This window comes from Paraburkholderia kirstenboschensis, from assembly GCF_904848585.1.
Taxonomy (GTDB): Bacteria; Pseudomonadota; Gammaproteobacteria; order Burkholderiales; family Burkholderiaceae; genus Paraburkholderia; species Paraburkholderia kirstenboschensis.
The window spans coordinates 1-56,304 of the sequence record NZ_CAJHCR010000004.1 but is presented as its reverse complement, the minus strand read 5'-3'; the positions used below and the strand labels follow the sequence as shown (position 1 = coordinate 56,304).

The following is a 56,304-nucleotide window of genomic DNA, read 5'->3' as shown; positions in this document are numbered from 1 at the left end:
CAAGCGCGAGACGTCATAACCGGCGACGTTTTTCACCACCTGGCCGCCGAAATGCAGTGCTTGTCCCTGGCCGTTCATGATGACCGCACCGAGCACGAAGTCGCGCGCCGCACCGGCCGACGGGCGGCGCGGGCCGGCGATGCCCGCGGCGATGCAGCCGCCGAAGGTGGCTTGCGGCCCGAAGTGCGGCGGCTCGAAGGCGAGCATCTGATGATGTTCGGCGAGCGCGGTTTCGATTTCGAGCAGCGGGGTGCCGGCGCGCGCGGTGATGACCAGCTCCGCCGGGTCGTAAGCGACGATGCCGCGATAAGCGCGCGTGTCGAGGATCTCGCCTTCCAGCGTCTGACCGTACCAGTCTTTCGTGCCGCCGCCGCGAACGCGCAACGCGCGGCCTGCGGCGCTGGCGGAACGCACGCGTTCCGACCACATGGCGACGATGTCGTCCTCTTCCATGATGCCCTGCTTCGTTGTGTTTCGATCGATTGTACCGGGCGGGGGCGCGCTGACAACCCGGAGCGGACCCGCATCGGGTAATCAGGGTGAGATGGCGGCAAGCGCCGCCACGACGGGCTATGCGTATTGCGTGGCGCTAGAAGCGCGGCAGTTCCGGATGCGGCAGCAGACCGCCGCGCACATGCATCTTGCCGTACTCGGCGCAGCGCGCTCGGGTGGGAATGCCCTTGTCCGGGTTCAGCAAGCCGGGCGGATCGAACGCACGCTTGACCGCGTGAAATGCATCGCGCTCTTCCGGCGAGAACTGCACGCACATCGAGTTGATCTTCTCGATGCCGACGCCGTGCTCGCCCGTCACCGTGCCGCCCAGTTCGACGCACGCTTCCAGAATGTCGGAGCCGAACGCTTCGGCCCTGTGCCATTCGTCCTGGTCGTTGCCGTTGAAGAGGATCAGCGGATGCATGTTGCCGTCGCCCGCATGAAACACGTTGATGCAGCGCAGGCCGTACTTCTTTTCCATCTCTTCGATGCGCGCGAGCAGCGGGCCGATACTGCGGCGCGGCACGGTGCCGTCCATGCAGTAGTAGTCCGGCGAAATCCGGCCCGCGGCGGGGAACGCGTTCTTGCGCCCGGACCAGAAGCGCAGCCGCTCGTTTTCCGTGCGGGAGATCTGGATACGGGTTGCGCCGTGCTCGCGAAGCACTGCGGTCATGCGGACAATTTCGTCGGCGACTTCCTCGGGCGTGCCGTCGGATTCGCATAGAAGAATCGCCGCCGCGTCGAGATCGTAGCCCGCGTGGACGAATTCCTCGACCGCGCGCGTGGCCGGCTTGTCCATCATCTCGAGGCCCGCCGGAATGATGCCCGCGGCCACGATGCCGGCGACCGCATCGCCGCCTTTCACGACGTCGTCGAAACTGGCCATGATGACCTGCGCCGTTTGCGGTTTTGGAATCAGCTTGACGGTGACCTCGGTGACGATCGCGAACATACCTTCGCTGCCAATCAGCACCGCGAGCAGATCGAGGCCGGGCGCGTCGGGCGCGAGCGAGCCGAACTCGACGATCTCGCCTTCCATTGTCACGGCGCGCACGCGCAGCACGTTGTGCACGGTGAGGCCGTACTTGAGGCAATGCACGCCGCCCGAGTTCTCCGACACGTTGCCGCCAATCGTGCAGGCGATCTGCGACGACGGGTCCGGCGCGTAGTACAAACCGTAAGGCGCGGCGGCTTCGGAAATCGACAGATTGCGCACGCCTGGTTGCACCGTGGCGGTTCGCGCGTAGGAGTCCACCTCGATGATTTTCCTGAAGCGCGCGAGCGATACCACCACGCCGTGGCGAATCGGCATTGCACCGCCGGACAGGCCAGTGCCGGCGCCGCGCGGCACGATCGGCACTCCGAGACGATTGCAGATCTGCACGATGCGCTGCACTTGCGACTCCGTCTCCGGCAACGTGACGGCGAGCGGCAGACGACGATAGGCGGCGAGGCCGTCGCAGTCGTACGCGACGGTATCTTCTTCGCGATATAGCAGACAGTGGTTCGGCAGCACCGCCATCAGCGCCTGCACGACTTCGCGCTGGCGCTGGGCGAGAACCTCTGCCGACAGTTCGGCGGGTGCATTCATGTGAGTCGTCTCCTCGTGTCTTTCGCCCGGCGCTATCCGGCGCTTGCGTGGCGGGCCGTTCGCGGCCGCCGCGGCTCGATCACGCTCAGCCGCGGTCAGTCCTGCTCAATCGCTTTCGACAACGCGCCTCGGAACGACGCTTCAAGCCGCCCAGCTAAAAATCTTGCCGGGGTTCATCAGATTTTGCGGATCGAGCGCGTGTTTGATGGAGCGCATGGTGTCCACCGCAACGTCGCCGTGTTCTTCCAGCAGAAAACCCATCTTGTGCAGACCGACTCCATGCTCGCCGGTGCAGGTGCCGTCCATGCGCAGCGCGCGCTGCACGATGCGATGGTTCAAGCGCTCTGCCTCGGCGAGTTCGTCCGGCTTGTCCGGATCGATCAGGATCGCGACGTGGAAATTGCCGTCGCCAACATGGCCGACGATCGGGCAGGGCAGCGGCGAGGCCTTCAAATCCTGCTCGGTTTCCACAACGCATTCCGCGAGTCGCGAGATCGGCACGCAGACGTCGGTCGTGACGGCGCGGCAACCGGGCTTCAGTTGCAGCATCGCGAAATAGGCATTGTGGCGCGCGTTCCACAGACGGCTGCGGTCTTCCGGCCGCGTCGCCCATTCGAATCCTTCGCCGCCGTTCTGCGCGGCGAGTTCCTGCACGAGTTCGGCTTGTTCCTTCACGCCGGCCTCGGTGCCGTGGAATTCGAAGAACAGCGTGGGCGCCTCGCGCAGCGTGAGATTCGAATGCCGGTTGATCGAGCGGATCGCGAGCGCGTCGACGAATTCCACGCGGGCAATCGGCACGCCGATCTGAATTGTTTCGATGACGGCGCGAACCGCGTCGCCCATCGACGGAAATGCGCAGACGGCGGCGGACACGGCCTCCGGCTGCGGATAAAGACGCACGGTGACTTCGGTGATCACGCCGAGCGTGCCCTCCGAGCCGACGAATAGACGCGTGAGGTCGTAGCCCGCGGACGATTTGCGCGCCCGCGTGCCCGTCTTGATGACGCGGCCGTCGGCCAGCACCACGCTGAGCCCGAGCACGTTTTCGCGCATCGTGCCGTAGCGCACAGCGTTGGTGCCTGATGCACGCGTGGCCGACATGCCGCCGATGCTCGCGTCCGCGCCCGGATCGATTGGGAAAAAGAGGCCGGTGTCGCGTAGTGCTTCGTTCAACTGCTTGCGCGAAATGCCTGGCTCGACGGTGACCGTGAGGTCTTCGGCGTTGATGGACAGCACGCGGTTCATTTCCGACATATCGATCGACACGCCGCCCTGCACCGCAAGCAGATGCCCTTCCAGCGACGAGCCGTTGCCGTACGGAATGATCGGCACGTTGTACTGGCCGCACAGCTTCACGGCGGTCTGCACGTCTTCAGTGTTGCGCGCGAAGACGACGGCGTCGGGCAGTTGGGGATCGAACGGCGATTCGTCGCGGCCGTGGTGCTCTCGCACGGCTTGCGCGACCGACACGCGCTCACCGAAGGCGTTGGTGAGGGCGCTCAGCAATTCGGCGGGAAATGGCCGGCGCAGCGTGGCCGACGGAACGGAATGATTCACACATGTCTCCTGTGTCGACCGGAGTTAGCGCTTCAGCGCTTACTCCGGTCCCAATCAAGGATGTCGACCGGAGTTGGCGCTTTGGCGCTTGCTCCAGCTCCATAAAAAAGCTTGTTAGTAATTGTCAGGCGAAGCTGCTTTTGCAGCAGGCACTTCATTTTACGCCGATCGCTTTCTGCCGTGGTCGCGCCGCTTTAATCGCTTCGGGGACTTCGTGCCGGCCATCGCTCCTATAATGGCGGCGGCTGCTGGCTCTGCGCAATATGGTTAACGCGGTGATAACGCGGTAGATGATGCGGTGGCTGCGCAGCGGCCAGCACAGTGCAAGGCACTGGGACCTAGTCCGTGCCCGGTGCGCTATCGGTGCGCTGATGTCCGCGATCGGCGCGGGCATCGTCATTGAATGCAGGGAGAAATCATGGGTAACCGTCTAAGCAAGATTGCCACTCGCACCGGCGACGACGGCACCACCGGTCTCGGCGACGGCCGGCGCGTCCGCAAGGACAGCGCGCGCATTGCGGCGATCGGCGACGTCGACGAACTCAATTCGAATCTCGGCGTGCTGCTGTGCGAGCGTCTGCCCGACGACGTGCGAGCGGCGCTGGTCTCGATCCAGCACGATCTGTTCGACCTTGGCGGCGAACTGTGCATTCCGGGTCACACAATGATCACGGACCGCCATCTCGCCCAGCTCGACGATTGGCTCGCGGATCACAACGCTGCACTTGCGCCTCTAAAAGAGTTCATCTTGCCGGGCGGCTCGCGCGCGGCGTCTCTCGCCCACGTTTGCCGTACCGTTTGCCGCCGCGCCGAACGCTCGATCGTCGCCCTCGGTGACGAGGAAGCCGTCAACGCCGCGCCGCGTCAGTATGTGAACCGTCTGTCGGATCTTCTGTTTGTCTTCGCACGTGTGCTCAATCGGGCCGACGGCGGCGCGGACGTCCTCTGGCAGCACGATCGCGGGCAAAACTAGGCGCACGGCCCCTTTCAGCACGCGGCAATGGGCCTGCGACAATCTGTCTGAACGGACCACATGCTTTAAGATGTATCGTATATGCATCTTTAAGGAGAAGTATAAATGACCGCCCTGACCGCCGAACAGATTGCCCGCGTCAAAGCCACGGTGCCCGTGCTTGCTGAACATGGCACGACCATCACGAAGCATTTCTACAAGCGCATGTTCGCGCATCATCCGGAGTTGAAGAACCTGTTCAACCAGACGCACCAGCAGAGCGGCAATCAACCCGAAACGCTGGCGCGCGCGGTGTACGCGTACGCGGCCAACATCGACAATCTGGGCGCGCTCGGCCCGACTGTCTCGCGGATCGCCAACAAGCACGCTAGCTTGAACATCCGGCCCGAGCACTATCCGATTGTGGGCCGCCACCTGTTGGGTGCGATCGTCGACGTGCTCGGCGACGCGGTCGATCAACCCACGCTCGACGCCTGGCAAGTCGCGTATGGTCAGCTCGCAAACATCTTCGTGGGCACCGAGGCGAAGCTGTATGAAGGCGCGGCGTGGAGCGGCTTCCGTCCGTTCAAGGTGGCGCGCAAGCAGGTGGAGAGCGACGAAATTACGTCGTTCTATCTGACGCCTGCCGACGGTTCGGCCACGTGTGACTTTGAACCCGGCCAGTATGTGAGCGTGAAACGTTTCGTCGACAAGCTGGGCGTCGATCAGCCGCGTCAGTACAGCTTGTCGGACGCACCACATGGCAAGTGGCTGCGCATCTCCGTGAAGCGCGAAGACGGCCGCGAAGACACAGCGCCCGGCCACGTGTCCAACCTGCTGCACGCGGATGTCGAAGAGGGCACCGTCGTACATGTGAGCGCGCCGATGGGCGACTTCACGCTCGACCGCAAGAAAACCACGCCTGTGGTGCTGATGAGCGGCGGCGTGGGCGTGACGCCGATGACCTCGATGCTGTCAACCATCCTCGCCGACGGCAGCGAGCGGAGCGTGACTTTCGTGCACGCATGCCGTAACGGCCGCGTGCATGCGTTCCGGCAGTGGCTCAACGAGACCGTCGCGTCGCATCCGAACGCGAAGCGCGTGGTGTTCTATGAAGCGGTCGACGCAGGCGACCGGCAGGGCGTCGACTACGATTTCGAAGGGCGTCTCGACGTGGCAAAAATCGCCGATCAGGTCATCGTGCCGGATGCCGACTACTACATCTGCGGACCGGTGCCCTTCATGCGCGCACAGTGCGATGCGCTTGCAGCGCTCGGCGTGGACCCGGCGCGGATTCACACAGAGGTCTTTGGTTCGGGCGCGGTCGAGTGAAACGTAGCTGTGCATGGTAAGCCGCGCAAGGAAGCGAAAAAAACGCAAACAAGCCGCGAGCCATGCACGCTATCCCACCGCCAACGTAACCGGCTTGCCAATTCGGCTCAACATTTCCACGAGCGTGTCGATGGTGAACTTGGTGGTTTTCTTGTTGACCACGTCGGACACGCGCGGGCGCGAGACCATGAGAATCTCAGCGGCCTCTGCCTGCTTCAGATGATGCTGCTCTATCCAGCTGGATAACTCCGTCATGAGCTGCTCCTTGAGCAGCCTCGTGTCGTTGATCTGCTTCTGCGACGCGGCATGCAAGCGCTTCGCCTCCGCTGCGGAAAAGCCCAGTTCGAGGAACACGTTCGCGCCAGGCTTGGTTACGTGACGAATTTTAGTGTCGATCGTCATTTGTTAAGGTTTCCTATCATTAATAATGGCGCGGTACCGCGTTTCTGCGATCAATCTGTCGTGCGGAGCCAACTTCTGCGTTTTCTTCTGCATGCAATGAAGCACGTAAAGCGCTTCAGCAAACTTCGAAACGTACATCACGCGATAAATACCGTTAGCTTCTCTGATGCGGATTTCACGCGTTCCAGCGCCGATTGAGTCGAACGGCTTCCAGTCGTCAGGATCGAGACCTGCCTGAATCTTGCCTAACTGAAAGCCCGCCTGCCGGCGCGGCTCTTCGGGAAAGGCGAGTAGATCGCGATAGCTGGACCCTAGCCAGCGAATTTCTTTTTCCTGCCCCATAACCGCCTTCCGTGTACAAAATATTATACGTACCAATCCACCGGGTCAAGTCATTCCAGTCCCGGCCATGATTCGTTACGGTACCGAGGCGGCCCATGAAGCACCATTCATCCGTTCGGCCAGGAAAACAAAAAACCCGGCTCGTCGAGCCGGGTTTTTCGTCTTCAATCCGCATCGCACGATGCGGCCGAACAGCAATCAGTTGCCGCTTCCGCGCGCCACGCGCCGTTGCTTCACGGCGTCGGCGAGACCTTCGAGCACGGCAACGCTTTCGTCCCAGCCGATACATGCATCGGTGACGCTCTGCCCGTACGTGAGCGCGCAGCCTTCCTGCAAGTCCTGGCGACCGGCCACCAGATGCGATTCCACCATCACGCCGATAATTCGTTCGTCACCCGAAGCAATTTGCCGGCCGATGTCCGCGCACACGGGGATCTGGTTCTCATGCTTCTTCGAACTATTCGCGTGGCTCGCGTCGATCATCAGACGCGCGGCGAGACCTGACTTGCCGATGTCCGAGCACGCCGCGTTGACGCTGTCCGCGTCGTAATTCGGCGTCTTGCCGCCGCGCAGGATGATATGGCAATCCTCGTTGCCCGCCGTCGATACGATCGCCGAGTGGCCGCCTTTCGTGACCGACAGGAAATGGTGCGGCTGCGACGCGGCTTTGATCGCGTCGACAGCGATCTTCACATTGCCGTCCGTGCCGTTCTTGAAGCCGACCGGGCACGACAGGCCCGAAGCGAGTTCGCGGTGCACTTGCGACTCGGTGGTCCGCGCGCCGATCGCGCCCCACGAGATCAGGTCGGCGATGTACTGCGGGCTGATCATGTCGAGATATTCGGTGGCGGCGGGCAGACCGAGTTCGTTGATGCGCAACAGCAGTTCGCGCGCCGTGCGCAGCCCTTCGTTGATCTTGAAGCTGTTATCCATATGCGGGTCGTTGATGAGACCCTTCCAGCCGACCGTCGTGCGCGGCTTTTCGAAGTACACACGCATCACAACTTCGAGTTCACCCGCGAAGCGCTTGCGCAGTTCGACGAGACGCCCCGCGTATTCCAACGCCGCCTTCGTATCGTGAATCGAGCACGGCCCGACGATGACGATCAAGCGGTCGTCCATGCCGTGCAGAATGCGGTGCATGGCGGTGCGTGAGTTGTAGATCAGGTCGGACACCGCTTCGTCGCAGGCAAATTCGCGGATCAGGTGTGCAGGCGGAGTAAGTTCTTTCAATTCGCGAATGCGGACATCGTCGGTGTTGTGCGGGGGCATGTTGTTCTCCTGAATCGGTTCGTAGCGTGTTCGCGCGGGCGGTGCGTGCAAAACATAATGTTCAAAGACGTAAGGCGAAAAAAAACCGCCAGACTCGCTGGCGGTTTTTCGGGAATTCTCGGTGTTCTACGTGCACTAACACCCCTCTCGATCCGCCAGCGGTCTGAGATACCAAAAAAAGTAAAAGTAAAACTTGGCGGACATGGCGAAATGGAGTCGCTGGTCAAAAAGGGTGAGTGACTTTATAACCCGGTTAAGCTCGACTGACAAGCGGCGCGGCCAGAAAATGCGGAAAATCCGCATGTTTTGCGCATTTGACGCACGAAACATGCGGCGTGTTCACTTTCAGGCAGTGCCGCCAACCGTCATCCGGTCGATGCGCAGTGTCGGCTGCCCGACGCCAACCGGCACGCTCTGGCCTTCCTTGCCGCACACGCCGACGCCCGAATCGAGCTTCATGTCGTTGCCGATCATGCTGACGTATTTGAGCGACTCCGGACCGCTGCCGATCAGCGTCGCGCCCTTGACCGGGTACGTGATCTTGCCGTCTTCGATCATGTACGCCTCGGAGGCCGAGAACACGAACTTGCCATTGGTGATGTCGACCTGGCCGCCGCCGAAATTCACCGCATACAAGCCGTTTTTCACCGATTCGATGATTTCCTGCGGGTCCTTGTCGCCGTTGAGCATGTACGTGTTGGTCATGCGCGGCATGGGCAGCGCCGCGTACGACTCACGGCGTGCATTGCCCGTGACCGGCATCTTCATCAGCCGCGCGTTGAGCGTGTCCTGAATGTAACCCTTGAGAATGCCGTCTTCGATCAGTGTCGTGCACTGCGTCGGATTGCCTTCGTCGTCGATGTTGAGCGAGCCGCGGCGGTTCGGCAGCGTGCCGTCGTCGACGACAGTCACGCCCTTGGCCGCGACCCGCTCGCCGATGCGTCCCGCGAACGCCGACGAACCCTTGCGATTGAAGTCGCCTTCGAGACCGTGGCCGATTGCTTCGTGCAGCAGCACGCCGGGCCAGCCCGGTCCAAGCACGACAGTCATCGCGCCGGCAGGAGCCGGGCGCGCTTCGAGGTTCACGAGCGCTGCGTGCACCGCGTCGTCGACGTAGCGCGACAGCACTTCGTCGGTGAAATAGCTGTAGTCGAAGCGGCCGCCGCCGCCGCCACTGCCGATTTCGCGGCGTCCGTTCTGCTCGGCGATCACCGTGACGGACACTCGCACGAGCGGGCGGATATCCGCTGCGAAGCCGCCGTCGCTGCGCGCGACCAGCACGACGTCGTATTCACCGGCGAGGCCCGCCATCACTTGCTGGATGCGCCGGTCGCGACCGCGCGCCATGTGTTCGATGCGCTCGAGCAGCTTGACCTTGGCGGTCGCGTCGAGCGAATGCAGCGGATCGGCGGGCAGGTACAGATCGCGCCCGGCAATGCCGGTCAGCGACGACGCCACCTTGATCTTCTGCTTGCCGCCGCCGGCCTTGGCAATTGCACGTGTGGCAATGGCCGCCTGGCGGATAGCTTCGGGCGACAGGTCGTCCGAATACGCGAAAGCCGTGCGGTCGCCCGACACGGCACGCACGCCGACGCCCTGGTCGATGCTGAAACTGCCCGACTTCACGATGCCTTCTTCCAGACTCCACGCTTCGCTGCGGGTTGCCTGGAAGTACAGGTCCGCATAGTCGACGCGATGCGTGAAGATCTCAGCCAGCGTGCGGGTGAGCAGGGATTCGTCGAGACCGTAGGGCGTCAGGAGGATGTCCTTGGCGGTGGCGAGATTACGGATACCGGGTTCGATGATATTCATGCGAAGTATGTTCTGCTCGATACGAAGGATTCGGTTAGCGCCACCGTCACTATATGGGTGAGGGGCGCCGCAGTTTCAATGTCAATGTGTCTAGCTCAGCACCCGGTGACGCCAGGCGGGCAGGCTCTGCCGCACTTCGTCGATGCGAGTGCGCTCCAGCGTCCCAGCGACCACGGCGGCGCCTTCGTCACGCACCGCCACGATTTCGCCCCACGGGTCGACCAACATGCTGTGGCCCCACGTGCGGCGGCCATTCTCGTGCTTGCCGCCTTGCGCCGCCGCCAGCACGTAGCACTGGTTTTCGACGGCGCGGGCACGCAGCAGCATTTCCCAATGCGCGCGGCCGGTCGTGTAGGTAAACGCCGATGGCACGACCATCAGCGCGCAATCGCCCATGCGCCGGTACAGCTCGGGAAAGCGCAGATCGTAGCAGACCGACAGGCCGACACGGCCGAAGGGCGACTGGAAAGTCCGGACCTCGCCGCCGGGGCAGATGGTGCGCGCCTCGTCGAACGATTCCTCGCCTTTCTCGAAGTTGAATAGATGAATCTTGTCGTAGCGGGCCGCCTCGTTACCCTGCGGGTCGAACACGAGCGTGGTGTTCAACACGCGCGACGGTTCGGGCGCGGTGACCGGCAGCGTGCCGCCGATCACCCACAGCTTGTGACGGCGCGCGGCATCCGCGAGAAAGCGCTGAATCGGGCCGTCGCGATAAGCCTCGCGCACGGCGAGCTTGTCCGTGTCCTTGAAGCCCATGAAGCAGAAGTATTCCGGCAGGAGGACAAGCTGCGCGCCATCGGCCGCGGCTTCCGCGATCAGGCGCCCGGCGTCGGCCAGATTTCGATCGCGATCCGGCGTGCTCACCATCTGCAGCGCCGCGACGCGGAACGTGCTTTGTGTGTCGCTTGCCTGCCCAAGCTGCGAAGCGCTCGGCGCGGTGGCGGACAAAGCGGGGGACGAAGATGAAGAGACGTGTGTTTCGCTCATGAGCGTTTCGAAAAACTCCCGGCAAAGGCGGCGTCGCGAAATTCCGCAGCCGCATACGTCGTTCGAGGCTGGCTCGGGCCGCGGGTGCGGAGCGCTGTAAATCCTGAATCCGTAACCAACCGGCAGCGTGGACCCCGGCACCGACCTGAAGCTTCAACCAGAGCGTCAACCGAAGGCGCTCAGTTCGCGCCCGCGCTCGAAGCTGGAGCGTCCATCTTACCCCGATCGCTCTTGACCCGCTCGATGTGCGGTTTCGACCACGAGCCGGTGATCGCGTACTCCCGCGCGAACGCGTGGGAGATTGATTGGCTGAACGCCAGATCCGCCACCAGCGCGCCCAGGCCGAGCAATGGATTGATCACCGCGGCCGCGATGACCGCTGCGCCGGCGCTCACCGTCGGCACGATCCGGACATGCAGATCCTGCGTTTCCTGAGCCAGATCGACGGAGCCTTTCATTTCGGCGCGCGCCGGCGCGGTCACCATCTCGAAGTTCTCGGTGCGGCCGATGCCGTTGTGAATCTGCGCGGTTCCCGTGACGTGCTCGAACGGCAGACCTTCGCCGATCACGTCGCGAAAGTTCATCGTCGCGAAGCGCGCAAGGCTTTGCAGACTGAGCACGCCGAGCAGCTTGGCGACGCCCGGATCGACCTTGAGAATCTGGCCGTGACGAAGATCCACGGCCATGTTGCCGTTCAGCGTCGGATAGTCGATCGCGGTCGGGCCGCCGCGCCACACCATCTTGCCCGACAGCGTGCCGCTGCCCGCCTTCAGCGTGCGCGGCTGGCCGAAGCGCTGGAGCAGTCCGCCCGCATCCTTGATGTCGAGCTTGAAATCGAACACGGTGCGGCGCGACGTGGTGTCGTCGGCGGAGTTGCCCAGTTCGGTCGACGTGCGCCAGTTCGCCGTCGCCGTGAGCGTGGCCGAGGGATTTGCAATGTCCAGCTTGTCGAGTTGCCAGACGGGCACGCCGTCTTCGTTGAAATTGTGCGCTAGCACTTCGAGCCGGCCGACATCGCGGTCGCGCACAATCAGTTCGTTGACGACCAGATCGATCGACGGCATGTTCTGCGCCGGAGCCGAGATAGCCTGACCGAGCAGATCCTTGTCCGCGACCGACGGAATCACGACGCGCGCGAAGCGCGCCTGCAGCGTGCCCGGCGACGTCTTGTCGGCGCCCGGCAGCCACGAAACGTGACCGGACACCTGATTGGACGCGATATTCGCCTGCCATTTGCCGTCCGCGTGCGAAGCTCCGACGATCACGCTGTCCCAATGGCGCTTGAGCAGCGTCAAAGTGCCGATGTGGAGCGCGAAGCGGCTCGGCAGGAACTGCGCGACAGTCGGGTTGGGAGTGGACGGCGCGGCAGATGCGGCGGGCGCTTCCTTGTTGCGCATCTGCGTGACGAGCGCGCGCCATGCGTCGGCATCGAATGCTTCCAGGTCGACGGCGGCGATCACGCCTTCCGAGGGCAGATCGGCCGGCCGGTTCACGCCGATTGCGCCGCGCAGCACCGTCGGCGGCCTTTTCGGCTCGTAATCCACCAGATAGCGCGCGGCGATCGGACCGAAGTTGAGTTCGGCGCGCTCCAGTCCGCTTTCGCCGGCGACGGTCGACGGGCCGGCGGCAAGCCGCAGCGGCATGGGGGTACCGACCGGCTTGTTGAACGGCGCCGGAAAGTCGAGCGCGAGGCCGGTCAGGTCCGAGTTCGCGGTGAGTTGCGGCAGCTTGCCTTTCGCGCCCCGCACGCTGAGCGCGTAGGGGGCGCTGCCGCTCATGCGCGTGAGCACCTGAGCCGCGGGACCATGCAGACCGAGCCCGCGCGCCGCCTCGACGGCGATATGGCCGCCCAGGTCGAGCGCGTAGGTGCCGTCCTGCTTCAGTCCGCCGCTTGCCCGCAGGTCGCCGCCAAGGAACTGCGCGGTGAGCCGGTCCGTCTGCGCGCTGCGTTCGGTAAAGTGCACCTTGCCCCTCACCTGGGACAGCGGCGGCACGTTCTCTACCGTCAGTCGATTATTCTCGAAGCCGAGCGCGCCTTCCACGCCGATATGCGGCTTGGGCGTGCGCGGAACCGTCAGCTTCAGCGCGAGCGAGGCCGGCCCTTCGGCGCGGATCTTCTCGGTCTGGTGCCGCGCCATGATGCCGAGCGAGCTTTCGTTCACGTAGTCGAGCATGTCGGCGAGCGGTCCCAGCCCGTCGCCCTTGATGACGAGGTTCGACTCGCGCGTGCCGAGGTCGTCGATCCTGCCGTTGACGCCATGCAGCGCCACGCGTTTATAGCGCGCACGGTCGATGTCGAATCGCAGCACTTTCTGTTTGAGTTCGAACACGCCGTCAATGCCGTCGAGCGGCGGCCAGACGTTCGGCGTGCCGTTCCTCATCTTGCGCGGCGGGTACGGCGAAGGGTCGAATTTGCCGCCCTTGAACGGCGCGACGATATGGAAGATGCCCGCGTCGGGATCGCGCGAGTAGGGGAATTTCGTCAGATCGCCGTGTACCTCGATCGTCGCGCCGCGCGACACGCCGGCCTGCAAGCCGTGACCGAGATAGATGCGCAGCTTTTCGCTGATGCTGGTCGGAAGATAGCGGGCGATGCGCGAGACCTGCGCGCGCTCGAAGTCCGCTTTCAGGTCGAGCGAGCCGCGGCCGTGACCGGGGTTGCTGTAGTCGGCGGTGGCGGTGGCCGCAACGTCTGAATTCGAGACGCCAAAATCGGCAAGTTTCACGGTGAACGCCGGGTGGTTGTCGCCGGGCGCTTTCATACCTATGGTCCAGTCGGCACGGCCGTGCAGACGGTCGAGCTTCAGGCGCGGATCGTCGAAGACGCCCGGCAGCGTGATCGCCACGTTGGACGTGTCGAGCACCGCCGTACCGTGACGTTGATCGGCGTCGACACTGCCCCATAGATTCTCGATGCCAGGAATGCCCGCGCGCGGATGATTGCGCGCGGTGAGGCCAGGCGGCGGTTCCTGCGCGGCGACGCTGATGCCTTGCAGATCGCCCTTGAAGCGATAACGCTCGACCGGCTCGGCGCCCGTCGCATGACGGTCGCCGCCGGGCTCGCCCGATTCCGGCTTGCCGCGCTCCACTTCGATCAGGTAGTTGGCGACGAGGCCACGCGGGTTGAAGCGCACGAGACCGTTGAGAAGGGGCAGCGGCAGCGGCAGCGCGCGGCTGAATTCCGCGAGAATGCCCAGGTCTACACGGTCGCCCGACACGCTGACGAGCTGTCCGTTTTGCTGGGACGCTTTGCGGTAGCGTCCGTCGAGCGTGCTGAACGTAAGTGTGCGGGTAAGCGGCGTGCCGTCCTCGAGCGGCGGCTGGCCGAGTTCGGCGCGCATATTACTGAGTTGAAGCTTGTAGTCGCCCTGATCGGCTTCCACGCGCCACCCGAAATGGGCGACCGGCAAAAGCAGTTTCGGCTGTGCGGGCCGCACGCGTAACGCGACATCTGCGCCGGCCATCTGGCCGCTCGCCGACTTCATGCGGCCGTCGGCGAACTCGACCCAGATTGCGTTGTCGATGCGGCCTGCGAACGTTTCGATCGGGAACCTGACGTAACGCGCAAGCGTGGGCAGATCGACCGGCCCGGTCGACACGTAGGCCTGTCCCTTCCAGTTAATCGGCTTGCCGATCGCCGCGAGCGGCGCGTGGCGGAAATGCGTGCGGAAATCGATTGGGCCGTGTAGCAACCGTCCGTCTGGCGGCGCCTGAAGGGCAAGACGGTGATCGTAGCCGTCGTTAAGAATCGCTATGCGGATGTCGCGCAGCGCGAACTCCGGTTCGTCACGCTGGGCGTCGCGCCAGCGCAGCACGCCGCCGCGCACGACGATCGCCTGCTGGCGCATGAGCCATGTGGACAACGTGTCGTTGCCGCTATGACGGGTCGGCACCGGCACGCCCGCGACCGAGAGCTCGCCGTCGCTGCCGCGCGCAATCAGCACGTCCGGTTGATCGACGATCAGGCTCGATAGCGTCGGATAGAACTGCCAGAGCGAGCGCCACGACAAGCTCGCGGTGGCGTGCGGTATCGTCAGCGCAGGTTTGCCCTCATGATCTCGAATCACCAGATTAGTGATGTCGAGCCCTGGTTGAAACCCGCTCCAATGCGGCGCCAGTTTGCCGATGGTGAACTGCGCGTGCAGCTTTTCGGAGAGGGCGGCTTCGATGCGCGGGCGGAAAGCGTCGGCGCGCGGCAGCACCACATAGTGCAAGCCGAGGTACAGTCCCGCTGCAATGAAATACAGGACAAGCGCGAGCGCCAGAACGACGTGAAGAGTCCGACGCAGCACGACGTGGTCGCTTCCGCTCAGAGGCCGGGCCTGCCCGGTTTTCTGCGGGTCGGCGGGTTCGTTTCGCTCGGACATGCTGCGGCGGGTGGGCGTATGGTAGTTTTGCGAATTAACGACGAAATGTAACACACGGGAAAGCGTCGGCAGGACTTCGTGTAGGCCCTGTCAGCACGCCGCCGCACGAGCCGTCTCGGCCGTGCCGGAAGTTGTGGTGCGACGAACCGGCCATGCCGTTGGCGCACGGTCCCCGACAATCAAGCAACGAGCGAGCCAGACCTTTGATGACTCACGCTACTCTCCTGAGTTCCGACTATTCACACTACGCGGCGCGCGCCGCCGCGGCCCGTCCCCAACTCGTCGTGCAGGTGGCGGAGCTTGCGTCCGCGCCCTTGACCCGCGAGCGCATCGACGCTCGTTTCGACACGCTCTGCGCGGAGGCGGCCGGCGGGGCTGCCGCTCACTTGACCGAAGAGGCACTGAAACGGGCTCTGCGCCGGTTGCGCACCGAGGTGTTTTGCGCCGTGATGGAGCGCGACCTGGCTGGCGAGGCGGACGTCGCGGAAGTGACCGGAGCGATGACGGATCTGGCCGAGACGACGATCCAGCGCTCGCTTGCCGTGCTTTCTGCCGAACTGGAGGCGCTCTTTGGCGAGCCGCGCGGCCCGCAGGGCGAGCGGCTCACGCTGGGCGTGGTCGGCATGGGCAAGCTCGGTGGGCGGGAACTGAACGTGTCGTCGGACATCGACCTCATCTTTATTTATGAAGAGGACGGCGAGACCGCCGGCGGCCAGCGCGCGGCGATCGCCACGCAGGACTTTTTCACACGCCTCGGCAAGCGGCTGATCGGCGCTCTCGCCGAAGTCACTGCCGACGGCTACGTGTTTCGCGTCGACATGCGTTTGCGGCCGAACGGCGATTCGGGGCCGCTCGTATGCAGTCTCGGCATGCTCGAAGAGTACTTCTATGTGCAGGGCCGCGAGTGGGAACGCTATGCGTGGATCAAGGGCCGGCTCGTTTCCGAAGGCACGAGCGAGGCGGCGCGGCGTCTGTCGAAACAGCTGGATGCGATCGTCACGCCGTTCGTCTATCGCCGTTATCTCGACTTCGGCGTGATCAGTGCGATTCGCGCGCTCCATCTGCAGATTCGCCAGGAGGCGCAGCGCCGCGCGTCGATGCGCCCCGACAAGGCCGACGACATCAAGCTGGGGCGCGGCGGCATCCGCGAAATCGAATTCAGCGCGCAGGTGTTCCAGTTGATTCGCGGCGGCCAGGACGCCGGTTTTCGTGTGCGTCCGACGCTCGCCGTGTTGCGTCACGCCGCGACGCATGGGTTGATCGACATGTCGGTCTGCGTGAAGCTATCGCAGGCGTATCGGTTTCTGCGCGAACTTGAACACCGGCTGCAATATCGCAATGACGCGCAAACTCATGCGATGCCCGTCGATCCCGAGGACCGCGCGGCTCTCGCGCGTGCCATGGGCTGCGACGACTATCCGACGTTGATGGCGCGGCTCGACGCGCATCGTGAGTTTGTCGAACAGCAGTTCGATCAGATATTTGCCGACAAGGTAAGCGGCCGCGATGGCTGCGGCGCCCCCGAAGACGGCGCGGCGGCCTGGGTCTGGAGCAGCGCACTCTCGGACGACAGCGCGGAAGATGCGTTGCGCGCGCGTATCGTCGAACTTGGCGTGGCGGAGCCGGGCGATCTGCTCGCGCGACTGCGCGGTGTGTGGCAATCGTCGCGTTATGCGGGGCTCGCGGAGCGCAGCAGGCAGCGTTTCGACATCGTCGCGCAGCGTGCGCTCGAAGCCGCCCGCACGCTCGAGCCGCCCGAGCGGCGCGGCGATACGCTCGCGCGTCTTTTCGATCTGCTCGAAGCGGTGGGCCGGCGCGGTGCGTACCTCGCGCTGCTGACCGAATACCCGCAAGCGCTGCACCGGGTGTTGTCGGTGCTGGGCGCTTCACGCTGGGCGGCCGGCTATCTGATCCGCCATCCGCAATTGCTCGACGAACTGCTCGACGACGAAGCGATCAACAGTCCATTCGACTGGCCCGAGTTCAAACGCACGTTGCGCTTGCGGCTTGCCGCCGCGGACGGCGTCGAGCAGCAAATGGACTTGCTGCGCCATGCGCACCAGGCCGAAGTGTTCCGCATTTTGCTGATCGACCTTGCCGGCAAGCTGAGCGTCGAACATGTGAGCGACCGCCTGTCCGAACTCGCCGATGCGGTGCTCGATGTGACGCTCGAAGCCGTCTGGAACCAGTTGCCGAAGCGCCATCGCGAGGTGCCGCGTTTCGCGGTGATCGCATACGGCAAGCTGGGCGGCAAGGAGTTGGGCTATGCGTCCGACCTCGACGTGATTTTCCTCTACGACGATCCCGACGACGCGGCAGCCGATATCTATTCCACGTACACCCGCCGGCTCATCACGTGGCTGACCACCGCGACCGGCGCGGGCACATTGTTCGACGTCGACCTGCGCCTGCGTCCGAACGGCGAGTCGGGTTTGCTCGTCACCGATCTGGACGCGTTCCGCCGCTATCAACTGCGTGAGGGCGACGCCGCCAACACGGCCTGGGTCTGGGAGCACCAGGCACTGACCCGCGCGCGTTACTGTGCGGGCGACGCGCAGATCGGCGCGCAGTTCGAGGCGATCCGCGAACAGGTGCTGACCACGCCGCGCGACGCCGCGCAGCTTGCAGCCGAGATCGTCGAGATGCGCGAGCGAGTGATCGCCGGGCACCCGAACCATACGACGCTGTTCGACCTCAAGCATGATCGCGGCGGCATGGTGGATATCGAATTCACCGTGCAGTACTGGGTCTTGTTGCACGCGGCGCGCGATCCCGAACTGATCCGCAATACCGGGAACATTGCGCTGCTGCGCGAAGTGTCGCGCCTCGGGCTGATGAGCGAGGCCGAAGCCGAGACGGTCGGCGCGGCTTATCGCACGTATCGGAAGCTGCAGCACAAGCTGCGGCTGGATGGGATGGAGAAGGCGCGCGTGGAGCCGGCTCTCGTCGCGACGGAGCGCGATGCCGTGCTCGGACTGTGGGAGCGGGTGTTCGGCGAGGGCTGAAGGAGGCGTGCGTCGTGCCGGCCGTGGCTCATGCGCTGCTTACCGCCATTTGTCTTGTGCCGCTCCGGCGTCAAAACGTGCCCCCGCGTGCGCCCGCGCTGAAAGCCGCGGCGTTCGCTGCAGCCTTCGAGCGACTAAGCCGCCAGCATTTCCTTCGCGTGCTTGCGAGTGGTCGGCGTGATTTCGAGGCCGCCAAGCATTCGCGCGACTTCTTCCACGCGGCTCGCCTTGTCGAGCGAAACGACGCTGCTTACCGTACCGCCCTTGCCATTGCCGGCCTTCGCCACCTGGAAATGATGATCGCCACGTGCGGCGACCTGCGGCAAATGCGTCACGCAAAGCACCTGGCGCGCTTCTCCGAGTTGATGCAATAGACGCCCGACCACTTCGGCGACGCCGCCGCCAATGCCCGTATCCACTTCGTCGAAGATCAGCGTGGGCGTCGGGCTTGCGGCGCTGGCGATCACAGCCAGCGCAAGGCTGATACGCGCGAGTTCGCCGCCCGATGCGACCTTGGCAAGCGGCCGGAGCGGCACGCCTGCATGTCCGGCAACGCGGAACTCGACCTGCTCCAGTCCATACGCGCCGCCTTCCGGCAGCGGCACCAGCGCTACTTCGAAGCTGCCGCCTTTCATCGACAGTTCCTGCATGCCGGTGGTGACCGCCGCGCCAAGCGCCTTGCCAGCTTTCGCGCGTGCTTTGGAGAGCTTTTTCGCTTCCGCGACGAAGACCTCGCGCGCCTTCGCTTCTGCTGCATGCAGGCTATCGAGGTCGGCGGCGGCGTCTAGCGCGGCGAGTTGCGCGCGGCGCGTTTCATGTTCTTCGGGCAGCGTTTCGGGCTGCAAGCGGAATTTGCGCGCCGCCGAATGCAGTGCGTCGAGGCGTTTTTCGACCTGGGCGAGCCGGTCGGGATCGAGTTCGAGCTTTTGTGCGTAATGGCTCAGCGAGTACGCAGCTTCCTGAAGTTGAATCTCTGCAGGTTCGAGCGAGGCCAGCACGTCGTTCAAGGCCGGATCGATTTCAGCGAGGTCGCGCACCTTCGACACGATCGACGCAAGATGCGTGATCATCGCTTCGTCCGATTCGGATAACGCAGTGAGCGCGCCTTGCACGCCGTCGATCAGATTCGCCGAATGCGACAGCCGCCGATGCTCCGCGTTAATCTCTTCCCATTCGCCCGGCTGGGGCGAGAGCTTGTCCAGTTCGGCAAGCTGCCAGGCAAGCCGCTCGCGTTCCAGTTGCAACTCGCGGTCGCGCGTTTGCGCATGCTCGACCGCCTGGACCTTCTCGCGCCATGTGCGCCACGCGCGCGTGACGCTCGCGGAAAGTTCGCTCAGGCCTGCGTGGGTGTCGAACAGTTCGCGCTGGGCGTCCGGACGCATGAGCAACTGGTGCGCGTGCTGGCCATGAATATCGACCAGCATTTCGCCGAGCTCGCGCAGTTGCGCCAATGTCGCGGCCGTGCCGTTGATGAAGGCGCGCGAGCGCCCGTTCGCATCCACCACGCGGCGCAGCATCACGGTGCCGCCCTGCTGGCCGTCGGCTGCCGACGCGCTGAACGCCTGTTCGTCGAGCCACTGATCCACCTGTGCGTGCGTGTCGAATTCCGCGGTGATGTCGGCGCGGCTCTCGCCGGTGCGAACGACGCTCGCGTCGGCGCGTGCACCGAGCGCGAGCGCCAGCGCGTCGATGAGGATCGACTTGCCGGCGCCGGTCTCGCCGGAAAAAACGGTAAAGCCGCTGTCGAATTCGAGATCGAGCGCGGCGACGATGACGAAGTCGCGTATCGAGAGGTGGCGAAGCATGGAGATGGTCTGTGAGCCTGGTATTCGGGTTTCTCTAGCGGCGCTTATATCCCGGCATTCTCCGCCGGTCAGAGCTTGCCGTCTTCTTCGTGCGACGGGTATTCGTTCCAGTGCAGCTTCTTGCGCAGCGTCGCGAAATAGCTGTAGCCAACCGGATGCAGCATAGGCACCGTATGACGCGAGCGGCGCACTTCGATCGCGTCGCCCAATTCGAGCGACGTGAACGACTGCATATCGAAATTGACGTTGACCTCGCGCCCGGAAACGATCTGGATACTGACCTTCGAGTCGTCCGGCAACACGATGGGCCGGTTCGACAGCGCGTGTGGCGCGATCGGCACGAGTACGATGCCCTGTAATTGCGGATGCAGAATCGGCCCTTGCGACGACAGCGCGTAAGCCGTCGAGCCGGTAGGCGTGGCGACGATCAGGCCGTCCGAGCGCTGGTTGTACATGAACCGGCCGTCCACGGAAACGTGCAGTTCCGCCATGCCGGAGAAGCCGCTGCGATTGACCACCACGTCGTTGAAGGCGAGCGCGTGATAGATCGGATTGCCCTGGCGCATGATCCGCGCCTCCAGCAGCACGCGCTCTTCGCGTTCGAAGTTGCCCGCCAGCATTTGCGGCACGATCTCGCTCATGTCGGAGATCGGGATGTCGGTAATGAAGCCCAGCCGGCCGTGGTTGATGCCGATGAGCGGTGTGCGGTAAGGCGCCAGTTGCCGCCCGATGCCCAGCATCGTGCCGTCGCCGCCCAGCACGATCGCCACGTCGGCACGCGCGCCGATCTCCGCGGGACGCAGCGCCGGATACTCGGTGACGCCGATTTCCGCTGCGGTGTCGGCTTCGAAAACGACTTCGAAGCCGCGCTTCGAGATGCAGGAGGCGAGCGCGGTCAGGGGCTCACGAATGCCCGGCGTGTTGTTGCGCCCGACGAGCGCCACGGTCTTGAACTGGCTGGTTACTTGCATGCCGGCATTACACCATAGGTAGCACCCGAAAAGAACCGCACGCGGACCCGGCGGCCCGCCGGCACGGGCGGGCCGCCAGCGCAGTTAGGGATTATCGTTAGAATGGTGAAGCCTTGATGACATGCTCGCCGTGCAGAATGCAACGGCGCGCTGCGGGCGGGGCCGTCGACAACAGGGCGGGCGGGGCACCGGATCGAACGCGGCACCAAGCCCTGAAGCCGCCGCAAGCGCCGGTCCTGGCGAGCGGCGGTAATTCCGCCGGTGTTGGGCGCCGTTAGCGCTCGCGGTAGTCGCACCATTGAGCTAAAATTTTCCGTCATGCTAGATCCTCGCGCACAAACCCTCCTGAAAACTCTGATCGAGCGCTACATTGCCGAAGGTCAGCCGGTCGGCTCGCGCACGTTGTCGCGCTATTCCGGCCTGGAGCTGAGCCCGGCGACCATCCGCAACGTCATGTCGGATCTCGAGGATCTGGGCCTTGTGATCAGCCCGCATACCTCGGCTGGACGCATTCCTACGCCGCGCGGCTACCGGCTTTTCGTCGACACAATGTTGACTGTCGAGTCGGCCGCAGACGAAGAGGCGGTCACGCGTACCGTCAAGACTACGCTGCAGGCCGGTGAGCCGCAGAAAATCGTCGCCGCGGCGGCGAGCGTGCTCTCGAATCTGTCGCAGTTTGCCGGTGTCGTGCTCACGCCGCGGCGCAGCCACGTGTTCAAGCAGATCGAATTCATGCGCCTGTCCGACAAGCGCATTCTGCTGATCATCGTCACGCCCGAAGGCGACGTGCAGAACCGCATGATGGCGACCCAGCGCGACTTCTCGCCGTCCGAACTGGTGGAAGCGTCCAACTACATCAACGCTCACTTCGCCGGTCTTTCTTTCGACGAAGTGCGCCGCCGCCTGCGCGAAGAGATCGACCAGTTGCGCGGCGACATGACCACGCTCATGCACGCGGCCGTCACCGCGAGCACCGACGAATCGGACACCGGCGAGACCGTGCTGATTTCGGGCGAGCGCAATCTGCTCGAGGTCGCGGATCTTTCCTCGGACATGGCGCGCCTGCGCAAGCTGTTCGATGTGTTCGACCAAAAGACCAGTCTCCTTCAGTTGCTGGATGTATCGAGTCATGCGGCCGGCGTGCAGATCTTCATAGGCGGCGAGTCGAACCTCGTACCTATCGAGGAAATGAGCGTCGTCACCGCGCCGTACGAAGTGAATGGCAAGATCGTCGGCACACTGGGCGTGATCGGGCCTACACGAATGGCCTACAACCGCGTGATCCCGATCGTGGACATCACCGCGAGACTGCTCTCGCTGACGCTCAGTCAGCAGTAGCGCGTCACCGCTGCGGCGGTTTGTCCAGCACATGATGCGCGAGCGCGCGCCGCCTGCCAATTGGCCGAACGGCCAGGGGTCCTTAGGGCGCGCGGCCACGAGGCGCGCCGCTATAATGAATTCCACCTGGTTCCACTTCCCGCCTTGAGCGGTTACTCCTGCTGCCTATGCGCTTCGACCTCGAGCGGCCCTCGCAGAACGCCACGTCGCACCGCGTTGCGGTGTTGCTGATCAATCTCGGCACGCCCGACGCGCCAACGCCTCGTGCGGTTCGCCGCTATCTCGCGCAGTTCCTGTCCGATCCTCGCGTGGTCGAAATTCCGGCGCTGCTATGGCAAATCATTCTGCGGCTTCTGATCCTGCCGTTCCGGGGCCGCGCGTCCGCGAAGAAATATGCGGCCGTGTGGATGCCCGAAGGCTCGCCGCTGCGCGTCTATACGGAAAAGCAGGTGGAAGGTTTGCGCCACCTGCTGCAATTGAATGACTACACGGTGCTCGTCGAGTACGCAATGCGCTACGGCACGCCCGGCATCCCGGCCATGCTCAATCAGCTGAAGCTCGCCGGTGCCGAACGGGTGCTGCTGGTGCCGATGTATCCGCAATACTCGTCGTCGACCACGGCGACCGCTTTCGACGACGCGTTCTCCGCGCTCAAGCGCATGCGTAACCAGCCCGAGATCCGCACGGTGCGCCAGTACGCCGATCATCCCGCGTACATTTCAGCGCTCGCGGCGCAAGTGCACCAGTATTGGCATCTCCATGGTCGGCCGGATTTCGCGGCCGGCGACAAGCTCGTTCTCAGTTTTCATGGCGTGCCCAAGCGCACGCTCGATCTCGGCGATCCGTACCACGAGCAGTGCCAGACGACCGGCGCGCTGCTGATGCAAGCGCTCGGCCTGACGCCGGTGGAGTGCCGCATCACGTTCCAGTCGCGCTTCGGCAAAGCAGAGTGGTTGCAGCCGTACACGGCACCCACGCTGAAGGAACTCGGGGCAGCGGGCGTGCGGCGTGCTGATGTTTTTTGTCCCGGCTTCACCGCCGACTGTCTCGAGACAATCGAGGAGATCGGCATGGAAGTGCGCGACGAGTTCCTGCATGCGGGCGGCAAGGAGTTTCATCGCATTCCTTGCGTGAACGCGTCGCAGGCGTGGATTGCCGCGCTTGGCGAAATCGTCGCGCAGAACCTGCAAGGGTGGCCGGTCCAGGCGGTTCCCGTACCGCATCACACACCGGCCTGAGCATAATCATGAACTACCGGATTTCGACGGAACCGGGCGCGAAGCTGCGCATCGACAAATGGCTCTGGGCAGCGCGCTTCTTCAAGACGCGCTCGCTTGCCGCGGACGCGGTCGAGAAGGGTCGTGTGCGTATAGGCGGGGCCGACGTGAAGCCGGCCAAGGACGTGCGGGTCGGCGATCTCGTCGAGATCGAAATCGAGCGGTTCGTATGGCAGGTGCAGGTGCTGGGCGTATGCGATGTGCGCGGTCCAGCAAGCGTCGCACAGACGCTTTACGCGGAAACGGACGAGAGCCGGCAAAAGCGCCAGGCAGAGCACGAGCGCCGCAAGACCTATCGCGAGCCGGCCGAGGCATTGCACGGCCGCCCGACCAAGCGCGACCGCCGGACTATCGACAGATTTTCAGGTGGGGATTGAACAGTTGTTCCATGGTCGCGTTCACGCCGCCGTATTCGGTTGTGTGATCGTTGACCGCCCCAGACATACAGATGGTCGTGGTGCCCGCAACGAGTACCAGTGCGACCACCGAGATTGCAAAGGTCAGTTTCACGGTACCCCCTTTTGGGATGGTGCGGAAAAGAAACGAGCTAGCCAGGTGGAAATTGCAAAATGGCGGAAAGGTTTATGTCAGATTAGGGTTAACGCTGTTTTTCCGCCGCGTAACTGGAGCATAGGTCACTTGCACGCCGCGCTCAATCTGAATCTGATCGCAGCGCATCCATGGTTGTAACCGCGCATTTCCGCCGGCCGTCGCAGGTTTGAAATTTTCGGCGAAGGCGCTTGAAAACGCGCGTTTGCGGCCCCACCTGCCGTTTCGATACGTGGTAGCGCGCCTGGATGATTGTCGCGATTTTGCAACGCACAAATCGCGGCAGTGTCATGCGCCGTTGCTGCCGTTGGCTTTTAATTTTTTAACGACTTTCAGCGACATGGAAAACACGCAAGAGAACCCGACGAGCCAGAATCCCACGCCCGCGGACGAAACCGCGCGCCAGGCCGCCGAGGCGGTCACTCCCGAGCAGGAAGCCGCTGCGAGCGTCGCCACGGACACGCCGGCAACGGGCGCCGAAGCCGCATTGGCCGAAGCGCAGGCGAAGATCGCCGAATTGCAGGAAAGCTTCCTGCGCGCGAAGGCCGAGACGGAAAACGTGCGCCGCCGCGCGCAAGAAGATGTAGCCAAGGCGCATAAGTTTGCAATCGAGAGCTTCGCGGAGCATCTGCTGCCGGTGATCGACAGCCTGGAAGCGGCCGTCGCTCACTCGACCGACGATCTTCAGAAAGTGCGCGAAGGCGTCGAGCTCACGCTGCGTCAGCTCACGGGCGCGCTGGAGAAAGGCCGCGTCGTCGCGCTGAATCCGGTGGGCGAGAAGTTCGACCCGCACCGCCATCAGGCTATCTCCATGGTGCCGGCCGACCAGGAGCCGAACACGGTGGTCGCCGTGCTGCAAAAGGGCTTCGTGATCGCGGATCGCGTGCTGCGCCCGGCGCTCGTCACTGTCGCCGCGCCGAAGTAACGCCGGTTTGCTCCGTATTCCGTTTGGGTTTCGTCCGCGCTTAGTCCGCGTTGGGCTGTAGACAGCCGGTAGACACCAGGTAAACACCGTCATGGCCAATATTCCCGTCGACGCAACCGCGTTCTCGGCGTTTGACGTGCAGGAGCTGAGCGCCGAATCGTTCGACGCCGGCCTCGCCGAAGCGGGTGACCAACTCGCGGTGGTGTTCTTCTGGGGACTCGACTGCTTTAACTGCGAGATCGCCAAGAAGGCCATGCTCGCGCAGCCGGACGCAATCCGCGCGCTCGGTCTGCGGTGGTTCCACAGCAATGTCTACGAGCACCGCGAACTTGGCCGGCGTTTCATGCTTCATGGCGTGCCGACGTGGTTCTTCTTTCATCGCGGCAAACGGCTGGGTCGGGCAACCGGCTGGCACGGCTTGGCGCAGTTCGAGGCGGCGGTTGCCGCAGCGCGCGAGAAGATCCGGTCGGCCGATGCCGCTGGCGGTGCGCAAGCTGACGGAGCGAATACGGGCAAAAGTTCGGTCGATTGAAAAAAATTAAAGACCGCATCGCAAAAGAGGTCTTGAAAACGATGCGGACGCACTTATGTTGAGTGCAGGTATGAATTCAGGGTGGATTGCCTTGCCGCCGAACGGCAAACAGGGCGATTCCCGCAGCGATCAAAGTCAGGAGATTAGTAAAAATGGGCAAAATCATCGGTATCGACCTCGGCACGACCAACTCGTGCGTGGCGATCATGGAAGGCAATTCGGTCAAGGTGATCGAGAACTCGGAAGGTGCACGCACCACGCCGTCGATCATCGCCTACATGGAAGACGGCGAGATTCTCGTCGGCGCGCCTGCCAAGCGTCAGTCGGTCACGAACCCGAAGAACACGCTGTACGCGGTTAAGCGCCTGATCGGCCGCCGCTTCGAAGAGAAGGAAGTTCAGAAAGACATCGGCCTGATGCCGTACAAGATCATGAAGGCCGACAACGGCGACGCATGGGTCGAAGTACGCGATCAGAAGCTCGCTCCGCCGCAAATCTCCGCGGAAGTGCTGCGCAAGATGAAGAAGACCGCTGAAGACTATCTCGGCGAGCCGGTCACCGAAGCAGTGATCACGGTTCCCGCGTACTTCAACGACAGCCAGCGTCAGGCAACCAAGGACGCGGGCCGCATCGCCGGTCTGGAAGTCAAGCGCATCATCAACGAACCGACCGCAGCCGCGCTCGCGTTCGGTCTCGACAAGAACGAGAAGGGTGACCGCAAGATCGCCGTGTATGACCTGGGCGGCGGTACATTCGACGTGTCGATCATCGAAATCGCCGACGTCGACGGTGAAAAGCAGTTTGAAGTGCTGTCCACGAACGGCGATACGTTCCTGGGCGGTGAAGACTTCGACCAGCGCATCATCGACTACATCATCGGCGAGTTCAAGAAAGAGCAGGGCGTCGATCTGTCGAAAGACGTGCTCGCGCTGCAGCGCCTGAAGGAATCGGCTGAAAAGGCGAAGATCGAACTGTCGTCGAGCCAGCAAACCGAAATCAACCTGCCGTACATCACGGCCGACGCGTCGGGTCCGAAGCACTTGAACCTGAAGATTACGCGCGCCAAGCTCGAAGCGCTGGTTGAAGAACTGATCGAACGCACGATCGAACCGTGCCGCGTCGCTATCAAGGACGCAGGCGTGAAGGTCGGCGAAATCGACGACGTGATTCTGGTCGGCGGTATGACCCGCATGCCGAAGGTGCAGGAAAAAGTTAAGGAATTCTTCGGCAAGGATCCGCGCCGCGACGTGAACCCGGACGAAGCCGTGGCCGTTGGCGCCGCGATTCAGGGCCAGGTATTGTCTGGCGACCGCAAGGACGTTCTGCTGCTCGACGTGACCCCGCTGTCGCTCGGCATCGAAACGCTCGGCGGCGTGATGACGAAGATGATCAACAAGAACACCACGATCCCGACCAAGCATTCGCAGGTCTACTCGACGGCTGACGACAATCAGAGCGCCGTGACGATCAAGGTGTATCAGGGCGAACGCGAGATGGCAGCGGGCAACAAGCTGCTGGGCGAGTTCAACCTTGAAGGCATTCCGCCGGCACCGCGCGGCACGCCGCAGATCGAAGTGAGCTTCGACATCGACGCGAACGGCATTCTGCACGTCGGCGCGAAAGACAAGGCGACCGGCAAGGAAAACCGCATCACGATCAAGGCGAACTCGGGTCTGTCCGAAGCCGAAATCGAGAAGATGGTGAAGGACGCCGAAGCGAACGCGGAAGAAGATCACAAGCTGCGTGAGCTGGCCGACGCCCGCAACCAGGGTGACGCGCTCGTCCACAGCACGAAGAAGGCGCTCACCGAATACGGCGACAAGCTGGAAGCCGGCGAGAAGGAAAAGATCGAAACCGCGCTGAAGGACCTCGAAGAAGCGCTGAAGAGCGGTTCGACCGACAAGGCCGCACTCGAAGCCAAAATCGAAGCGGTGGCGACTGCCTCGCAGAAGATGGGCGAGAAGATGTACGCCGAGATGCAGGCTGCGCAAGGTGCCGAAGCTGCGGCAGCAGGCGCGGCGGGCGCGAGCGCGGGTGCATCGGCTGGTGGCGCGAGCCAGCAGCAGGACGATGTGGTCGACGCCGACTTCAAGGAAGTCAAGAAAGACTAAAGCCAGGTCGCATTCCGACCGTAAAGCCGCACACGGGTTCTGTGTGCGGCCCGGCTGCACGAGGGACCGCGGGCAACATGACGCGGCAACGTGCAAGAGCGGTTATCACGCCTGGCGAGCCTTTTAGGCTCTCCGGGCACATTTGTTTTATGGAGGCCGTTGTTTCGCGCCGCATTTCAGGCGGCACGAAACAGCGACCGGACGAGTCGTGAGACTCCAGCATTCAAAAGGAGCCACCGCGCGGCACTCTCGCGAGGGGCGTTGAACCGATATGGCGAAACGGGATTACTACGAGGTTCTGGGCGTCGTAAAGAACGCGAGCGACGACGAAATCAAGAAGGCTTATCGCAAGCTGGCGATGAAGCACCACCCCGACCGCAATCCGGGCAACAAGGATGCGGAAGAGCATTTCAAGGAGGTGAAGGAAGCCTATGAAATGCTCTCGGACTCGCAAAAGCGTGCCGCGTATGACCAGTATGGTCACGCGGGCGTCGATCCGAACATGGGCGGGGCCGGCGCACAAGGCTTCGGCGGCTTTGCCGATGCGTTCGGCGATATTTTCGGCGACATCTTCGGCCAGGCGGCAGGCGGCGCGGCGCGGGGCGGCGGCGGACGTGCGGGCCCGCAGGTGTATCGCGGCGCCGACCTGCGCTACAGCATGGAAATCACGCTTGAACAAGCGGCGCATGGGTACGACACGCAGATTCGCGTGCCGAGCTGGGTGTCGTGCGAAGTCTGTCACGGTTCGGGCGCGAAGCCCGGCACCAAGCCGGAAACTTGTCCGACCTGTAGCGGTTCGGGCGCGGTGCGGATGTCGCAAGGCTTCTTCAGCATCCAGCAAACCTGTCCGAAGTGTCACGGCACCGGCACCTATATTCCTGAACCGTGCGCCCACTGCCACGGCGCGGGCAAGGTGAAGGAAACCAAGACGCTCGAAGTGAAGATTCCGGCAGGTATCGACGACGGCATGCGCATCCGTTCGGCCGGCAACGGCGAACCGGGCATCAACGGTGGACCGTCGGGCGATCTGTACGTCGAGATTCATATCAAGCAGCATTCGGTGTTCGAGCGCGACGGCGACGATCTGCATTGCCAGATGCCGATTCCGTTCACCACGGCGGCGTTGGGCGGCGAAATCGAAGTGCCCACACTCGCGGGCCGCGCGAGCTTCACGGTGCCCGAAGGCACGCAGTCGGGCAAGACGTTCCGGTTGCGCGGCAAGGGTATCAAGGGCTTGCGTTCAAGCATTGCCGGCGATCTGTACGTGCATGTCCAGGTCGAAACGCCGGTCAAGCTCACCGAACCGCAGCGCGATCTGCTCAAGCAGTTCGAGAAAGCTTTGGTGGAAGGTGGCGCGCGGCACAGCCCGCAAAGCAAGAGCTGGTTCGACAGGGTGAAGAGCTTCTTCGATTAACGGCGGTTCGAAGTTGGCGGTAAGCATGACGGCAGATGAGCGCGGCGCTGTATTTGCATTGCTCGATGATTGCGACGCGTCGGCGGCGCGCCGCTCAAGCAGGCTGTACACCGGTTTCGCGCATGAGCGGGTATGCGCCGATGCCGCGCAGCTGGAAGCCGCGTGCGAGGCCGCCGAATCAGATGCGCGGCGCGGCCTGCACGCTATCGTGCTCGCCGACTACGAGTTCGGCCGGCATCTTCTTGGCGGGGCATCGGATCCGTCGTTCAAAACGCAGCATGGCGACGCCACGCTGCGTTTTTTATTGTTCGAGCGTTGCGAGAAACTCTCGCGCGACGAGGTCGACGCGTGGCTCGTAAAGCGTGACGGCGATCTCGCTGAGCCGTCTGTGGCGGGCACGTCCGATGTGCGCGAGAGTGTTGAGCCCGCGCAGTTCAATGCGGCCATCGACGCAATTCATGCGGCCTTGCGCGACGGCGATTCCTATCAGGTCAACTACACATACCGGCTTGGCTTCGACGTATTCGGCTCGCCTATCGCGCTTTATCGGCGCTTGCGGGCGCGTCAACCGGTTCGGTACGGCGCGTTGATCGCAATGCCTGTTGGTGACTGGGTGCTGTCGTGCTCGCCGGAACTCTTCGTCGAGAAGCAGCATGCAACGTTGCGCGCGCGTCCGATGAAAGGCACCGCGCCGCGTTCGGCCGATCCGTCAGCGGATCGGGGCGCCGCTGAATTCCTCGGCAGCGATCCCAAGAACCGCGCCGAAAACGTAATGATCGTCGATCTGCTGCGCAACGATCTATCGCGCGTCGCTCAGACGGGTTCCGTCAAAGTGCCTGCCCTCTTTTCCGTCGAGCCGTATGCATCGGTTTGGCAGATGACGTCAACGGTTGAAGCCGCTTTGCGGCCCGGCACGTCGTTCGCCGCGATACTGCGCGCGCTTTTTCCTTGTGGCTCGATCACCGGTGCGCCGAAGCATCGCACGATGCAGTTGATCGACGAACTGGAGAGCACGCCGCGCGGGCTTTACACCGGCGCGATCGGCTGGCTGGATGCGCCCGCGCCGGAGCCGGCGGCGAATGAAAATAACGGCGGCGACTTCTGCATGTCCGTCGCGATTCGCACGCTGACGTTGAAGCCGTCCGCGCCCACGGGACAGCTGCGCGGCACGATGGGCGTCGGCGCGGGCATCGTGCTCGACAGCGTCGCCGAAGACGAATACGCGGAGTGTCGATTGAAAGCGCGCTTCCTGACCGGTGCGGAGCCCGGCTTCGATCTGTTCGAAACCATGTACGCGACGCGGGAAGAGGGCGTGCGCTATTTGTCGCGCCATCTCGCGAGGCTGTCGGCGAGTGCCGCGACGCTGGGCTTTGAATCCGATGCCACAAGCATCAGCGCGCAGATCGCGGAGCGATGCGCGTCGTTGCCCGCCGCAACGCCGCACCGCCTGCGCGTCGCGCTGGGCAAGAGCGGCGTGACGCAGATTACGTCCGCAGTCTTGACGCCGTTGGCCGATTCCACGGTCGGCGTGCTGCTCGCAACGGATCACGATTTTGCGTCGACCCAAGCCGACGATCCGCTGCTTCGCCATAAGACCACGCACCGTGCGCAGTACGATCGCGGCTGGCGCGAAGCCGAGGCAAAAGGCGCCTTCGACACGCTGTTCTTCAACGAACGAGGCGAGTTGACGGAAGGCGGGCGGTCGAACGTATTCGTGAAGCTGGCGGGGCGGTGGTGGACGCCGCCGCTCGCGTCGGGCGTGCTGCCCGGTGTGATGCGAAGCGTTCTGCTTGAAGACGACGATAGTCTGCAAGCGGCTGAGAAGGTGCTGACAGAGGGCGACGTATTGAACGCCGAAGCGCTGTTGGTCTGCAACGCATTGCGCGGCGCGCTGCCGGCTCGGATTGTCCGCTAGAAACACCGAAGCGCAGCCACCCCAACATCACCCGCGCAAACGCAGCCTCAAAACGAGTGCTCAGGCCCAGGAAAGGTCCCGTTCTTCACCGCCTGCACATACGCTTCCACGGCAGCAAGAATACTCGGCTGCCCGACCATGAAATCCTTCACGAAACGCGGCCGTTTGCCGGGGAAAATGCCCAGCATGTCGTGCAAGACCAGCACCTGACCCGAGCAGTCGAGGCCCGCGCCGATGCCGATCGTCGGAATCCGCAACTGCTTCGTGACTTCGCTCGCGAGCAGCGTCGGAATTGCTTCCATCACAATGAGCTGTGCGCCGGCCGTTTGCATCGCGAGCGAGTCGCGCAGCAACTGGTTCGCGCCTTCCTCGGTCTTGCCTTGCACCTTGAAGCCGCCGAAAGCATGCACCGATTGCGGCGTCAGCCCGACATGCGCACAAACCGGAATTGAGCGGTCAACCAGGAAACGGACAGTGTCCGTGAGCCATTCACCGCCTTCGAGCTTCACCATCTGCGCGCCGGCGCGCATCAATTCGACCGAGCTTCTATAGGCTTCTTCCGGCGTGCCATACGTGCCGAACGGCAAGTCCGCGACGATCAGCGCAGACGGTCGCGCGCGCGCCACGCTCGCCGTGTGATACGCGATGTCGGCGAGCGAAACCGGCAGTGTGGTGGTCTGTCCTTGCAGGACGTTGCCGAGCGAGTCGCCGATCAGCATGACGTCGACGCCCGCGCGATCCAGCAGCGCGGCGAAGCTGGCGTCGTAACAGGTGAGCATGGCGATTTTCTCGCCAGCATCGCGCATTGCCTGCAGTTTCGGCACGGTGACGGCGCTCCGGCTCGTCTCCTGCAAATAGGTCATGGGTCGATCCGTTGAAGAGAAAGGCGCGCGCCGCTTAGAGCGACGTGCCCTTGACAAAGAATTCCTTGCGTCCGCGCATGGTTTCAATGCGTTCGGCGAGCAGCGCAAGGTCCGCGTCGGAGTCGAGCGGATTCAGATGTTCGGCGTTAACCGTCAGCACCGGCGTGCGGTCGTAGTGGTAGAAGAATTCGTTGTAGGCGTCGCAAAGCGCGTGCAGATATGCATCGGAAATCTGCAACTCCATCGGCACCGCGCGCTTCTGAATGCGCGAGAAGAGCACTTCGGGACTAGCTTGCAGATACACGACGAAGTCCGGTGCCGGCGCGCTCACTTCCAGCCGTGCGGCGAGCGCGCGGTACAGATGCCACTCGTCTTCCTGCAGCGTGAGGCGCGCGAAGATGTCGTTCTTCTGCGTCATGAAGTCCGCTACGAGCGGCGTGCCCCCCATTTGCGCTGCGTTCACTTCCTGCGCCTGCTGCGCGCGTTGCAACGCGAAGTGCAATTGCGCGGGCAACGCATAACGCGCGGTGTCGCGATAAAAACGTTCGAGGAAGGGATTGTCCTGCGGCCTCTCGAACAGTTCCTGCATCGACCAGCGTTGCGCAAGACGCCGCGCGAGCGATGTCTTGCCGACGCCAATAGGTCCTTCGATCGCAAGATAGCCGAATGGAGGCCGCAATTGCGGCGCGGTTACGGTAAGCGGTGTGGAATTCATTCGCAGCGGCCCTTGCCCGCGGCGAGTGCGTTCAGCATCGGGCACTGGCAGGGTCCTTTCACTTTCTCGATGCGCTGATCGCGCACGCCGTCGAGCAGCGCGTCGGCGCGGCCATGTCGCGGAATGATCAGCGCAGCGTCGATTTCGACGAGCGGCACCAGCGCGAAAGCACGCTCGACGAGGCGAGGATGCGGAACGATCAGATCGGCTTCGTCGATCGATTGGTCGCCGAAAAGCAGGATGTCGAGATCGAGCGTTCGCGGTGCATTGCGAAAGGGCCGCTCCCGGCCGAACTGATGCTCGATCTTGTGGCACAGCGCAAGCAGATGCTGCACGGGGAGCGTCGTGTCGATCTTCACGACACAGTTGAAATAGTCGTCACCGCCCGCGTCGATCGGGGCCGTGCGATATAGGCTCGACTTGGCGAGCACGGTGATGGCGTGCTGTTGTGCGAGGCACACCACCGCGTCTTTCAGGGTCTGGCGCGCGTCCCCGAGATTCGCGCCGAGGCCGAGATAAGCAACCGTCATGGCATAACTTCCTGCAACTATCGTTCGACGGCTTCAGCGAACGCTGCGTCAGTCTTCGTGCGGGCCTTCATGGCCCGCTTCGGCGTCTGTGCGTTCGGCTGGCGTGCCGCCCTCCATTCCGTCGCCCGGTTTGCGGTTTCTCGCGCCACTGCTGCGCCTCCGTCGTTTTCTAGGGCTTCGGTCCTTCCCGCCTTGCGTAAGCAATGTTTCACGCGCCGCGATGTCTCCTTCGATGAACTCCGTCCACCACGCTCCGACCGACTCATCGAGTTCGCCCGATTCACAGCGCAACAGGAGGAAATCATACCCCGCTCTAAATCTTTGGTGTTCCAGCAGCTTCAGCGCACTTCTTCCCGAGCGTTTTTCGAGGCGCAGTTGCAAGCCCCAGATCTCGCGCATATCGGACGAAAAACGCTTGTGAATAGCGAGTTTTTCCGTCTGCATGTCGAGGACTTCGTCCATCGCGCGATGCAGCGCCGGCACCGGATATTCACCGTTCGCTTCAAATTTCTGCCAGCGCTGTTGCACGTCGTGCCAGAGCAGCGTGGCGAACAGGAAGCCTGGTGACACCGGCTTGCCGGCGCGCACGCGTGCGTCGGTGTTGGTAAGCGCGAGCGTGATGAACTTTTCGCCGGTGGGCTGCTCGAGCACGACGTCGAGCAAGGGCAGCAAGCCATGATGCAGGCCTTCCTGGCGCAGGCGCTTCAGGCAGGCGAGCGCGTGGCCGGACAGCATGAGCTTCAGCATCTCGTCGAACAGACGCGCGGCCGGCACGTTGTTGATCAGGTCGGCCATTTCCGCGATCGGCGCGCGAGTCGCGTCTTCGATCTCGAAGTCGAGCTTCGCCGCAAAACGCACCACGCGCAGCATGCGCACAGGATCTTCGCGATAACGCGTGGCCGGATCGCCGATCATGCGCAGCAGGCGAGCGCGCACGTCCGCCATGCCGTTGTGATAGTCCAGCACTGTTTCGGTGGCCGGATCGTAGTACATCGCGTTGATCGTGAAGTCGCGGCGCGTGGCGTCTTCGTGCTGCTCGCCCCACACGTTGTCGCGCAGCACGCGGCCGCTTGCATCCACCGCGTGCGTGCGGCGGTCGAGCTCGTCGCGCTTCAGGCGCCGCGGCGGCGCGGCGTCAGCGGCGGGCGGATCGACCAGCGCGCGGAACGTGGAGGTTTCGATGATTTCCTGGCCGAACTGCACGTGCACGATCTGAAACCTGCGGCCAATGATGCGCGCGCGGCGGAACAGCTTCTGCACCTGTTCGGGCGTGGCGTCGGTAGCCACGTCGAAGTCTTTCGGTTTGATGCCGAGCAGCAGGTCGCGCACCGCACCGCCGACGATAAACGCCCGGTGCCCGGCCTGTTGCAGGCCTTCGGTCACGCGAATCGCGTTGCGCGAGATCAGCGTGGGGTCGATGCCATGTACGTCGTGCGGAATGATGACCGGCACGTCCGGGTCGCGCACTGTCTTTGCGGGCGCGCCATTGCGAGCCGGCTTGCGGCGCGCGCGGCCGGTTCCCGCGGCGCCTGCTGCATTGCGTGCCGGTGCGCTGCCGGGTTCGTCTGAGTCGGCTTCAGCCGGCACGGTGTCGTCGGCGGACGCTGTGTCCTGGCCGAATAGCTTACGGATGAGTTTTTTGATCACGTGGGTTGAAAGAGTTCGAGGATGCGCCAGCCTTTGGCCTGCGCATGGACGCGCAATGTGTCGTCGGGATTCGTTGCGATCGGATCGGTGACCTTTTCGAGCAGCGGAATGTCGTTGTGCGAATCGCTGTAGAAGTAGCTGCGCTCGAAGTCGCTCCAGCTCTTGCCGAGCGACGCAAGCCATGCCTCGGTGCGCACGATCTTGCCTTCCTTGTAGCTCGGCGTGCCAGTGGGGCGGCCGGTGTAGGCCGAATGCGGCTGGCCGTCGACGGTTTCGGCTTCGCAGGCGATCAGCGTGTCGACGCCGAACGCGTTCGCGATGGGCCGGGTGATGAATTCATTGGTCGCGGTGACCACGCAGCACAGGTCGCCGGCTTCGCGGTGCCGCTTGACCAGTTCGACCGCCGCCGGAAGGATTGCCGGTGTGATCACCTCGTGCATGTACTGCGCGTGAAAGTCCGCGAGTTGCGCGCGCGTGTATTTCGCGAGCGGCGTGAGCATGGCGATCAGATAGGCGTGAATGTCCAGCTTGCCGGCTTTGTAGTCGGCGTAGAAGCGGTCGTTTTCACGAGCGAAATTATCGCCGTCGACCATGCCGTGTTTCACCATGAAGCGGCCCCATTCGTGGTCGCTGTCGGTGGGAATGAGCGTGTGATCGAGGTCGAAGAGTGCGAGATTAGCCATGGGGATCTATTTTACTTGAAGCGGCGGACGACGCGGCGGGCCCGTCCGCGCCGGGCGAAGCCAGCATCGTGCGCAAAAGCGGCAGCGTGACCGCGCGCTTCTGTTCGAGCGAAAAGCGGTCGAGCGCGTCGAGGAGCGCCATCAGGCTTGGCATGTCGCGACGAAAATGCGTGAGCAGATAGGCCGGCACGTCGTCGGCGAGCATGATGCCGCGCTCGCGAGCTGCGTGCTTGAGCACCGCCGCCTTGCCTTCGTCGGGCAGCGGCGCGAGGTGGAATACGAGACCCCAGCCGAGCCGCGTGCGCAGGTCCTCGCGCACCGTCATGCCGATCGGCGCCGCGTTGCCGGTGGCGACGAGCGCGCTCGTCGGATGCGCGCGCACTTCGTTGAAGAGATTGAACACGGCGATCTGCTGCGCGGCCGACAGGCCGTCGCAATCGTCAATTGCATAGAGCGCCACGCGCGGATCGAAACTGAACGCGGCAAGGCTGCTTTGCGGACCCGCGAAGCGCGCGTGGCCCGGCGGCGCTTCGTGCACGAGCGCTTGCAACAAGTGTGTGCGACCGCTGCCCGCTTCGCCCCAGATGTAGAAGGTGCGATCCGCGACAGGCCCGGCAGCAAGCGCGTTGTCGAGCTCACGCAGCCGCGTAACCAGCTCGGCGTTGGCGCCGGCGAAAAAATTGTCGAATGTCGATGGCGGCGGAGTGCCGAGATCGAGCGTCAGTTGACGAAGCACAGTAGGTTAATGCCGAAAGTAGGGCTGAGGCTGCCGATGGTCCCGGCGAGCCGGGTCACTGGAGCAGAAAGTCAATTGTTGTACAGGGTGCTTTCCAGATAGCTTTGCCGCAATTCGCGCACCGCCACGGTCAAAATCGCACTCACGGGCAACGCAAGCAGCACGCCGAAAAAGCCGAATAGTTGCCCGAAAGCGAGCAGCGCGAAAATGACCGCGAGCGGGTGCAGGCCGATCCGCTCGCCGACGAGGCGCGGCGTCAGGAAAAAGCTCTCCACGATCTGACCGACGCCGTAAATCACAGCCACCGCACCGAAGCCGTACCAGTTGCCGAACTGCAGCAACGCCGCAAGAAGCGCGAGCGCGAGACCGGTCGCAAAGCCAATGTACGGGATGAACACCGCGAGCCCGGTGAAAATGCCCACCGGCAGCGCAATCTCGAAGCGGGCGATGCTGAGCGCCGCCGCGTAGAACACCGCGAGCACGCCCATCACGAGCAACTGGCCGCGCAGATATTGCGACAGCATCTGATCCATGTCGCGCGCGAGTTGCAGCGTCTTGTCGAGCCAGCGGCGCGGCACCACGCTCTGTACGCGCAGCAGCATGCGGTTCCAGTCGTACAGCAGATAGAACAGCACGAGCGGCACCAGCACGAGATTGCCGATGACCGTCATCATGACGTTGCCGCTCGTCACGATCGAGGTCCATGCATAGCGCGCGACCGTCTGCGCACTGCCTTCCAGTTGGCCCATCACGAGATCGCGCACGCTCGCGAAATCCAGCGAATCGGCGAGGCCGAGCATGGCGAGCTTGGGGTGCAGCCACGCATTCACGTGGGCGAACAATTGCGGCACCTGCTGCCGCAACTGCGGGCCTTCCTTCTGGATGACGGCGAATACCAGCAGCGCGAGCATTGTCACGAGCAGCGTGAAAAGCAGCATCATCAGCAAGGCAGCGAGCGCCCGCGGCACGCGCCGGCGCACCATCCACGCGACGCCCGGCTGCAGAATGTACGCGAGAATCGCGCCGAGCAGAAACGGCGTGAGCACGGGGCTCAGCAGCCACAGCAGAATGCTGACGCCGAGCGTGATGGCTATCCAGATGAAGGCGCGGCGCTGGACCGGAGTCAGTATCGAGGAGTTCTGTTGCAAAGTTGTTTCCCTGGTGTCGCCGGAACGGATGATTCAAATTCCAGCCAGCCGGCCGGCAACGCTGTATGGGACCGGAGTAAGCGCTGAAGCGCCAACTCTGGATCGGCATCGGGTAAAATCGCATTTTACCGACCTTCGAGCTATCCCCCATGAATCAACCGAAATCCGCCCCGAATTCAGCCGGTTCGGCCCAAGGTCTGTCGTATCGCGACGCCGGCGTGGACATCGACGCGGGCGACGCCCTTGTCGACGCGATCAAGCCCTTTGCCAAAAAGACGATGCGCGACGGCGTGCTGGGCGGCATTGGCGGATTCGGCGCGCTGTTCGAAGTGCCGAAGAAGTACAAGGAACCGGTGTTGGTGTCGGGCACGGACGGCGTGGGCACGAAGCTGCGCCTCGCGTTCCAGTTGAACAAGCACGACACGGTCGGCCAGGATCTGGTCGCTATGAGCGTGAACGACATTCTCGTGCAAGGCGCCGAGCCGCTCTTTTTCCTCGACTACTTCGCGTGCGGCAAGCTGGACGTCGGCACGGCCGCAACGGTCGTCAAGGGTATCGCGTACGGCTGCGAACTGGCGGGCTGCGCATTGATCGGCGGCGAAACGGCTGAAATGCCGGGCATGTACCCTGACGGCGAATACGATCTCGCGGGCTTCGCGGTCGGCGCGGTGGAAAAGAGCAAGATTATCGACGGCAGCACCATCGCTCCCGGCGACGTGGTGCTGGGCCTCGCTTCGAGCGGCATTCATTCGAACGGTTTTTCGCTGGTGCGCAAGATCATCGAGCGCGCGCAGCCCGATCTCAATGCGGATTTCGACGGCCGTTCGCTCGCCGACGCATTGATGGCGCCCACGCACATTTACGTGAAGCCGCTGCTCTCGCTGATGCAGCAAATCTCCGTGAAGGGCATGGCGCACATCACCGGTGGCGGGTTGGTCGAGAATATTCCGCGGGTTCTGCGCGAAGGCCTGACGGCCGAGCTGGATCATCGCGGCTGGCCGCTGCCGCCGCTCTTCTCGTGGCTGCAAAAGCACGGCGGCGTGGCGGATGCCGAAATGCATCGCGTATTCAACTGCGGTATCGGGATGGCGGTGGTCGTCTCGGCTGCTGATGCGGACGCTGCAATCGGTCTGTTGTCCGCAGCCGGCGAACAGGTCTGGAAGATCGGCACGATTCGCGAGAGCGCAGCCGGTGAAGCACAGACGGTAGTGGTGTAAAGATTGGCAGTCAGCGCGGCGTGAATAGCAAACGCCGCGCTGACTCACAGTTTCAATGCTTCCGAGGTTTTGCAGTCCGGCAGTACGCTTCCCGTCTGGTTTGCTGAAAGCAGCACTTCGAAGTGCTTCAAAACGCTTCGAAGAAGCGCATCAAACAGGTTGTGAAACCAGCGCTTCGATCAAATCAAGCACCCGCGCGCTCGCGTTTGGGTCGCAGCAGTCCACCACCACCCGCTCGTTCATGCTGCGCAGCCATGTGAGTTGCCGTTTGCACAATTGCCGCGTCGCAAACACGCCTTTGTCGCGCATGGTCGAGTAGTCGACGGTTCCATCGAGATATTCCCAGACCTGCCGGTAGCCGACGCAACGCATCGACGGCATCTCGGGTGATAAATCTCCGCGTTCGCGCAGCTTCACCACTTCCTCGACAAAGCCGTTTGCCAGCATGGCATCGAAACGCCGCTCGATGCGCGCATGCAGCACGCTTCGGTCCGAAGGCTCCAGTGCGATCGGCGCAAAGCGCCACTGCGCCGCGGCGTCGTCGATGCGAGCGGGCGCGGCCAGCAGTGCGGACATCGCTTGACCCGTCAGCATGAACACTTCGAGCGCGCGCTGGATTCGCTGCGAATCGTTGGGCGCGAGGCGCGCGGCAGTCGCCGGATCGACGGCAGCGAGGCGCGCGTGCAGCGCGGGCCAGCCATCGCGCGCAGCGTCGGCGTCGAGTTGCGCGCGTACATTCGCGTCGGCGGCGGGCAAGTCGTTGAGCCCTTGCGTGAGCGCCTTGTAGTACAGCATCGTCCCACCGACCAGCAGCGGCAGCCGGCCGCGCGCGGTGATCTCTGCGGTCAGCCGGAGTGCGTCGGCGCGAAATTCAGCGGCGGAATAGGCGTCCGCGGGATCGACAATGTCGATCAGATGATGTGGGGCTACCGCACGCTCGTCGGCGGTAGGCTTTGCAGTGCCGATGTCCATCTCGCGATATACGAGCGCCGAATCGACGCTGATGATTTCGACCGGCCGCCGCGCGGCCAAGGCCAATGCAGCCGCGGTCTTGCCCGACGCAGTGGGGCCGAGCAGGCACGGAATAGGCGTTACGGTGCGTGCGGTCATGAGCGTGCCGGCGCTCGGCCATCGAGCCTGCAAAAGCGCACCGTCACTGTCCGCGCATGAACAGGCGGTCGAGATCGGAGAGCGTCAACTGATACCACGTGGGACGCCCGTGGTTGCACTGATCGGCGCGCTCGGTCGCTTCCATCTGACGCAGCAGCGCGTTCATTTCGTCCAGTGTGAGACGCCGGTTCGCGCGCACCGCGTGATGGCAGGCGAGCGTGCCGAGCAGTTCGTGCTGGCGCTCGGTCAAGACACGCGAGCCGCCGTAAGCATGCAGATCGGACAGCACCGCGCGCGCCAATACCTGAAGGTCGGCGTCTTTCAACAGCGCCGGCACCGCGCGGATGGCGAGGGTGGTCGGCGACAGCACGGCCAGGTCGAAGCCGAGTGCGTCGAGCGTATCGCGCTCTTCTTCCACTATGCCGATTTCGACGGGATCCGCTTGCATCGTCTGTGGAATCAGCAACGGCTGCACGGCAATCGTGCGGTCGGCGAGCGCGTTCTTGAACTGCTCGTAAAGGATGCGCTCGTGCGCGGCGTGCATATCGACGATCACGAGTCCATGCGCGTTCTGCGCAAGCACATAGATGCCGTGAATCTGGCCGAGGGCGAAGCCGAGCGGCTGGTCGTCGGCGGAGTTGAACGCGGGCGGCGCGTAGGGCGCCGACGCGTTGTAGGGCGACGGGCCTTCGGCGGCGGAGTCGCGCGCTTCGAAAAGCGTCGCGCCTTGCGGAGTTCCGGCGATGGTGTCCTTGCGGCCGAACAACGCGTCATAGAATGCGAGCGGTTGCGCGACTGGCAGCGTGCCCTGCGTCATGCGGGACTGGCGCATCCACGTATTGCCGGTTTGGGGCGCGTTGAAGCCGCCGCCCGCCGATCCTGGTGTGCCGTTCGAGCTAAAGCTGCCGCCAAAGCTACCCGCACCGGAAGCGCCGAACCCCGCACCGCCGACACCTCCCGGCGACGCCCCGAACGAAACCGCTCCGTCCGCCGACGCTTGCAGATGCGCCGCGTGCCCGCCTGCGGTCGTCTCCGGTGACGCGCCCGCATGGCGCGCGAGCGCACGCTGGACCGCGTGGAAAACGAACTGATGAATCGAGCGCGAATCGCGGAAACGCACTTCTATCTTCGACGGATGCACGTTCACGTCGACCGCTTCGGGCGGCAGATCGAGAAACAGCACATACGACGGGTAACGGTCGCCATGCAGCACGTCTTCATAAGCGGCGCGCACCGCGTGCGTGAGCAGCTTGTCTCGCACGAAACGGCCATTGACGAAGAAGTACTGCTGATCGGAGCGTCCGCGGCTTGCGGTTGGCAAACCCGCGCAACCGTAGACGGCGAGCGGACCGGCGGATTCGTCGAGCGGCAGATGAGCCGTCGCGAAAGTTTCGCCCAGTATCTTCGCGACTCGCGCGGGCGGTTCGCTCGCGTTCCAATGTTCGACGGCCTTGCCGTTGTGCAGGACCGAAATGGCGACGTCCGGTCGCGCCAGCGCGGCACGGCGAATCTGTTCGAGACAATGGCCGAGTTCGGTCTGTTCGCTTTTCAGGAATTTGCGGCGCGCGGGGGTGTTGAAGTACAACTCGCGCACTTCGATGGTGGTGCCTTGCGTGCCCGCAGCCGGGCTCAGCACGCCGGTTTGTGCATCGACGCGCACTGCATGCGGCGCATCGGCCGTGCGGCTCGTGATGGTCATTTGCGCGACCGACGCGATCGAGGCGAGCGCCTCGCCGCGAAACCCAAGCGTCGCCACTGCCTCGAGTTCGGCGAGCGAGCGGATCTTGCTGGTCGCGTGGCGCATCAACGCGAGCGCAAGTTCGTTCTCGGGAATGCCGCAGCCGTCGTCAGTGATCGAAATACGTTTGACGCCGCCTTCGTCCAGCATGATGCGCAGCGTCTGCGCGCCGGCGTCGAGCGCGTTTTCCAGCAGCTCCTTCACGACCGATGCGGGCCGCTCGACCACTTCGCCGGCGGCAATCTGGCTGATGAGCTGATCGGGCAGCGGCAGGATTGCCCGCAGCGGGCGCAGAGCCGGCGTGGCGGCGGCAGCGGCCGTGGCGTCGACAGGCGTTTCGGAAAATTCGGACATGGCGAAATTATAGCGATTCGGCGCGGCGGTCCTGAAATGGCGGAAACGTGCCGGAGATTTTCGAAGTTCGCCCGGGCACTTTCTGTATCATGACGCGGTCAACTGGGGCGGCGAGCAAGTGCTCACTGCTATCCCGCTGGTCTGCTGCCGACCTTCCCGCCACGTTCACTCTTGCCTCATAAAGGACGCTTTTTGGACACGCTGCTACATCTAGCCAATCTTGTGCTGCACATCGACAAGTTCCTGGGAGAATTCATCCACGTGTACGGCGCCTGGGTTTATGCGGTGCTGTTCCTGATCGTGTTCTCCGAAACGGGGCTTGTGATCCTGCCGTTTCTGCCGGGAGACTCGTTGCTGTTTATCGGCGGGGCATTCTGCGCGTCCGGGCAGATGAATCTCGGTCTGCTGATCCTGCTGCTGTTCGTCGCGGCGACTACGGGCAATACCGTCAACTATATGGTCGGGCGAGCTATTGGGCCGAAGGTTTTCAATTCGCGTATTCCATTGCTCGAGCGTTTTCTCGACCGGCGCGCGCTGCAGAGAACTCACGACTTCTACGAGAAGCATGGCGGCAAGACCATCGTGCTCGCGCGCTTCATTCCGGTTGTGCGCACGTTTGCGCCGTTTGTCGCGGGTGCTTCGGAAATGACGGTTAGCCGGTTTCAGCTGTTCAATGTGGCCGGCGCGCTGTTGTGGGTATTGCTGCTTGTCCTGCTGGGATATTTCTTCGGCAATATTCCGTTTATCCGCCAATATCTGAATGTGATCGTCCTGGTCGGGATCGGCGCCGCGGTTGTGCCGGTCATGCTCGGCGCGCTCTGGAAGATGATGCGCAAGAGTGCGTCGAAGCCCAGCTAACGCTGGTTCGCGCAGTCAGCCCGCTGAAGTTGTCGATTTGACAAACGGCGTCGCGTAAATCGTGACGCCGTTTTTTTATACGTGCGCGGCCACTCGCCTGCATGCGCGCTCACGTCACTGCACGCGGCGCGAGCGGGGTTTCCGGCGTCGGGTAGCCGGCCTCGCGAAATGTCTGAATGATCGCGCGGTTAGTGTCGAAGTACACCTGCCAGTAATGCTCATTGTGTGCGTAGGGTCGCACGCAAAGCAGCGGTCCTTCGGGCGTGAAGCTCAGCACTTCGACATCGGGTGCGGGGCTTTCCGCGACGTTCGGTATTTCCGCGATGGCGGCCTTCAGCCGGTTCATCGCGTCCGTCGCGTCGACGCCGTTCGCGATCTTCGCTGTCAGCTCGACCCGCCGCACCGGCAGCACGCTGTAATTGGAAATCGTGTCGGCGAAGATCTTGTTGTTGCCGATGATCGTCGTCACGTTATCCGGCGTGACGATGGTCGTGCCGAACAGACCGAGTTCAGAGACGGTGCCCGTGACGCCGCCCGCGGTCACGAAGTCGCCGACCTTGAACGGCCGCAACACCTGCATGAAGATGCCGGCCGCGAAGTGCGCGAGCAGTCCGCCCCACGCCGTGCCGATCGCGAGCCCGAGGCCGGCGAGAAGCGCCGCGAATGAAGTGGTCTGTACGCCGAACACCTGCAAGATCGCGAGGATCAGAAGCAGGTTCAATAGCGCGCCGAGTATGGAGCCGAGGTAATGGGCGAGCGTGGGGTCGACGCGGCTGTTGCGCGTTAGCACTGCGCGCAGCAAGCGGGTAATGAGTCCAATGATCCAGCGGCCGACGATCCACAAGACGATCGCACCGAGCACCTTGACACCGAGGTCGATGCCCCGGGTCATCATGAAAACGCGTACGGTTTCGAAATCCAAGATGTTCCCCAATCGGTGAACTTCGTCTGGTTGATTTACGACGTGACGCGATACTGCGGGGGCGCGCCCGTATGGGCGCAAACTCGACCTGATAACACCTGGTCTTGGGGAGTTATAGGTGAAGGCACGAAGGTCCGCAAGGACCGTTCCCGCGGCGCCTCACGCTCGCGGGACGCTTTTTACATCGGCAGATGGGAGTCGGAGTAGGGCGAGGTCGGAATGACCAGCGTTTTGCCTAACGTTGATTTGGCGGGTCGGTTCGCGCGACCAAAGCTGCGCCACGCAAATGCCGCGACGATTGCGAGCGCGTATGCGGCGCCGCGTACAAAAAACGCCGACGGCGTGCTGAACTGGCCGTAGCGTGTGCGAGCGTCGGCGAAAACCAGGAAAGTGAGGGCTGCATCGAGCAGCATGGCGGCGAGCGCGAGCGCGGAAAACACGCGAGAGCCGTCTAGCGCGGCGCCCGGTATCAGGCAATTACACCCATTGCACGCGACAAGCACGATCGCCAGCAACGCAAGATTCGAGGCGAGATCGAACAGAAAATTGGTCATATCGATGGAATGAAAGCGCCGCAGGTTGCGGTGTTGCGGAAGTGTCTGCGTCCGTCGGTTGTCAGCGGATCGGCAGACGGCGGCGATCATTGCACGTCTTTATGTCTCAATAAATGCTCACGTTCGCAGTCCGTAGCGTTGTCGGAATGTGCGAGGTCTTGCGTGAGAAAAGTCGGAGGCGTTACGAGAAATCTCAGCGAGCCTTTAGGCTGTTTCGCTTTGGACTTTCGCTTCGGACTTTCGCTTTGTAGTTTGCGCTTCTGCCTGACGACGAGATTGTTGCCAAGAGACTGGAGACGGAGAGCGCCGCAAAGAAACTGCGGCACAAAAAGAAAAGGGCTCACGACGCTGACGCGTGTAAGCCCTCGAATCTTTTGGTAGGCCGTACGGGATTCGAACCTGTGACCAACGGATTAAAAGTCCGCTGCTCTACCAGCTGAGCTAACGACCCAAAAGAGAAGCGAAATTATAGCGATAGCCCCGGATGACTGTCAACCCGTTCTGAGCAATCCGATGTTGACGGTTAGTGCTGTCCAGATAGTGAAAAGCCCGGGGCATGAAGACCCGGGCTTTTCAGCGAGAGGCGCGCGTGACCATCTTTTTGGCCTTCACGGACACTGCGCGTTACTGCCAACTACCCGACAGTACTACGACTACTTGATCTGCGACAGCTTGCTTTGCGCCGACTGCGCGACCTCGGAGCCGCCGTATTGCGCGACGATCTGCTCGAGCGTCTTCTTGGCCGCGGCCTTCTGACCTTGCTCGAGCTGATTGTTCGCGATTGCCATCAATGCCTCAGGCGCGCGCGGATGCTGCGGATAGTTCTTCACTACACCCTGCCAGGTCGCCGTCGAGCCCTTGTAATCGCGCAGCGCATACAGCGCGTTGCCGAGCCAGTACTGCGCGGTTGGCTGATAGGGGCTGTTCGGATACTTGGAGATGAAGCTGCGGAACGACGCCGCCGCATTCTTGAAGTCGCCGTTGCGGAACTGCTGTGAAGCCGCATTGAACGATTCCGTTTCGCCCGGCTGGACCTCGCCCTGAACGCCATCCACCGTTTGTTGCTGCGGCTCGAATTTCTTCAGGCGCGTGTCCAGATCGGTGTAGTAGTCCTTTTGCTGTTTTTGCAGCGTGGCGAGCTGATTGGCCATGTCCTCGTTCTGTCCGCGCAGCGTCGCGACCTGTTGATTCATCTGGTCGAGACGGTTGGACTGATCGAGGATCGTGCGCTGCGCTGCCGACAACTGGCTCGACAGGCTGTCAGTCTTCGCCCGAAGATCGAGAATGGCCTGACGGGCCTGATCGTCGTCGAAGATACCGGCGTGCGCCGGCACAGCCGTGAAGACCGTGCCTGCTACGCAGGCCGCTGCGGCAAATCGCAGCCAGGAGAAACGATGCGTCATACGGCTCATCACCTGTTACTTACTGTTGGTACACGAGATCGGCGCGGCGGTTCTGTGCCCACGACGATTCGTCATGACCGGTAGCTTGCGGCTTTTCCTTGCCGAGGCTCACGGCTTCCATTTGCGAGTCGGTCACGCCCATCAGCGACAGCGAACGACGCACCGCTTCAGCACGCTTCTGGCCGAGTGCCAGGTTGTACTCGCTCGTGCCGCGCTCGTCCGTGTTGCCCTGAATCAGCACGTGACGTTGCGGATGGCTCTTCAGATACTGCGAGTGTTGTTGCAGCAGCGACTGATAGTCGTCCTTCACCGAGTAGCTGTCGAAGTCGAAGTAAATGCTGCGCTTTGCGAGCGGGCTGTTCGGATCGTTCAGCGGGTCGACGTTCACTTGCGCGACGTCGTTCGGGTTCGGTTGCGTCGAGACGGCACCGCCCTTGTTTGCGTTTTCGTCGAGCTTGACGCCCGAATGACATGCGGCCAGTGCACCGACCATGAGGACTGCGAATGCGAAGCGAAGTTTAGACATCATTTTTTACTCTCCTTGTGTTATTGCATCAACGTTATTGCATGAAAGGGCCCCAGGACGGCTCACGTACGCTGCCGCCCTGCACTGACAGGACCTGCCGGGTGCGACCGTCGGTCGAAACCGCAGCCAATACGCCACGGCCGTTCACCTGAGTGGCGTAAAGAATGTACTGACCGTTCGCCGCGAAGCTCGGCGATTCGTCATGTGTCGTGTCCGTCAGGCCCGTGGCGGTTCCACCTTGCAGGTCCTGGATATACAGCTTGAAGCCTCCGCCGACGCGCGAAATATACGCGAGTTGCTTGCCGTCCGGGCTCACGCGCGGACTGGTGTTGTAGCTGCCGGTAAACGTGACCCGTTGTGCCGCGCCGGCGCTTTCACCCTGCGCCGACATCTTGTAGATCTGCGGTTGGCCGCCGCGATCGCTCGTGAAATAGATCGTCTGGCCGTCTGGCGAGAAGGTCGGCTCCGTGTCGATCGAGCTGCCTTGCGTCAGACGGCGCATGCCAGTGCCGTCCGCATTGACGGCGAAGATTTGCGTGTTACCGGTGCGCGAGAGCGCCACGGCGAGCGTGCGTCCGTCCGGCGACCATGCCGGCGCGCTGTTATTGCCTTTCTGGTCCGAAACGACAATGCGGCGCCCCGTGGGCAGATCGTGGATATAGACGATCGGCTTCTTCTTCTCGAACGATACGTAAGCCACCTTGGTGCCATCAGGCGACCACGCCGGCGAGATGATCGGCTCGGGGCTCGACAGCGCGATGTGCGCGTCCTGGCCGTCCGAATCCGAGATTTGCAACTGATAACGGTTGCCGGTCTTGATGACATACGACAGCCGCGTGGCGAACACGCCGCGGCCGCCCATCAGCTTGGCGTAAATGTAGTCGGCCACCTTGTGCGCGCTCATACGCAGGCCGCTTTCGGGGCTAACCAGCACGAGGCCGCCGAGGCTTTCGCCCTTGACCGTGTCGTACAGCTTGAAGCGCACTTCGTACTGGCCATTCGGCAGGCGGTTCACGCTGCCGGCGACGAACGCATTCGCGCCTTTGGCCTTCCAGCTGCCGAGGTCGACCGAAGCCGTTTCGGGAACCGGTGCCGAGCCTGCGTCGATATTGGTGAATTTGCCGCTGCGTTGCAGGTCCTGACGCACGATGGTGCTGACCTGTTGCGGCGAGTTCGCTTCATTGGCGAAGTTCGCCGTTGCGATCGGGAACTGGGTGGACCCGACGCCCGTCACGAGGACGTTGAGTTGCGCGTTCGCGGCGCCGCCGACGGCGATCAGGCACGACGCTACAAGTGTCCGCAGGCCTAGCTTGGTCATCAAACTCATGCTGTATGGATTCCCCAAAAAACGGTTTTACTAAAGCTTCGCGACAGCAGACAGACCGGAAAACAACTAATTCGTTCCCGAGCACGCCGCGCCGGGCGGGGCGCTGGGTCTGCTGTCAAGTTACTGTCAGGCTTTCATCAACCTGCCGGTCGCAACGTAATTCTGAAGCTCGCGGGCGTCTTGCCGTCAATGTCCTGAGGCATTGGGTCCGAACGCTGAACGGCTCGCAACGCCGCGTCGTCCCACGCGGAATTGCCGCTGCTGTGAGCGATCGTTGCGCTCAACAGGGTGCCCGTTGGTGAACAACGAACGGCGATCACAGTCTCGAGGCCCTCCGTCTCACCACCCCACGAAATGTTCGGCCGCACCACGCGACGCACCTTGTCGGCGTAACCCGGCGATGCCGCATTGCCACCCGAGCCGCTGCCTGTGCCGCTCTTGCCAAGGCCATTGCCAGTCGAGCCCGGAGGCCCGGCCATGCCTTGCATCTGTGCGAGGCGCGCACGGCGTTCGGCGTCGACCTTCTTCGCTTGCGCCGCTGCTTCGGCTTGTGCGGCTTGTGCCTTCGCCTTCGCCGCCTTTTGCGCGTCCGCCTTTTTCTGCGCTTCGGCCTCAGCCTGCTTTTGCTGCTCCTGCTGCTGTTCCTTCAACTGCTGCTGCTTTTGCTGCTCGGCCAACTGCTGTTGCTTGAGCTTTTCCGCCTGCTGCTGTTGTTGCTTCTGCTTCGCGGCGGCCGCCTTCTGGGCAGCCAGTTGCGCCGCCTGTTCGGCCAACTGCTGCTGACGCTTCGCCTCGGCTTCCTGCTGAGCCTGCAGCTTCTCCTGACGTTGCTGTTCTGCGAGTTGCGCCTGACGAGCCGCTTCCTGTTGCTTGCGTTTCTTTTCCTGCAGCGCGATGTCGGCCTGTTCGTCCGCCACCGGCGGTGCAGGGACGACGGGGGCGGGCGGCGGCGGCGCCACGCGCGGGATCGCGCTGTCGGGCACTTCTGTCCACAGTTCCGCTTCGGCGCCTTCAGGCGTGCTGTTCTGCCACTGAATGCCGTGATACAGGAAGAACCCGAGCAGCGCATGCATCACCAGCGCGAACGCAAAGGCTCGCCCGGTGCCGCGTTCACGCGGTGGCTGGAGCGGATAGTCGGTGTTCTTACGGATCATTGCGATTTGACGAGCAATCCAACGCGTTTGACGCCCCGTGCCTTCAGCTCGGACATCACGTTCATCACGACTTCATACTTCACGGTCTTATCGGCGGCGATCACGACAGGCTGATCGGGATGCGACCGTGCGCGGTCGGCGATGAAACCGTTGAGGCCCGCTTTCGTCACGTCCTCCTGCTGCTGCGCGCCGGAGTCGTCCTTGTATTTGACGCTCATGTTGCCGTCCGCGCGAATGTTGACGATCACTGGCGGCGTTTGCTGTTGCGGCGCTGCGCCACCGACGGTCGGCAGATTGACGATGGACGGCGCGACTAGCGGCGCGGTCACCATGAAGATGACGAGCAGCACGAGCATCACGTCGATATACGGCACGACGTTGATGTCGGACATCGCGCGGCGCGAGCGGCCGCCGCGCATGCTGGAGGAGCGAGAGCCTGCCATCGTGGACTCCTTAGTGCGCCTGGCGCTGCAAGATGTTCGAGAACTCTTCGATGAACGTCTCGAAGCGGATCGCCAGACGGTCGATGTCGTGCGCGTAGCGGTTATATGCGACCACGGCCGGGATCGCGGCGAACAGGCCGATCGCGGTTGCGGTCAGCGCTTCGGCGATGCCCGGCGCCACGTTCGCAAGCGTGGCCTGCTGCACGTTGGCGAGTCCGCGAAACGCATTCATGATCCCCCACACCGTGCCGAACAAACCGATATACGGGCTGACTGAACCGACCGACGCGAGAAACGCGAGGTTCGCTTCGAGCACGTCCATTTCACGCTGGAACGCCGCACGCATTGCACGGCGCGCGCCGTCGAGAATCGCACCCGGGTCGTTCAGGCGTTTTTCCTTGCCCTTGAGGAATTCGCGCATGCCTGACTCGAAAATGCGTTCAAGCGCGCCGATGGTGTGACGGTTATTGGCAGCGCTCTGATACAGCGCCTGCAGGTCGCCGCCCGACCAGAAATCGCGTTCGAAACGCTCAGTCTGCGCGCGGGCGCGGCGGATCGCAAACCACTTGCGGAAGATGAAAGTCCACGAGAGCAATGACAGCAACAGCAGGAGCGCCATGACGGCCTGCGCCAGCAGGCTCGCGTTGAGTACGAGAGAAACGATCGACAGATCTTGTGTAGTGTTCATAAAAGGTTCGTTTTATCGTCCCGAAAGGGGCGTCCGGCTTTGCAAGGCCACACGAAGCTTGCCGTGAGCAAAACGGAAGCATCGGCGGTATTGCAAGCCGAACCATGCTTTTGTGCTGCTTGGTCGATGCGAGTTCACTGGCCCCGTAACAGCGGGAGTCAGCATGCGTCCGTTGACACCCCGCCGTCGCGCACGGATGGTCCACGCCGCAAAGCTGCCAGGACCTGCGGCGGAATTGCGGCGGGGCGCAGCGCTGTGCGCTCCACGCAGCCGACCCGGATCGAGCCGGTAGCAAGCAGCGTGCCCTCGCGCCACGCTTCCTGCGCGAAGTCCACCGACGCTCTGCCGAGCCGTTCGATCCGGCTCACCACTTTGACGACGTCGTCGAGACGCGCGGGCGCCCGATAGTCGACTGCGGTGCTGCGGACGATGAAAATCGCGCCCGTTTCATCGGCGAGCCGATTCTGGTCGATGCCGCACGCGCGTAGCCATTCGGTGCGCGCCCGTTCAAAGAACTTCAGGTAATTCGCGTAAAACACGATGCCGCCGGCGTCGGTATCTTCGTAGTACACGCGGATGCCCCACGAATGGCCGATTTCCGTGCCTGGCTGGCTGGTCGTCATATTCATGCGGCGCATTTTACCGGATCGCACACTGCGAGGTCTGTTTCAAGATGTGCGCGCCGTCCGGCGGGCCTTTTAGCCGCGATGAATGGTCAAACCGGCGAACGATTGCGCCACTGGCATCAGTTCGATCGTATTGATGTTGACGTGTGCCGGGCGAGTGGCGATCCAGTAGATCGAATCGGCGATATCTTCGGCCGTCAGCGGTTGGACGTTTTCATAGACCTTGCCGGCCTTTTCGTCGTCGCCCCGAAAACGCACGTTCGAAAATTCGGTGCCGCCGCACAGGCCCGGCTCGATGTCGGTCACGCGAAGCGCGGTGCCTGCCAGGTCCGCGCGCAGGTTCAGGCTGAACTGGCGCACGAACGCCTTGGTGGCGCCGTAGACATTGCCGCCGGCATAAGGCCAGCGGCCGGCGACCGAGCCGAGGTTGAAAATATGGCCGCGGTTGCGCTCGACCATGCCGGGCAACAGCGCGTGCGTGACCTGGACTAGGCCGGTGCAGTTCGTTTCGATCATCGTCTGCCATTCGTCGAGGCTCGCCTTCTGCGCCGGCTCGACGCCCAGCGCGAGGCCGGCGTTGTTCACGAGCACGTCGATGGCGGCGAATCCGGCGGGCAAGGCTGCCGGGACCGCCTCCACGGCCGCGCGGTCCCGCACGTCCAGTTCGTAAGGCAGGAGGGCGTCGCCGAGTTCGTCGGCGAGCGCCTGCAGGCGGTCTTTGCGGCGGGCCGTGGCGACGACGCGATGGCCGCCCTTGACGAAGGCACGAGCGATGGCGGCGCCGAATCCTGCGGACGCACCGGTGACGAACACGATCATTACAGTTCCCTGGTCGGTAGAAGAGAAAGGCCCCAAGCCTACTTCCAATGCGGCGCTGCGGCAAGGATAGACGAGCCGGATGGATTGCGTCGCAAGACGTGCGCACAGGCTTCCTGGCGGGCCTTCGCGGGATGGCGCCGCGCTATGCTCCGCGCCTTCGGTGGCCTTCGTGCCGGCGCTCCGGGCGACGGCGGAAACCCGGTTGCCTATTCGATCCTCTTCCAATAAACTAACGCGCTCACCCCTGCGTGACTGGCGATAGAACCGATCCAACCAATCGGGTTCAAGGTGGAAAAACCCACCGTGAAGCGCAGGGTGCCGTTTTGCCGTTCGCCTGGGCAGCCGTGATCCGCGCGCATTAATTTGCGCTGACGGTGGCTGTCCTGCCTCGCGTGTGCGGCGACTCTCCTTTCGCCACGTCAGGGCTGGCCCAGCCGCCAGCAGCGCCGCGTACCCTCTACGCAAGATTCGGCGCACGATCCGGTCAACCTGAACACACTCAACGGAATCCGTATGTTTGACAGAGCCCAAAGCACCATCGCCAACGTCGACCCTGAACTCTGGAAGGTGATCGAGCAGGAAAACCGTCGTCAGGAAGAGCATATCGAACTGATCGCGTCGGAAAACTACACGAGCCCGGCTGTGATGGCTGCGCAAGGCTCGCAACTCACGAACAAGTACGCCGAAGGGTACCCGGGCAAGCGCTACTACGGCGGGTGCGAATATGTCGACGTGGCGGAGCAGCTCGCGATCGACCGCGTAAAGCAACTGTTCGGCGCGGAGGCTGCCAACGTGCAGCCGAACTCGGGCTCGCAGGCGAACCAGGGTGTGTTCTTCGCCATGCTCAAGCCGGGCGACACGATCATGGGCATGAGCCTCGCGCACGGCGGCCACCTGACGCACGGATCGCCCGTCAACATGTCGGGCAAGTGGTTCAACGTCGTGAGCTACGGCCTGAACGAAGCCGAAGACATCGACTACGACGCTGCCGAAAAGCTCGCCCAGGAACACAAACCGAAGCTGATTGTTGCCGGTGCGTCCGCATTCGCGCTGCGTATCGACTTCGAACGTCTGTCGGAAATCGCGAAGTCGATCGGCGCGTACTTCATGGTCGACATGGCGCACTACGCCGGTCTGATCGCCGCTGGCGTCTACCCGAATCCGGTGCCGCACGCGGACTTCGTGACCACCACCACGCACAAGAGCCTGCGCGGCCCGCGCGGCGGCGTGATCCTGATGAAGGCCGAATTCGAGAAGCAGATCAACTCGGCGATCTTCCCGGGCATTCAGGGCGGCCCGCTGATGCACGTGATCGCCGGTAAGGCGGTTGCGTTCAAGGAAGCGCTGTCGCCGGAATTCAAGGCTTACCAGCAACAAGTCGTTGAAAATGCCCGCGTGCTGGCGGAGACGCTCGTCAAGCGCGGTCTGCGCATCGTGTCGGGCCGTACTGAAAGCCACGTGATGCTGGTCGACCTGCGTGCGAAGAAGATCACCGGCAAGGCCGCGGAAGCCGCGCTCGGCGCCGCTCACATCACGGTCAACAAGAACGCGATTCCGAACGACCCGGAAAAGCCGTTTGTGACGAGCGGTATCCGTCTCGGCTCGCCGGCCATGACCACCCGCGGCTTCGGCATCAAGGAAGCGGAGCAGGTGGGTAACCTGATCGCCGACGTGCTGGACAACCCGGAAGACACAGCCACGATCGATCGCGTGCGCGGGCAGGTCGCGGAGTTGACGCAGCGTTTCCCGGTCTACCGCTAAGCCGCCATGCATTGCCCTTTCTGCCGTCACGCCGATACGCAGGTTGTCGACTCGCGTGTCTCCGAAGACGGCGCGACGATTCGCCGGCGCCGCCGCTGCCCGGCCTGCGACAAACGTTTCACGACGTATGAGCGGGTCGAGCTGGCGTTGCCCTCGGTCGTCAAGAAAGACGGCAGCCGTACCGAATTCGATCGCCGCAAAATTGTCGCAAGCATGCAACTGGCGCTGCGCAAGCGTCCGGTTGCAGCAGACGCGATCGACGCGGCCGTCGCCCGGATCGAGTACCAACTCCTTGGCAGCGGCGAGCGCGAGGTGCGCAGCGAGCGCCTCGGCGAACTCGTAATGAACGAGCTGCGCGCGCTCGACACCATTGCCTACGTTCGTTTCGCCTCTGTTTACCGGCGCTTTGAAGACGTCTCTGAATTTGAAGACGTGATCGAAGAGTTCCGCCACGCTTCTTCTCCTCCCAAGCCGTCGCGTAAGCGCTGAGCGCCCACGCGCCTCGCGTCGCGTCCGACTGCTCGTGTGTTGCCGCGTCGCTTCCCGTCTCTGCATTTCCCGCTCCGTCATGGTTCGTCGCGTGAATTCTTGCGCGCAATAGCGTCTGAATGCCACCTGGCCATTCGGCCGATTGTTGAGCCGCCCTCGAATTGCTAGATTCGCCGCATTCTTTGAAATGTTCAGGGATGCAGATGAAACAGCATGCAATCGCTTCGCCGCCGTGCGGCGGATTTACGCTTGTCGAAACGCTGGTCGTGGTCGCGCTGCTAGCGGTGATCGCGTTGGCGGCGACCCCATCCTTCGTAGCGTGGCAAGTGCGGGATCAGGTCGACGCCCGCGCAAAGGCGCTCATGTCGACGCTCGCGTATGCGCGCAGCGAGGCATTGCGTCGCGGCGCTCGCGTGACCGTATGCCGGACAGATGCGGCGCGGCACTGTCTTGCCCCCGGGCAACCGTGCGCCACTGGCACGACCGACTGGTCTTGCGGCTGGGCGGTATTGGCGGACCGAGCCGGCACCCTTACGCTGCTGCGCGCCCATTCCTCGCTTTCGTCGGTGAGCATCGTGGGTACTCAGACGAATCTGACGTTTACGCCGCCCGCGGGCCAATTGATCGGCACCTTCCGCAGTTTCGACATTGCACCGCGTGCGCCATCGGAAGCGACTCAGGGCGATAAGTGGCGGCGCTGCATCCGCATTGCGGCGGGTGGGCGGTCGCGGATCGTCGCAGGGGCGTGCGGGGCGGCGTCATGAGGCCGTTCATCAGACTATCTTTGGCGCAACCACCATCGCAGCGTTGCAGCAGCGAGTGCGGCGGCAGCTCGTTGATCGAAGTAATGCTGGCCGTCGCGGTGCTGGGGGTCACGGCGCTCGGTTTGATCGCCGGGCAATTGTGGACAGCGCGTGAGGCCCGAGCAATGTCGATGCGGGAACACGCCGCATGGATAGCCGATTCCGTGGCTGAGGCGATGTCCGCGACGTCGGGCAACGAGGCCGCGCTCGCGTCGTGGAACTCGCGAGCGGCAACACTGCTGCCGCGAGGCGACGCGTCGGTCGTCGCGACCGGTGGCGTGTCGGCGGCTCGAGTGACATGGGCGGCTTCGCAAAACTTGCCGCGCGCGAACGACGTGATCGACAAGCCTGAGCCTTGTGGCGGAGTGAACGCGCCCGTGGGCTTCTCATGTGTCGCGCTGGCGTTCGTCAAATGATGTCGCGTTTGCTTCGTGCGCGCGGTCATACGCTGGTCGAATTCGTTATTGCCGTTGCGCTGGGGCTCGTAGTGACTGCTGGCGTAGTGTCGCTTTACACGACACAGCGCGCAGCCTTTGAGCACGCGAACAATGCGCTGCGGATCCGCGAGGCCGGCTGGACGGCCCTGACCCTTGTCGGGCAGCAGTTGCAGATGGCGGGCTTCGTGCCGGCGGATGCCGCGCAATATCGCGCGCCGGCGCCGTTGTTCGGCTGTTCGGGGGGCCATCCCGCCGGCACGGATGACAGCCGTCTGACGTGCGAGACATTGCCTGGTAAATCAGACGGCGTGGCGGTGCGATATGTCGGCGACAACGTGTCGACGTGGCCGTCATCGACGGGACTGACAACGGACTGTCTCGGACAAGCCGTGACGAGCAGCAGCGCTGCGCTTGGCGAGCGCGGCGTGCCGGTGGTCAATCGCTTCTACGCCAAGGTGAGCGGCTCGACCGGCGAGCCGGAGCTTTATTGCGAAGGCAATGGCAAGACAGGCTCTGCGCAGCCGCTGGTCGAAGGCGTCGAGCGCGTGCGGATCAGGTACTGGCTGGCCGGCGCGGTCAATGCGATAGACGCGTCGGCGGTGATGGCCGACCAGTGGGCGAGCGTCGTAGCGGTCGATATTTGTGTGCTCGTGCGGGGCGCGCCGCAAGGGCAGCGCTCACGCTATCTGGATTGCGATGGCGTCAGCGGCATCGCGAGCGACTTGCGTCCGCGGCAAGCATTCTGGCGGCGGGTCGCGCTGCGTAACCACGTGGAGGCTGTTTCGTGACCTGCACACCAGGCAGCAAGGCGTGCCATTGCGTCGGTCAAGCGCTGCGCGGCTGCGGACAGCAATTGGTGGCGCCGAGGGTGGCGCCGAGGGCGGCGCCGAGCGGCCAGAGGCGCCGTGCTTCGCGCCTACGCCGCCGCACACCGCGCACGCGTTGCCGCGGCGCCGTGCTGCCCATCGTTCTGCTGATTTCGGCGATGTTGTTGGCGACATCGGCGGCCTGGTTCGAGGCATCGGTCGCGGCCGCGCGTAGCGCCGTCAATGTGCGCGACTACTCGCAGGCATTCCACGCTGCGGATTCGGCGTTGAACTTATGCGCCCGCAGCGTCGTTGCGGGCACGGGCATTGGCGCATTGGCGTCGCCGCCAGTCGCCCGTGAACCGACGCAGTGGAAAGTCGAAGCTGCGTTCGAAGCCGCGGCCGCGACACCTGTCGCGCAGTGGCCCGGGTCGCTGCGCGCGCCGCAATGCGTGGTCGAAGGATGGAGTCTGCCGGCTCGCCCCAATGCACGAGCGTACCTGCTCACATCGCGCGGCTTCGGCAAGAACAAGGACTCGCAGGTATGGCTGCAAATGGAACTGGTTATCGACGGCGACAGCATGGAACGCCATTGGCGGCGCGTCGCCGCACGGCCTTTTTAGAGGTGTTAACAGAATGACTTTTGCAGGTGTCGCCAGCATATGATGCAGCAGGCGATTCTGAGGAAAGCCTCGTGGATAATAGCGAGATGTTCGAAGCGGATGCGCAGTCGGCGGAAGTTGTGAAGCCACGAGATGGTCCGCTCCACAACCCAGCGTGTTTTGCCTAGCCCACTACCATGAGGCTGACCACGCCGAGCGATTTCGGTTGCAATGCCGGCGGCGTGCAGTGGACGTCGATACTTGTCGTGGTCGTAGCCCCTGTCGTCCTGAACGACCCGAGGCTTCGATAGTGGTCTGCCACGCTTGCCGCCGATCGGCGGGATTGCCTCGACCAGCGCTTGAAGTTGAGTGACGTCGTTACGGTTGGCGCCGGTCA

At 63.2% G+C, this 56,304-nt stretch carries 52 protein-coding genes, 1 tRNA gene and 1 riboswitch (1 of these 54 only partly in view); of the genes, 20 read left to right on the top strand and 33 right to left on the bottom strand.

Annotation, left to right across the window (positions count from 1 at the left end):
* The 3 genes from glcE to JMY24_RS13035 form a co-directional block, all read right to left on the bottom strand.
* On the bottom strand, nucleotides 1–453 hold the 5' portion of the coding sequence (gene glcE / locus JMY24_RS13045; RefSeq protein ID WP_201702195.1) for a glycolate oxidase subunit GlcE. 636 nt of this gene lie to the left of the window's left edge; the window shows 453 of its 1,089 coding nt (coding positions 1–453); the start codon lies at nucleotides 451–453; the stop codon falls past the left edge of the window.
* Between the two features lie 136 nt (nucleotides 454–589).
* Complete coding sequence (locus JMY24_RS13040) at nucleotides 590–2,083, bottom strand: FAD-linked oxidase C-terminal domain-containing protein (RefSeq protein ID WP_128594297.1); 1,494 nt, start codon at nucleotides 2,081–2,083, stop codon at nucleotides 590–592.
* Nucleotides 2,084–2,224: 141 nt separating this feature from the next.
* Nucleotides 2,225–3,640 carry an FAD-linked oxidase C-terminal domain-containing protein gene (locus tag JMY24_RS13035; RefSeq protein WP_128585258.1) on the bottom strand — a complete coding sequence of 472 codons (1,416 nt, stop codon included), beginning with the start codon at nucleotides 3,638–3,640 and terminating at the stop codon, nucleotides 2,225–2,227.
* Between the two features lie 418 nt (nucleotides 3,641–4,058).
* Here JMY24_RS13035 and JMY24_RS13030 point away from each other — a divergent pair, with 418 nt between their 5' ends.
* Nucleotides 4,059–4,613, top strand: coding sequence for a cob(I)yrinic acid a,c-diamide adenosyltransferase (locus tag JMY24_RS13030; protein ID WP_128594298.1), 555 nt, complete (start codon nucleotides 4,059–4,061; stop codon nucleotides 4,611–4,613).
* A gap of 105 nt (nucleotides 4,614–4,718) precedes the next feature.
* Nucleotides 4,719–5,924 carry an NO-inducible flavohemoprotein gene (gene hmpA / locus JMY24_RS13025; protein WP_128594299.1) on the top strand — a complete coding sequence of 402 codons (1,206 nt, stop codon included), beginning with the start codon at nucleotides 4,719–4,721 and terminating at the stop codon, nucleotides 5,922–5,924.
* Nucleotides 5,925–5,993: 69 nt separating this feature from the next.
* Here the strand turns inward: hmpA and JMY24_RS13020 are convergent, their stop codons facing one another.
* The 3 genes from JMY24_RS13020 to aroG form a co-directional block, all read right to left on the bottom strand.
* On the bottom strand, nucleotides 5,994–6,326 hold the full coding sequence (locus tag JMY24_RS13020; RefSeq protein ID WP_128585261.1) for a helix-turn-helix domain-containing protein: 333 nt from the start codon (nucleotides 6,324–6,326) through the stop codon (nucleotides 5,994–5,996).
* 3 nt (nucleotides 6,327–6,329) lie between these two features.
* The gene (locus tag JMY24_RS13015) at nucleotides 6,330–6,668 is read right to left on the bottom strand and encodes a type II toxin-antitoxin system RelE/ParE family toxin (RefSeq protein ID WP_128585262.1); all 339 of its coding nucleotides are present in this window, start codon (nucleotides 6,666–6,668) and stop codon (nucleotides 6,330–6,332) included.
* Between the two features lie 198 nt (nucleotides 6,669–6,866).
* On the bottom strand, nucleotides 6,867–7,940 hold the full coding sequence (gene aroG, locus JMY24_RS13010) for a 3-deoxy-7-phosphoheptulonate synthase AroG (protein WP_128594300.1): 1,074 nt from the start codon (nucleotides 7,938–7,940) through the stop codon (nucleotides 6,867–6,869).
* A 57-nt stretch (nucleotides 7,941–7,997) separates the two neighbouring features.
* Between aroG and JMY24_RS13005 the strand changes: the two genes are divergently transcribed.
* Nucleotides 7,998–8,180 (top strand): hypothetical protein, encoded by a 183-nt coding sequence (locus JMY24_RS13005; protein WP_164862185.1) that lies wholly within the window; start codon nucleotides 7,998–8,000, stop codon nucleotides 8,178–8,180.
* Nucleotides 8,181–8,285: 105 nt separating this feature from the next.
* On the opposite strand, the gene tldD is transcribed toward JMY24_RS13005, so the two are convergent.
* The 3 genes from tldD to JMY24_RS12990 all read right to left on the bottom strand — a co-directional run bounded on the left by tldD (nucleotide 8,286) and on the right by JMY24_RS12990 (nucleotide 15,106).
* Complete coding sequence (gene tldD, locus JMY24_RS13000) at nucleotides 8,286–9,752, bottom strand: metalloprotease TldD (protein ID WP_128594301.1); 1,467 nt, start codon at nucleotides 9,750–9,752, stop codon at nucleotides 8,286–8,288.
* Nucleotides 9,753–9,842: 90 nt separating this feature from the next.
* Entirely contained in the window at nucleotides 9,843–10,739 is an 897-nt protein-coding gene (locus JMY24_RS12995; protein WP_128594302.1) for a carbon-nitrogen hydrolase family protein, read from the bottom strand.
* 179 nt (nucleotides 10,740–10,918) lie between these two features.
* Nucleotides 10,919–15,106, bottom strand: coding sequence for a YhdP family protein (locus JMY24_RS12990; protein WP_201702194.1), 4,188 nt, complete (start codon nucleotides 15,104–15,106; stop codon nucleotides 10,919–10,921).
* Between the two features lie 206 nt (nucleotides 15,107–15,312).
* Between JMY24_RS12990 and glnE the strand changes: the two genes are divergently transcribed.
* Nucleotides 15,313–18,111, top strand: a complete 2,799-nt coding sequence (gene glnE / locus JMY24_RS12985) for a bifunctional [glutamate--ammonia ligase]-adenylyl-L-tyrosine phosphorylase/[glutamate--ammonia-ligase] adenylyltransferase (RefSeq protein ID WP_201702193.1) — start codon at nucleotides 15,313–15,315, stop codon at nucleotides 18,109–18,111.
* A gap of 134 nt (nucleotides 18,112–18,245) precedes the next feature.
* Here the strand turns inward: glnE and recN are convergent, their stop codons facing one another.
* The gene (recN, locus tag JMY24_RS12980; RefSeq protein ID WP_201702191.1) at nucleotides 18,246–19,916 is read right to left on the bottom strand and encodes a DNA repair protein RecN; all 1,671 of its coding nucleotides are present in this window, start codon (nucleotides 19,914–19,916) and stop codon (nucleotides 18,246–18,248) included.
* A 68-nt stretch (nucleotides 19,917–19,984) separates the two neighbouring features.
* Nucleotides 19,985–20,887, bottom strand: coding sequence for an NAD kinase (locus JMY24_RS12975; RefSeq protein ID WP_128594305.1), 903 nt, complete (start codon nucleotides 20,885–20,887; stop codon nucleotides 19,985–19,987).
* Nucleotides 20,888–21,205: 318 nt separating this feature from the next.
* On the opposite strand from JMY24_RS12975, the gene hrcA reads away from it, so the two are divergent.
* From hrcA to JMY24_RS12960, 3 genes are all read left to right on the top strand, one after another.
* Entirely contained in the window at nucleotides 21,206–22,225 is a 1,020-nt protein-coding gene (hrcA, locus tag JMY24_RS12970; RefSeq protein WP_025601566.1) for a heat-inducible transcriptional repressor HrcA, read from the top strand.
* Nucleotides 22,226–22,392: 167 nt separating this feature from the next.
* Nucleotides 22,393–23,463 carry a ferrochelatase gene (hemH, locus tag JMY24_RS12965; RefSeq protein WP_128594306.1) on the top strand — a complete coding sequence of 357 codons (1,071 nt, stop codon included), beginning with the start codon at nucleotides 22,393–22,395 and terminating at the stop codon, nucleotides 23,461–23,463.
* A gap of 8 nt (nucleotides 23,464–23,471) precedes the next feature.
* Nucleotides 23,472–23,879 (top strand): RNA-binding S4 domain-containing protein, encoded by a 408-nt coding sequence (locus JMY24_RS12960; protein WP_128585265.1) that lies wholly within the window; start codon nucleotides 23,472–23,474, stop codon nucleotides 23,877–23,879.
* Here JMY24_RS12960 and JMY24_RS12955 read toward each other — a convergent pair.
* Nucleotides 23,851–24,012, bottom strand: a complete 162-nt coding sequence (locus tag JMY24_RS12955) for a hypothetical protein (protein WP_006047884.1) — start codon at nucleotides 24,010–24,012, stop codon at nucleotides 23,851–23,853. The genes JMY24_RS12960 and JMY24_RS12955 overlap by 29 nt on opposite strands.
* A gap of 379 nt (nucleotides 24,013–24,391) precedes the next feature.
* Here JMY24_RS12955 and grpE point away from each other — a divergent pair, with 379 nt between their 5' ends.
* The 5 genes from grpE (at nucleotide 24,392) to pabB (ending at nucleotide 30,948) form a co-directional block, all read left to right on the top strand.
* The gene (grpE, locus tag JMY24_RS12950) at nucleotides 24,392–24,976 is read left to right on the top strand and encodes a nucleotide exchange factor GrpE (protein ID WP_027804896.1); all 585 of its coding nucleotides are present in this window, start codon (nucleotides 24,392–24,394) and stop codon (nucleotides 24,974–24,976) included.
* Between the two features lie 91 nt (nucleotides 24,977–25,067).
* Complete coding sequence (locus JMY24_RS12945; RefSeq protein WP_128594307.1) at nucleotides 25,068–25,508, top strand: thioredoxin family protein; 441 nt, start codon at nucleotides 25,068–25,070, stop codon at nucleotides 25,506–25,508.
* 152 nt (nucleotides 25,509–25,660) lie between these two features.
* Nucleotides 25,661–27,619: a molecular chaperone DnaK gene (dnaK, locus tag JMY24_RS12940; RefSeq protein ID WP_128594308.1), complete on the top strand. Its 1,959-nt coding sequence runs from the start codon at nucleotides 25,661–25,663 to the stop codon at nucleotides 27,617–27,619.
* Between the two features lie 271 nt (nucleotides 27,620–27,890).
* Nucleotides 27,891–29,033, top strand: coding sequence for a molecular chaperone DnaJ (gene dnaJ / locus JMY24_RS12935; protein ID WP_201702189.1), 1,143 nt, complete (start codon nucleotides 27,891–27,893; stop codon nucleotides 29,031–29,033).
* A 25-nt stretch (nucleotides 29,034–29,058) separates the two neighbouring features.
* Complete coding sequence (gene pabB / locus JMY24_RS12930; protein WP_128594309.1) at nucleotides 29,059–30,948, top strand: aminodeoxychorismate synthase component I; 1,890 nt, start codon at nucleotides 29,059–29,061, stop codon at nucleotides 30,946–30,948.
* Between the two features lie 47 nt (nucleotides 30,949–30,995).
* Here the strand turns inward: pabB and panB are convergent, their stop codons facing one another.
* The 7 genes from panB to JMY24_RS12895 all read right to left on the bottom strand — a co-directional run bounded on the left by panB (nucleotide 30,996) and on the right by JMY24_RS12895 (nucleotide 37,270).
* Complete coding sequence (gene panB, locus JMY24_RS12925; protein WP_128591085.1) at nucleotides 30,996–31,811, bottom strand: 3-methyl-2-oxobutanoate hydroxymethyltransferase; 816 nt, start codon at nucleotides 31,809–31,811, stop codon at nucleotides 30,996–30,998.
* Between the two features lie 34 nt (nucleotides 31,812–31,845).
* The gene (locus tag JMY24_RS12920; RefSeq protein ID WP_128594310.1) at nucleotides 31,846–32,526 is read right to left on the bottom strand and encodes a deoxynucleoside kinase; all 681 of its coding nucleotides are present in this window, start codon (nucleotides 32,524–32,526) and stop codon (nucleotides 31,846–31,848) included.
* Nucleotides 32,523–33,056: a 2-amino-4-hydroxy-6-hydroxymethyldihydropteridine diphosphokinase gene (gene folK / locus JMY24_RS12915; protein WP_128594311.1), complete on the bottom strand. Its 534-nt coding sequence runs from the start codon at nucleotides 33,054–33,056 to the stop codon at nucleotides 32,523–32,525. The genes JMY24_RS12920 and folK overlap by 4 nt, the downstream gene beginning before the upstream one ends.
* A 48-nt stretch (nucleotides 33,057–33,104) precedes the next feature.
* On the bottom strand, nucleotides 33,105–34,703 hold the full coding sequence (pcnB, locus tag JMY24_RS12910; protein WP_201702187.1) for a polynucleotide adenylyltransferase PcnB: 1,599 nt from the start codon (nucleotides 34,701–34,703) through the stop codon (nucleotides 33,105–33,107).
* A complete protein-coding gene (locus tag JMY24_RS12905; RefSeq protein ID WP_128594313.1) occupies nucleotides 34,700–35,386 on the bottom strand; it encodes a histidinol-phosphatase in 687 nt (228 codons plus the stop codon). The genes pcnB and JMY24_RS12905 overlap by 4 nt, the downstream gene beginning before the upstream one ends.
* Entirely contained in the window at nucleotides 35,379–36,122 is a 744-nt protein-coding gene (gene hda / locus JMY24_RS12900; protein ID WP_201702180.1) for a DnaA regulatory inactivator Hda, read from the bottom strand. Before hda ends, JMY24_RS12905 begins: the two co-directional genes overlap by 8 nt.
* Before the next feature lie 71 nt (nucleotides 36,123–36,193).
* Nucleotides 36,194–37,270, bottom strand: a complete 1,077-nt coding sequence (locus tag JMY24_RS12895) for an AI-2E family transporter (RefSeq protein WP_128594314.1) — start codon at nucleotides 37,268–37,270, stop codon at nucleotides 36,194–36,196.
* A 149-nt stretch (nucleotides 37,271–37,419) separates the two neighbouring features.
* Here JMY24_RS12895 and purM point away from each other — a divergent pair, with 149 nt between their 5' ends.
* The gene (purM, locus tag JMY24_RS12890) at nucleotides 37,420–38,487 is read left to right on the top strand and encodes a phosphoribosylformylglycinamidine cyclo-ligase (protein WP_128594315.1); all 1,068 of its coding nucleotides are present in this window, start codon (nucleotides 37,420–37,422) and stop codon (nucleotides 38,485–38,487) included.
* Between the two features lie 150 nt (nucleotides 38,488–38,637).
* On the opposite strand, the gene miaA is transcribed toward purM, so the two are convergent.
* On the bottom strand, nucleotides 38,638–39,597 hold the full coding sequence (gene miaA / locus JMY24_RS12885; RefSeq protein WP_201702179.1) for a tRNA (adenosine(37)-N6)-dimethylallyltransferase MiaA: 960 nt from the start codon (nucleotides 39,595–39,597) through the stop codon (nucleotides 38,638–38,640).
* A gap of 43 nt (nucleotides 39,598–39,640) precedes the next feature.
* On the bottom strand, nucleotides 39,641–41,689 hold the full coding sequence (gene mutL / locus JMY24_RS12880) for a DNA mismatch repair endonuclease MutL (RefSeq protein ID WP_128594317.1): 2,049 nt from the start codon (nucleotides 41,687–41,689) through the stop codon (nucleotides 39,641–39,643).
* A gap of 192 nt (nucleotides 41,690–41,881) precedes the next feature.
* Between mutL and JMY24_RS12875 the strand changes: the two genes are divergently transcribed.
* Nucleotides 41,882–42,547, top strand: coding sequence for a VTT domain-containing protein (locus JMY24_RS12875; RefSeq protein ID WP_128594318.1), 666 nt, complete (start codon nucleotides 41,882–41,884; stop codon nucleotides 42,545–42,547).
* 109 nt (nucleotides 42,548–42,656) lie between these two features.
* On the opposite strand, the gene JMY24_RS12870 is transcribed toward JMY24_RS12875, so the two are convergent.
* The 11 genes from JMY24_RS12870 to ydfG form a co-directional block, all read right to left on the bottom strand.
* A complete protein-coding gene (locus tag JMY24_RS12870; protein WP_128594319.1) occupies nucleotides 42,657–43,469 on the bottom strand; it encodes a mechanosensitive ion channel family protein in 813 nt (270 codons plus the stop codon).
* Nucleotides 43,470–43,648: 179 nt separating this feature from the next.
* Nucleotides 43,649–44,023, bottom strand: coding sequence for a hypothetical protein (locus JMY24_RS12865; protein ID WP_201702178.1), 375 nt, complete (start codon nucleotides 44,021–44,023; stop codon nucleotides 43,649–43,651).
* 375 nt (nucleotides 44,024–44,398) lie between these two features.
* A tRNA-Lys gene (locus tag JMY24_RS12860) sits at nucleotides 44,399–44,474 on the bottom strand.
* 202 nt (nucleotides 44,475–44,676) lie between these two features.
* The gene (gene ybgF, locus JMY24_RS12855; protein WP_128594320.1) at nucleotides 44,677–45,426 is read right to left on the bottom strand and encodes a tol-pal system protein YbgF; all 750 of its coding nucleotides are present in this window, start codon (nucleotides 45,424–45,426) and stop codon (nucleotides 44,677–44,679) included.
* A gap of 19 nt (nucleotides 45,427–45,445) precedes the next feature.
* A complete protein-coding gene (gene pal, locus JMY24_RS12850) occupies nucleotides 45,446–45,955 on the bottom strand; it encodes a peptidoglycan-associated lipoprotein Pal (protein WP_006047864.1) in 510 nt (169 codons plus the stop codon).
* 31 nt (nucleotides 45,956–45,986) lie between these two features.
* Entirely contained in the window at nucleotides 45,987–47,279 is a 1,293-nt protein-coding gene (gene tolB / locus JMY24_RS12845) for a Tol-Pal system beta propeller repeat protein TolB (protein WP_027799392.1), read from the bottom strand.
* A 137-nt stretch (nucleotides 47,280–47,416) separates the two neighbouring features.
* Nucleotides 47,417–48,433 carry a cell envelope integrity protein TolA gene (tolA, locus tag JMY24_RS12840; protein ID WP_128594321.1) on the bottom strand — a complete coding sequence of 339 codons (1,017 nt, stop codon included), beginning with the start codon at nucleotides 48,431–48,433 and terminating at the stop codon, nucleotides 47,417–47,419.
* On the bottom strand, nucleotides 48,430–48,876 hold the full coding sequence (tolR, locus tag JMY24_RS12835; RefSeq protein WP_128594322.1) for a protein TolR: 447 nt from the start codon (nucleotides 48,874–48,876) through the stop codon (nucleotides 48,430–48,432). The genes tolA and tolR overlap by 4 nt, the downstream gene beginning before the upstream one ends.
* A gap of 10 nt (nucleotides 48,877–48,886) precedes the next feature.
* Nucleotides 48,887–49,564, bottom strand: coding sequence for a protein TolQ (gene tolQ, locus JMY24_RS12830; protein ID WP_006047860.1), 678 nt, complete (start codon nucleotides 49,562–49,564; stop codon nucleotides 48,887–48,889).
* A gap of 158 nt (nucleotides 49,565–49,722) precedes the next feature.
* Nucleotides 49,723–50,202: a tol-pal system-associated acyl-CoA thioesterase gene (gene ybgC / locus JMY24_RS12825; RefSeq protein ID WP_128590088.1), complete on the bottom strand. Its 480-nt coding sequence runs from the start codon at nucleotides 50,200–50,202 to the stop codon at nucleotides 49,723–49,725.
* A gap of 60 nt (nucleotides 50,203–50,262) precedes the next feature.
* On the bottom strand, nucleotides 50,263–51,009 hold the full coding sequence (gene ydfG / locus JMY24_RS12820) for a bifunctional NADP-dependent 3-hydroxy acid dehydrogenase/3-hydroxypropionate dehydrogenase YdfG (protein ID WP_201702177.1): 747 nt from the start codon (nucleotides 51,007–51,009) through the stop codon (nucleotides 50,263–50,265).
* A gap of 238 nt (nucleotides 51,010–51,247) precedes the next feature.
* A riboswitch (ZMP/ZTP riboswitch) is annotated at nucleotides 51,248–51,356 on the top strand.
* 166 nt (nucleotides 51,357–51,522) lie between these two features.
* On the opposite strand from ydfG, the gene glyA reads away from it, so the two are divergent.
* The 6 genes from glyA to JMY24_RS12790 all read left to right on the top strand — a co-directional run bounded on the left by glyA (nucleotide 51,523) and on the right by JMY24_RS12790 (nucleotide 55,928).
* Entirely contained in the window at nucleotides 51,523–52,770 is a 1,248-nt protein-coding gene (glyA, locus tag JMY24_RS12815) for a serine hydroxymethyltransferase (protein WP_128594325.1), read from the top strand.
* A 6-nt stretch (nucleotides 52,771–52,776) separates the two neighbouring features.
* Complete coding sequence (gene nrdR, locus JMY24_RS12810) at nucleotides 52,777–53,259, top strand: transcriptional regulator NrdR (RefSeq protein WP_020069733.1); 483 nt, start codon at nucleotides 52,777–52,779, stop codon at nucleotides 53,257–53,259.
* A gap of 203 nt (nucleotides 53,260–53,462) precedes the next feature.
* Entirely contained in the window at nucleotides 53,463–54,023 is a 561-nt protein-coding gene (locus JMY24_RS12805; protein WP_193424968.1) for a GspH/FimT family pseudopilin, read from the top strand.
* Complete coding sequence (locus tag JMY24_RS12800; RefSeq protein WP_128594327.1) at nucleotides 54,020–54,478, top strand: type IV pilus modification PilV family protein; 459 nt, start codon at nucleotides 54,020–54,022, stop codon at nucleotides 54,476–54,478. The genes JMY24_RS12805 and JMY24_RS12800 overlap by 4 nt, the downstream gene beginning before the upstream one ends.
* Nucleotides 54,475–55,287, top strand: a complete 813-nt coding sequence (locus JMY24_RS12795) for a PilW family protein (RefSeq protein WP_128594328.1) — start codon at nucleotides 54,475–54,477, stop codon at nucleotides 55,285–55,287. Before JMY24_RS12800 ends, JMY24_RS12795 begins: the two co-directional genes overlap by 4 nt.
* A 167-nt stretch (nucleotides 55,288–55,454) precedes the next feature.
* Nucleotides 55,455–55,928 carry a pilus assembly PilX family protein gene (locus JMY24_RS12790; RefSeq protein WP_128594329.1) on the top strand — a complete coding sequence of 158 codons (474 nt, stop codon included), beginning with the start codon at nucleotides 55,455–55,457 and terminating at the stop codon, nucleotides 55,926–55,928.
* A 5-nt stretch (nucleotides 55,929–55,933) separates the two neighbouring features.
* Here JMY24_RS12790 and JMY24_RS12785 read toward each other — a convergent pair.
* The coding region (locus tag JMY24_RS12785) for a transposase (RefSeq protein WP_201702176.1) at nucleotides 55,934–56,304 on the bottom strand (371 nt) is incomplete at its 5' end.

Excerpts from the sequence above, each read along its gene's own strand:
- JMY24_RS13040 (WP_128594297.1), bottom strand. The coding sequence starts at position 2,083 with ATGAATGCACCCGCCGAACTGTCGGCAGAGGTTCTCGCCCAGCGCCAG.
- JMY24_RS13030 (WP_128594298.1), top strand. The coding sequence starts at position 4,059 with ATGGGTAACCGTCTAAGCAAGATTGCCACTCGCACCGGCGACGACGGC.
- hmpA (WP_128594299.1), top strand. The coding sequence starts at position 4,719 with ATGACCGCCCTGACCGCCGAACAGATTGCCCGCGTCAAAGCCACGGTG.
- JMY24_RS13020 (WP_128585261.1), bottom strand. The coding sequence starts at position 6,326 with ATGACGATCGACACTAAAATTCGTCACGTAACCAAGCCTGGCGCGAAC.
- JMY24_RS13015 (WP_128585262.1), bottom strand. The coding sequence starts at position 6,668 with ATGGGGCAGGAAAAAGAAATTCGCTGGCTAGGGTCCAGCTATCGCGAT.
- aroG (WP_128594300.1), bottom strand. The coding sequence starts at position 7,940 with ATGCCCCCGCACAACACCGACGATGTCCGCATTCGCGAATTGAAAGAA.
- JMY24_RS13005 (WP_164862185.1), top strand. The coding sequence starts at position 7,998 with ATGTTCAAAGACGTAAGGCGAAAAAAAACCGCCAGACTCGCTGGCGGT.
- tldD (WP_128594301.1), bottom strand. The coding sequence starts at position 9,752 with ATGAATATCATCGAACCCGGTATCCGTAATCTCGCCACCGCCAAGGAC.
- JMY24_RS12995 (WP_128594302.1), bottom strand. The coding sequence starts at position 10,739 with ATGAGCGAAACACACGTCTCTTCATCTTCGTCCCCCGCTTTGTCCGCC.
- JMY24_RS12990 (WP_201702194.1), bottom strand. The coding sequence starts at position 15,106 with ATGTCCGAGCGAAACGAACCCGCCGACCCGCAGAAAACCGGGCAGGCC.
- glnE (WP_201702193.1), top strand. The coding sequence starts at position 15,313 with ATGACTCACGCTACTCTCCTGAGTTCCGACTATTCACACTACGCGGCG.
- recN (WP_201702191.1), bottom strand. The coding sequence starts at position 19,916 with ATGCTTCGCCACCTCTCGATACGCGACTTCGTCATCGTCGCCGCGCTC.
- JMY24_RS12975 (WP_128594305.1), bottom strand. The coding sequence starts at position 20,887 with ATGCAAGTAACCAGCCAGTTCAAGACCGTGGCGCTCGTCGGGCGCAAC.
- hrcA (WP_025601566.1), top strand. The coding sequence starts at position 21,206 with ATGCTAGATCCTCGCGCACAAACCCTCCTGAAAACTCTGATCGAGCGC.
- hemH (WP_128594306.1), top strand. The coding sequence starts at position 22,393 with ATGCGCTTCGACCTCGAGCGGCCCTCGCAGAACGCCACGTCGCACCGC.
- JMY24_RS12960 (WP_128585265.1), top strand. The coding sequence starts at position 23,472 with ATGAACTACCGGATTTCGACGGAACCGGGCGCGAAGCTGCGCATCGAC.
- grpE (WP_027804896.1), top strand. The coding sequence starts at position 24,392 with ATGGAAAACACGCAAGAGAACCCGACGAGCCAGAATCCCACGCCCGCG.
- JMY24_RS12945 (WP_128594307.1), top strand. The coding sequence starts at position 25,068 with ATGGCCAATATTCCCGTCGACGCAACCGCGTTCTCGGCGTTTGACGTG.
- dnaK (WP_128594308.1), top strand. The coding sequence starts at position 25,661 with ATGGGCAAAATCATCGGTATCGACCTCGGCACGACCAACTCGTGCGTG.
- dnaJ (WP_201702189.1), top strand. The coding sequence starts at position 27,891 with ATGGCGAAACGGGATTACTACGAGGTTCTGGGCGTCGTAAAGAACGCG.
- pabB (WP_128594309.1), top strand. The coding sequence starts at position 29,059 with ATGACGGCAGATGAGCGCGGCGCTGTATTTGCATTGCTCGATGATTGC.
- panB (WP_128591085.1), bottom strand. The coding sequence starts at position 31,811 with ATGACCTATTTGCAGGAGACGAGCCGGAGCGCCGTCACCGTGCCGAAA.
- JMY24_RS12920 (WP_128594310.1), bottom strand. The coding sequence starts at position 32,526 with ATGAATTCCACACCGCTTACCGTAACCGCGCCGCAATTGCGGCCTCCA.
- folK (WP_128594311.1), bottom strand. The coding sequence starts at position 33,056 with ATGACGGTTGCTTATCTCGGCCTCGGCGCGAATCTCGGGGACGCGCGC.
- JMY24_RS12905 (WP_128594313.1), bottom strand. The coding sequence starts at position 35,386 with ATGGCTAATCTCGCACTCTTCGACCTCGATCACACGCTCATTCCCACC.
- purM (WP_128594315.1), top strand. The coding sequence starts at position 37,420 with ATGAATCAACCGAAATCCGCCCCGAATTCAGCCGGTTCGGCCCAAGGT.
- miaA (WP_201702179.1), bottom strand. The coding sequence starts at position 39,597 with ATGACCGCACGCACCGTAACGCCTATTCCGTGCCTGCTCGGCCCCACT.
- mutL (WP_128594317.1), bottom strand. The coding sequence starts at position 41,689 with ATGTCCGAATTTTCCGAAACGCCTGTCGACGCCACGGCCGCTGCCGCC.
- JMY24_RS12865 (WP_201702178.1), bottom strand. The coding sequence starts at position 44,023 with ATGACCAATTTTCTGTTCGATCTCGCCTCGAATCTTGCGTTGCTGGCG.
- ybgF (WP_128594320.1), bottom strand. The coding sequence starts at position 45,426 with ATGACGCATCGTTTCTCCTGGCTGCGATTTGCCGCAGCGGCCTGCGTA.
- pal (WP_006047864.1), bottom strand. The coding sequence starts at position 45,955 with ATGATGTCTAAACTTCGCTTCGCATTCGCAGTCCTCATGGTCGGTGCA.
- tolB (WP_027799392.1), bottom strand. The coding sequence starts at position 47,279 with ATGAGTTTGATGACCAAGCTAGGCCTGCGGACACTTGTAGCGTCGTGC.
- tolA (WP_128594321.1), bottom strand. The coding sequence starts at position 48,433 with ATGATCCGTAAGAACACCGACTATCCGCTCCAGCCACCGCGTGAACGC.
- tolR (WP_128594322.1), bottom strand. The coding sequence starts at position 48,876 with ATGGCAGGCTCTCGCTCCTCCAGCATGCGCGGCGGCCGCTCGCGCCGC.
- tolQ (WP_006047860.1), bottom strand. The coding sequence starts at position 49,564 with ATGAACACTACACAAGATCTGTCGATCGTTTCTCTCGTACTCAACGCG.
- ybgC (WP_128590088.1), bottom strand. The coding sequence starts at position 50,202 with ATGCGCCGCATGAATATGACGACCAGCCAGCCAGGCACGGAAATCGGC.
- ydfG (WP_201702177.1), bottom strand. The coding sequence starts at position 51,009 with ATGATCGTGTTCGTCACCGGTGCGTCCGCAGGATTCGGCGCCGCCATC.
- glyA (WP_128594325.1), top strand. The coding sequence starts at position 51,523 with ATGTTTGACAGAGCCCAAAGCACCATCGCCAACGTCGACCCTGAACTC.
- nrdR (WP_020069733.1), top strand. The coding sequence starts at position 52,777 with ATGCATTGCCCTTTCTGCCGTCACGCCGATACGCAGGTTGTCGACTCG.
- JMY24_RS12805 (WP_193424968.1), top strand. The coding sequence starts at position 53,463 with ATGAAACAGCATGCAATCGCTTCGCCGCCGTGCGGCGGATTTACGCTT.
- JMY24_RS12800 (WP_128594327.1), top strand. The coding sequence starts at position 54,020 with ATGAGGCCGTTCATCAGACTATCTTTGGCGCAACCACCATCGCAGCGT.
- JMY24_RS12795 (WP_128594328.1), top strand. The coding sequence starts at position 54,475 with ATGATGTCGCGTTTGCTTCGTGCGCGCGGTCATACGCTGGTCGAATTC.